Source organism: Streptomyces sp. BBFR2 (assembly GCF_044497305.1).
GTDB lineage: Bacteria > Actinomycetota > Actinomycetes > Streptomycetales > Streptomycetaceae > Streptomyces.
The window spans coordinates 3030287-3087957 of the sequence record NZ_CP172415.1; the positions used below are offsets into that span (position 1 = coordinate 3030287).

Sequence of the window (57671 nt, forward strand, 5' to 3'; positions counted from 1 at the left end):
CGTCACGGGCGGGTACATGACGGGGCTCGACGGCAGCCCCGACCCTGACGGCTTCTTCGCCGCGCCCACCGTGGTGCGTATCGACGGCCTCGCGGCCGCGCGGGAGTTGACGGCTGTCACGGAGGAGACGTTCTTCCCTCTGATGTGCGTGGTGGTGCCGACGCCGGAGGAGGCCGCCGCGGAGACGCCGTTGCTCGACCAGGCGCTCGGCTTCCTCAACCGGAACGCCTACGGGCTGCGGAACTCCCTGTGGGCGCAGGACCCCGAGGTCATCGAGGAGGTCGTCAGCCGGTTGTCCAACGGCGGTCTGCTGAAGATCAACGACTCGCACACCGGTTTCGTCCCCCAGTTGCCCACCCATGGCGGCACCGGCCTGACCAGCGGTCCGTTCGGGGAAGGCGCCCTGCCCAGCCTGCACACCAGCCATCTGCAGGGCATCAGCATCGCCACCGGGGTCAGCCCCCGTTCGGCCGTCTTCGACCTCGGCGTCTGACGAGGCCCGCCGTCCCGGTCCGTGCCCGGCCTTTTCGGGGCCCGGCCACGGACCGGCTCCTGTCATGACCTCAACACACCTGGATCTACGGGGAGGTTGAGGTTCATGAAGGAGATCGCCGGGGCGGTCGAGGCGCTGCGGCAGGAGGCGCCCGTGGCGGCGTCCGAGCGGGACGGCGAGCCGCGCCGGAGCGTCGCGGCCGAAGGGCCCGGCGCCGTCGTGTGACGGTGCCGGGCCCTTCGGCCTGGTGCGGTCAGGTCCGGGTCAGACCCGGTCGGCCGCGATCAGGACGTACTGGAACGAGCCGTCCTCGTAGGAGTTGATGAAGGCGTCCTCGATGCCGGTGACGAGGGAGGACGTGGCGCGCAGCTTCCAGTAGGGGAGGGTGGCGGGGGTGAGGTCGATGACCGCCTGGGGGACGAGGCGGTTGTCGGCCATGGCGCGGAGGTATTCGCGGCGGGAGTGGATGTTGCACTCGAAGTGCGCGTTGATCTGGGAGACCCACTTCGAGGGCTGGCCGTAGCGCGGGTTCCAGCAGCCGGTGATGGTGACGTAGCGGCCGCCGACCTTGAGGATGCGGGAGTGCTCGGCGAAGAGGTCGTGCAGGTCGACGTACATGCTCGACTCGTTGTTCCACGAGGCGGCGGCCTGGCCGGTCTCGAAGGGGGTGGCGAGCATGTTGCAGACGCGGGCGCGGACGTGGTCCTCGAAGCCGAGTTCGCGGGCGCGGTTGTTGGCGAAGTCGGCCTGCTTGGCGGAGAGGGTGACGCCCTCGACGTTGCAGCCGAAGCGCTGGTGGGCCATGACCATGGAGCCGCCGCGGCCGCAGCCGGCGTCGACGAGGGTGTCGTCGCCGGTGATGGCGCCGAGGTTCTCCAGGAGGATGTCGGTCTGGGCCGACTCCAGGCGGTGGAGTTCGGCGATCAGCTTCTTCTCGTAGGCGCTGTCGGCGGGGTCGCCGAGGGCGCTGTGGTCGACGTCGCCGATGCCGTAGTGGTGGTGGTAGAGCCCGTCGACATCGCCGAGGCGGAGGTTCACGGGCCTGGCCTCCTGGTCCCAGTAACGGGCGATGTCCCCCTGGTAGGGCGAGGCCGCGGCGGGGATGAAGACGGAGGTGCCGGTGGAGAGCTCGGTGCTGGTCACAGAAAAAATCCAATTCTTACCAGAAGTCGGGCAGGCTGTATCGGTAGGTGTTGGTCTGATGCCAGTAGTGGTTGCCGTCGACCCATACGGCGACCCCGCGCAGGAAGCGGAGCACGGTCGGTACGGGGCAGGCGGCGGCCAGGGCGGCGGCTTCGGACTCGAAGGCGTGCATGAGGTCGTTGTGGACCTCGACGGCCTTCAGATAGGCGTCCCGTTCGGAGACGCCCTCACGTTCGGCGATCACCACAGGGAGATTGAGGTGACGGCCGGGGCTGTTGAGTTCCTTGGTGTACGAGTAGAGGTCGTTGACGATCGTCGTGGCGTTGCCGGCGAGCGCGATGACCCGTTGCATGGCGGGCAAGGCGTGCAGATCGGCGGGGAGTTCGTAGCCGCCGACGGTGTCGGTGATGGTGGGGCAGGGACGGAAGTTGTTGAACTGACGCATCGCCAGGTATTCCCACACCTCCGGGACGTGGTCCTCCTGGGACCAGGCCGCCTCGGCGAGGTAGCCGAGGTGCAGGCGGGCCATGTCGTGCCGGTACCGGTCGGCCTGGGAGGCGCTGGATTGCCGGACGAAGTACTCCATGGCGGAGCGGTAGGCGCGCCGCGGGGCGTCGGAGCCGAGGGAGGCGAGCCACGCCGGTTCGTACTCGCCGGTGGTGTGCAGCGGGTCGAGGGCGGTGTGGGCGAGGAGGAGGCGGCTGCCGAGGCCGATGGGTGAGCCGCCGTGGTCCTCGCAGTAGCAGTCGTCGACGGCGTTCTCGGCGACCATCAGCCGGGTGGCGATCATGAGGTGGTCGACGGTGGGCGCGTCCGGGTGGCAGGCGACCATGTAGCGGCCGACGGAGAAGCCGTCGAACTGGTCCTCCCACTCGGGCGGGAACGCCTGGACCTCGTCGACCGCCCACCGCTTGATCCGCCGGCTGACCTCTTCGACGCGCGCCTGGTCGGGCTCCGGCACCGGATGGTGGTAGAGCCCCGGGACCGGCGTACCCGCGGCGGGCGCGCCCGTGGCTTCGGGCGCTTGGGGTACGGCGGGCGATGCTTCCGGTACGGCCGGTGGTTCCGTGCGGCACGGGTGGAGGCTCGCGGTGCCCAGGCCGGTGGGGCCGCTCAGGATCCGGGCCATGGCGGAGCGCCGTGCCGTGACGGTGTCCTCCTGTGCGGGCCGGGCGCCGTCCGGGGCCGCGGGCGCGTCCGCGGGGCGGGTCCGGGCGAAGGAGGGCGGGCCGGGCAGCGCGGGCCGGGCGCCCGTGCCGGGGCCGGTGGTGCCGCGGCTCCCGGTGCGGGCCCCGACGGCGGGGAGTCCCGGTGGCAGAGGGGAAGGCCCGGGGTCGGACATCCGTAACTCCTTGCTGAGGTGTGGTGGGCTGCCCCGGGCGCCGGCCCCGGGAGGGCGCTCGCGCCGGGGTGTGCGCCCGAGGGCGCCGCGGTGCGTGCCCGGGGCGGGCGGGGTGCGTGCCCGGGGCGGGCGGGCCGGGGCGTCGGTGCCGTCACGGCTGCCGGGGGCCGCCGGGGGGGGCGCCGGCCGTCCCGCAGTGGCCGTCGTACGGCACTCCCCCGGGCTCTGACCCGCACCTTCCCGCGGGTCCGCCCGTACGGCAGGGCGCGGCGGGCCCGCGCCGGGGCGGGTGCGCGGGCCCGCCCCGGACGGCCGCCTCGGGGCGGCTCACCCGGGGGCGGCCTCCCGGGGAGGGGCTGCCCCGGTGCGCGCCGCCCCGGGGCGCGTCCGTCCTAGCGCCGGTGGGCGATCTGTACGTTCTCCAGTACGCCGAGGGCGTCGGGCACCAGCACGGCGGCGGAGTAGTAGGTGGAGACCAGGTACGAGATGATCGCCTGCTCGCTGATGCCCATGAACCGCACGGACAGGCCCGGCTCGTACTCCTCCGGCAGGCCGGTCTGGCGCAGGCCGATGACGCCCTGGTTCTCCTCGCCGGTGCGCATGGCGAGGATGGAGCTGGTGTTCTCCTTGGTGATCGGGATCTTGCTGCACGGCAGGATCGGGACGCCGCGCCAGGCCGGGACCTGCTGGCCGCCGAGGTCGACGTGGTCCGGGTAGAGGCCGCGGGCGTTGAACTCCCGGCCGATCGCGGCGATCGCCTTGGGGTGGGCGAAGAAGAACTTCGTGCCGCGGCGGCGGGAGAGCAGGTCGTCGAGGTCGTCCGGGGTGGGCAGACCGGAGTGGCTCTGGATGCGCTGCTTGAAGGCGGCGTTGTGCAGCAGACCGAACTCGCGGTTGTTGATCAGCTCGTGCTCCTGGCGCTCGCGCAGCGCCTCGATGGTGAGCCGGAGCTGTTCCTCGGTCTGGTTCATCGGGCCGTTGTAGAGGTCGGCGACCCTGGTGTGGACCCGCAGGACCGTCTGCGCGACGGAGAGTTCGTACTCGCGGGGCTTCAGCTCGTAGTCGACGAAGGTGCCGGGGAGTTCGGGCTCGCCGGTGTGGCCCGCCGACATCGCGATCTCGGCCTCGCCGTGGCGGTTCTGCCGCTGGTGGGGCAGGGCGCGGACCTTCTCGATGTGGGCCTGCAGGGCCGGTGAGTTGGCCGCCACCGCGTCGAAGTCGGCGCGGGAGAGGGTCAGGAGCGTACCGGCGGTCTCCGCGGTGGCGGTGGCGTCCCAGGTGGCCTCGCCGTCCATGAGGGCCTGCTCACCGAAGTGCCCGCCGTCGGCGACGATGTTGACGGGGACGTCGGAACCGTACTTGCCCTCGGTGGTCTGGCTGATCCGGCCGTGGGCGACGAGGTGGATGCGCTCGGCGGGGGTGCCGCGCTCGGCCAGCACCTCTCCGGCGCGGAAGTCGCGCTGGACGCAGCGGTCGGCGAGGGCCTTCAGCACCTCGTCGTCGTCGAAGCCGCGCAGCAGGGCGAGTTCGCTCAGTTCACGGGGGATCACCCGGACACCGGCGCCGTCCTGGACGAACTCGATGTATCCGTCGCCGACGGTGTAGGTCAGCCGGCGGTTCACCCGGTAGGCGCCGCCCTTCGCCTCGACCCAGGGGAGCATCCGCAGCAGCCAGCGGGAGGTGATCTCCTGCATCTGCGGGGCGGACTTGGTCGTGGTGGCGAGATTGCGGGCAGCCGCGGTGCTCAGGCTGGTCTGCGGGGAGGGGGCCGGCTGGGCTTCCGGGCCGGTCTCGACGGTCATCTGGAGAGCGCTCCTTCGCAAGGGGTGTTCGGGGTACGCGGGCCAACCGGGAGAAGAGGAAAGAGGGTGGGGCGCGGGGGAATTGGGGAAAGCGGACGGATTTCAGAATTCCGTCCGACTCCCGGGGACCAGTAAAGAGTCAGGGCGCCCCGTCCACGCAAATAAAAGCGCCACTGTTACCTCGATGCGGTGACATCACCCAGCGCGATGTTTAACCCGAGGTCCGAACGTTTTCGGACCCCCTGCGCAGAGTGCGCCAGCCATACGGAAAAACGCCCGGCCCGCTCTCTTTTCTGCTAACCAGGGAAGCGATTTGACGTCACGTCAGCAATTCGCACGGCCGGGCCCGCCTCCCCGCGGGCGCCGCCCCGGGCCCGCCGACCGGACATCTCCGATTCACCCTCCGTATTTGACATTCGCCGTCGCATCGCAAAAAGTAGATGCGACGCGTCCGTGGTGGACGCACCGGCCGGAGCGGAAGGAGCGGCGCCATGGACCCCTTGGCGATCTACAAGGCGCTGGCCAACCCGGCGCGGCTGCGGTTCCTGGAGTGGCTGAAGGATCCGGCCGCGCACTTCGACGAGGACACCTACCGCCGGCAGGGCCTCGGCTTCCACATCGGGGTGTGCGTCGGTGACATCCAGGCCCGGTCGGGCCTGTCGCAGTCCGTGGTCTCCGGCTATCTGCAGACCCTGCGGGACGCGGGACTGCTGGAGTCCGAGCGGATCGGCAAGTGGACGTACTACCGCCGCAACGAGCGCACCATCGAGGCGTTCGCGACCCACGTGCGCGACACCCTGTGACCTGCCGGGTCGCGATCCACCGGGCCCGAAGCGACCCGTAAGACCCCCGGCCCCGCACGCGGCGGCTTCACCCCGCGCGACCCCCGCACTTCCCACCTCCGCGCCTCCGCGCGGGCAAACATATCTAGAAAACGCGATATATAGATGCGACCCTTGAGGGTCCTGAACGAGAGGGAATCGGAGATGAGGAGAGAGGCGATGGCGCTTCCGGCGCTCGCGCTGGGGGTGTTCAGCATCATCACCACGGAGATGGGGATCGTCGGCGTCCTGCCGGAGATGGCGGCCGCGCTGGGCGTCAGCGCTTCGGCCGCGGGGCTGCTCGTCGGCGCGTTCGCGCTGGTCGTGGCGGTGTCCGGGCCGTTCATGACGCTGGCGTCGTCGGCGGTGGACCGACGGGTGGTGCTGGCGGTCACCATGGGCGTCTTCGCCGTCTCGAACGCCGTCTACGCGCTCAGTACGCACTTCGGGCTCACGCTCGCCTTCCGGATCGTCCCGGCGCTGCTCCATCCGGTCTTCTTCTCCGTCGCGCTGGCGACCGCGGCACGGCTCGGGGGAGCGGCCGAACCGGCGCGGGCGACGGCGCGGGTCTTCGCGGGCGTCACCGTGGGCTTCGCCTTCGGGGTGCCGCTGACGTCCTACCTGGCGAGCCACTTCTCGCTCCCGGCCGCGTTCTGGTTCGGCGCCGCCGTCAACCTGCTCGGGCTGGTGGCCCTCGTACGCTGCCTGCCCGCGATGCCGGTGGGCGAACGGCTGTCGTACGGGGACCAGTTGGGCGTGTTGCGGCGGGGGCGGACGTGGCTGACGCTCGGCTCCGTCGTCCTCGTCTTCGCGTCGCTGTTCTCCGTCTACGGGTACTTCGCCGCGTACCTGGGGCGCGTCACCGGTATGGACGGTTCCTGGATCAGCGCGATGCTGCTGGTGTTCGGCGTGGTGATGATCTTCGGGAACTTCGCCTTCGCGGCGCTGCTACGGCGCGGGGTGCGCCGCACCGCGCTCGTCTTCCCCGTCCTGTGTCTGGCGGTCTTCGCGGCACTGTTCGCGCTGGGTGCGCACCTGCCCGCGGTGGTGGCGCTGGTTCCGGTCTGGGCGGTGGTGCACTCCGGTGGGCTGATCGTGTGCCAGAGCTGGCTGGGGCGCGATACGCGGCAGGCGCCGGAGTTCGGCAACAGCCTCTTCGTGTCGTTCTCCAATCTGGGCATCACGGTGGGGACGACGGTCGGCGGTTGGTCGCTGGCGGCGCTCGGCACCCGCGCGCTCCCGTGGACCGGCGGCGCGTTCGCCCTGGCGGCGCTGGTCACCGTGGCACTGCGGCTGCTGTGGGGCGAGCGGGCCGACGCGGCGCCGGCGGAGCCCGCAGGGGACGGCGCGGAGCCGGTCGCGGCGGGCCGGGCCGTCCCGTAGGCGCTCCGGAGACGGGCGTCCGGGCGGGTGGCGGGGTCCGTGCCCGTACCGGGTAATCCCCCTGACACCGTGGCCCGCACCCTGTACCTTCCTTAGCGAAGCTAATTAGAAGTGTGAAGGGATCATTGTGTCCGAGCACCAGTGGAACGCCGTCGACGACTACTTCACCTCCCTGCTCACCCCGCCCGACGACGCCCTCGACGCGGCGCTGCGGGACAGCGCAGCCGCCGGACTGCCCGAGATCGCCGTCTCCCCCACCGAGGGCAAGCTGCTGCACCTCCTCGCGCAGACCCAGGGTGCGCACCGGATCCTCGAACTGGGCACCCTCGGCGGCTACAGCACCATCTGGCTGGCCCGCGCCCTCCCCGACGGCGGTCGGCTGATCAGCCTGGAGGCGGACGCCAAGCATGCCGGGGTGGCGCGCGCCAACCTCGACCGGGCGGGTCTGTCCGAGGTGGCCGAGGTCCGTGTGGGCCCGGCCCTCGATTCACTGGCCGCGCTGGCGGAAGAGGGCGCCGAGCCGTTCGACCTGGTCTTCATCGACGCGGACAAGCCCAACAACCCGCACTACCTGGAGTGGTCGCTGCGGCTCACCCGCCCCGGCTCCCTGATCATCTGCGACAACGTCGTACGTGCCGGAAAGGTCGCCGACGCCGGCTCCGCCGAGCCCGCCATCCAGGGAACCCGCCGCTGCCTGGAGATGATGGCCGAGCACCCGAAGCTGTCGGCGACCGCGATCCAGACGGTCGGCCCCAAGGGCTACGACGGCTTCGCGCTGGCCCGGGTGACCGGATAGCCGCTCCCCGCGAGGGGCGCTCCCGGAACCCCCGGGGCGCCCCTCACCCCGTGACCCGTCAGACGGGCCGGGTGGCCTTGAGGGAGTACATGAGCGGGATGCGGGGACGGTCGGCGGGGAGACGGTAGAAGCCGTCGTCGCCGCGTTGCAGCGCGCCGAACCGCTGGAACATCGTCATGTCGTGCTCATGGAGGAACTCGATCCGCAGCCCGGTCGCGGCGACCGCGCTGACCACGTCACCGATCGGGTGCTGCCATTCCACGGCGCGGTTGTGGACCGTCGGGGCACCGAAGTCCGTGTACGTACCGGGGGTTTCCTCCACCCATGCGTCGCGGCTGAAGTAGTCGTGGGTGATGTGGGAGCCCGTGGAGTCGTCCAGCGCGTCGCACAGCGGGTGGAACTCGGCGAGGTAGAGGAAGCCGCCGGGCGCCACGAGGGAGGCGGCCGTCTCGGCCCAACGCTCCACGTCGGGCAGCCAGTTGAGCGCGCCGATGCCGGTGTAGACGATGTCGTAGGAGGAGTCGGGGACCGCCTCCGCCGCGTCGTAGACGTCGGCGGTGACGAACGAGGCACGGTCGGTGTCGTGGCCGAGACCTGCGGCGGTGTCACGGGCCGCTTCGACGGCGGGCTCGGAGAAGTCCAGGCCGACGACGTGGGAGGCGCCGCGGTGCAGCCACGAGAGGGTGTCCTGCCCGAAGTGGCACTGGAGGTGCAGCAGGGAGCGGCCGGTGACGTCGCCGACCTCCGCCGCCTCGAAGGCGCGGATCGTGTCCCGGCCGGTCCGGAACCCCTCGTGGTCGTAGTAGTCGCTCTCCAGGTGGAGGGGGACCCGCTCGTCCCACCTCGCGCGGTTGGCCTCGCGCCAGTCGTCGGGGCCGGTGTGTCTTCGCATGCCGACGAAGTTATCCACAGGCGTGGACGCCCGCCACCATGATTTCCGCGGCCGGGCGCAGAATGGGGCCATGACTGACGAGACCACTGACACCGGCGCCACCCCGGCCGACCCGCTGAGTTCCCCGCTGCCGCACTCCCCGGCGGCCACCGCCGACGGCGTGCCGGAGTGGGAGCAGCGGTTCCGCGCCCCGCGGGTCTCCCTGCCGGACTGGGCGCAGGACGCCCCGGACCGCTCCCTGTTCGTCTCCAACGCGACCGGCACCTTCGAGCTGTACGCGTGGGACCGCGCCTCGGGCAGTCAGCGTCAGGCCACCGACCGGCCGAACGGCACCACGGACGGCACGCTGACGCCGGACGGCGAGTGGATCTGGTGGTTCTCGGACACCGACGGCGATGAGTTCGGGGTGTGGATGCGCCAGCCGTTCGGCGGCGGCGCCGACGAACCGGCCGCACCCGGCCTCGCCCCCTCCTACCCCGCCGGGCTCGCCCTCGGGCGGGACGGTTCCGCCGTCATCGGCCGCTCCACGGACGAGGAGGGCTCGACGATCCACGTCGTCCGGCCCGGCGCCGCGCCGGTGGAGATCTACCGCCACCAGGAGTCGGCGGGCGTCGGCGACTACTCCCACGACGGTGCGCTGATCGCGATCGAGCACACCGAGCACGGTGACGCGATGCACTCGGCGATCCGCGTCGTCCGCCCGGACGGCTCGGCCGTCGCCGAGCTGGACGACACCAAGGGCGGCACCGAGGAGCTGGGGCTGTCCGTGATGGGCTTCGCGCCGGTCGACGGCGACCCCCGGCTGCTCGTCGGCCACCAGCGGCGCGGCCGGTGGGAGCCGATGATCTGGGACCCGCTGACCGGCGTCGAGACCGCCCTCGACATCGACCTCCCCGGCGATGTGGGCGCCGACTGGTACCCGGACGGCTCGGCCCTGCTGATCGAGCACGAGTACCAGGCCCGCAGCGAGCTGTGGCGCTACGACCTCGGCGCGGACGGCCGGACCGGTGGCGGACTGACGCGGGTGGACACCCCGGCGGGCACGGTGTCGGGCGCGACCGCCCGGCCCGACGGCGCCGTGGAATTCCTGTGGTCGTCGGCCGCCCGGCCCCCGGAGGTCCGCTCGACCAGCGGCGCGGTCGTCCTCGACCCGCCCGGCCGGAAGGCCCCCGCCTCGGTCGCGGTGACCGACGCCTGGGTGGAGGGGCCCGGCGGCACGATCCACGCCCTGGTCCAGCAGCCCGCAGGCGACGGCCCGTTCCCCACCGTCTTCGACATCCACGGCGGCCCCACCTGGCACGACAGCGACGCGTTCGCCTCCGCCCCCGCCGCCTGGGTCGACCACGGCTTCGCGGTCGTCCGCGTCAACTACCGCGGCTCGACGGGCTACGGCCGTGCCTGGACGGACGCGCTCAAGCACCGCGTCGGGCTGATCGAGCTGGAGGACATCGCCGCGGTCCGCGAATGGGCCGTCTCCTCGGGCCTGGCCGACCCGGACCGGCTGATCCTCTCCGGCGGCTCCTGGGGCGGCTACCTCACCCTGCTCGGCCTCGGCACCCAGCCCGACGCCTGGGCCCTCGGCCTCGCCGCCGTCCCCGTCGCGGACTACGTCACCGCCTACCACGACGAGATGGAAGCCCTCAAGGCGATGGACCGCACCCTCCTCGGCGGCACCCCGGAAGAGGTCCCCGAACGCTTCGAGGCGTCCTCCCCGCTCACCTACGTCGACGCGGTACGCGCCCCCGTCTACATCTCCGCGGGCGTCAACGACCCCCGCTGCCCCATCCAACAGGTGGAGAACTACGTCGAACGCCTGGAACGGCGTGCCCACCCGCACGAGGTCTACCGCTACGACGCGGGCCACGGCTCCCTCGTCGTCGAGGAACGCATCAAGCAGGTCCGCCTGGAACTGGACTTCGCCCTGCGGTACCTGAAGGAGAAGGCAGGGGAGGGGGAAGAAGGAGGAGGCAGCAACTGAGCTGATGGGGGCAGTCCGGCCCGGGGCGAGAAGAGCAAGCTTGGGCCGGGCCTGAGTGGGTTTCCCCGGCGGTCCGTGCCCGTGGTCCGGTGATGCCGGCACGGACTGCCAGGGGCCGGTGGGGGCGTGAGGCGGGCCGGGGTGGGCTGGTGTCGGCTCTGCGGGGGGGCCGTCCGTCAGTTCTGCGGGGGGGCTGTCTCGGGCGTGAGGCGGTCACGCGGTCACGCGGTCACGCGGTCACGCGGTCACGCGGTCACGCGGTCACGCGGTCACGCGGTCACGCGGTCACGCGGTCACGCGGTCACGCGGTCACGCGCGAGTGTGGGGTGGGTGGAGGGGTGGGAGGGGAGGGGAGGGGAGGGGGGAAGCCCCCTAAGCCACCTCCCCCGCCCCCTCCCCGATCCCCAGCTCCAGGTCCCTGGCCGCCTCCGCCTCGCGGCGGAAGAGCCGGAACCACATGAAGACGACGAAGCCGGCGAAGACGAACCATTCGCCGGTGTAGCCGAGGTTCTGGAACGCCTTGAGGTCCAGTCCGCTGCCTTCCGCGGCGGCCGGCGGTACGGCCTTGAGGGGTGCGGTGCTGTCGCCGAGAGTGATCCAGGCGTCGTGGACCGGGTACGGCACGATGTTGACCAGCGAGGCGGCGCTGATCATGCCGAGCTGGCCCTTGGGGAGGCCGCCGCCGGCCTGGACGCCGCTGGTGTCGATGTTCTCGGACGCCTGGAGGGCGCCGGTGACGGTCACCTCGCCGGTGGGCGGTGCGGGCACCTTGGCGGTGTCGGCGGGGTTGTCCGCGTCGCCGGGGAGCCAGCCGCGGACGACCGGGAGGGCCTTGCCGTCGTCGGTGCGCAGCGGCGTCAGGACGTAGAAGCCGGGGCGGCTGCCCGCTTTGCGGTCGAGGGTGCGGTCCGGGACGAGCAGTTGGTGCCCGGCGTCGTACGTGCCGCGGGCGCGGGCCTGGCGGCCGGAGGTGACCTGGTCGACGGGGAGGAGGTCGGCGAGGGGCCGGGCGACGGCCGTTTCGGCCGCGGCGGTCCGGTCCGCCTGCTGCCGGTGTGAGTCGACGCGGTCCTCGAAGCGGCCGAGCTGCCAGCTCCCCATGAAGATGCAGAAGGGGATCGCCAGTACGGCGAAGACGTTGATCCCCCACCACCGCGGGGTCAGCAGGAACCGGTACACGCCGTCAACGGTACGTGGCCCGCCCGGCGTCCCTTCACGGGGTTCCGCCTTCCCCGCGGAAGGCCCCGTACGGGAGGCCCCCGCGAGACCTGGCGGGCCGCCCCTACGGGGAGTTCCTACAGGACCGCCCGTAGGGGCCGGCCCCTACGGGCCCGGGAGCAGCCTTGCCCCGTATCGGCCCGGCCGCTACTTCTCGTTCAGGATCCCGGTCCGGTAGACCGTCCCGGCGCAGGCGTCGGTGAGGGTGGTGTCGGCGGCGGCCGGTTCGCCCGCTTCCGGGGTGTGGCTGAGGACGATGGCGCCGGGTGCGGCGCCGTCGCCGCCCGAGCCGCCGCCGTTGCCGCCGGGGGTGGTGCCGCCCTGGCCGCCGCCCGTGCCCTCGTTGCCGTCCGCCGCGGCGGGTGAACCGGCCGCGGGGCTGGACGGGGAGGGCGTCGGCGAGGGCGGTGTCCCGGCGCAGCCGCCGGACGCCGGTATCCACGCGAACTTGACCTCGTACGCCTGGCCGGGCTTGAGAACGAGCTGGTCGGGGGCGGTGGCGGGGTCGGGCAGTCCGGTCGCCTCGTCGCCGCTGGTGTGGTCGACGACGTGGATGCGGGCGGCGTCGGCTGAGCCCTGCGGGGTGACGTCCACGGTGCCGCCGCCGTCGACGGAGCAGGCGGTGGCGGAGGTGTTGACGACGCGGAAGGCGCCGTAGACGCGGCCCTTGGCGTCGGCGGGGGTGACACTGCCGGTGCCCTTGCCGAGCTGGTCGCGTCCGCAGGCCGGGGAGGTGACGTCCATCGTTTCGTACGGGTCGGGGCTGCCCGCGCCGGGGCCGTCCCCGGGGCGGTGGGATGTCGCGGGCCGGCCGTGGCCGCCGTCGGGACGTCCGGTGCCGCCGGTGCCCCCACCGGTGCCGGAGGGCTGCTGTCCGGGGTGTACGGGGTCGCCGTCCGGGGCGCCGTCGGCGGGGCCGGTCCCCCGGTTGCCCGCGGCGTTCACGGGCCGGTCGCCGGGGGCGTCGTCGAGGTGGGCGACCTGCACCATCGCCGGGATGGAGGTGCCGCCGAGCAGCAGGGCCGCGGCCGCGCCGACGACGGCGTGCCGGCGGCGCCGGCGGCGGGCGGGTACGGCGTGCCGGAGGTGGTCGAGGGCGTCCGGCGCCGGTTCCAGGTCGCCGACGGAGGAGTGCAGCAGGCGTCGCAGTGCGTCCTCGCCGCCGAAGCCGTCGCCGGGGTCCGCGTCCGGCCCGCCGGAGCCCGCGCTTCCGGGGCCGGTGCCGCCGGGTCCGGTGCCGGCACCGGCGGTCCCCGGTGCCCCGGCCGCGTCGTCACCGGTGCGGGCCGCATGGGCCCAGCCGGGGCCGCCGGACGACGGCCCGGGACCGCTCCTGTCGCCGCCGTCACTTCCGTAAGTCAGGAAATCTCCGGCACCGCCCGGGCCGCCGGGGTCGCCCGCCCCGGAGTGTGCGCGGGCCGGGTCGACGGTGTCGCCGTTCATGCCGGTGCCTCCATCGCGACGCGGAGCGCCGCGATACCCCGTGAGCCGTACGCCTTGACCGAACCGAGCGATATGCCCAGCGTCTCGGCGACCTGCGCCTCGGTCATGTCGGCGAAGTAGCGCAGCACCAGCACCTCACGCTGGCGGCGCTGGAGCCCGCGCATCGCCCGGATCAGCTCATCGCGTTCGAGCAGGTCGTAGGCGCCTTCCTCGGCGCTGGCCATGTCCGGCATCGGCTTGGAGAGCAGCTTCAGGCCGAGGATGCGGCGGCGCAGCGCGGAGCGGGAGAGGTTGACGACGGTCTGCCGCAGGTAGGCGAGGGTCTTCTCCGGTTCGCGGACGCGGTTGCGGGCCGAGTGCACGCGGATGAACGCCTCCTGGACGACGTCCTCGCAGGACGCGGTGTCGTCGAGGAGCAGCGCGGCGAGACCGAGCAGGGAGCGGTAGTGGGCGCGGTAGGTCTCGGTGAGATGGTCGACGGTGGTGCCGGCGGCCGCCGTGTCGTCGGTGTCGCCGCGCCGGTCGCTCTCCCCGCGCTGGGTGGGGAGCTGGCCGGGCCGGGTGGTGGGCCAGGGCGCGATCACCGGCATGCCCCCGGCGCCACGGGCGTGCGGCGGACGCACTGCCGCGCCCGCTGCGCCCGCCGGGGCGATCGTGAATGCGAGAACCTCTGCCACGTCTGTTGGACACGCCGCCCCCCGTGAGGGTTGTACGCGTCCTCGGGGTTGTGGGTCTCATCGCTGCCGTACGGGCCGCCGGAGCCGTGGGCGCGGTGCGCGCCGTCCGGGCGGGGTGCGCTCTCGGGGTCGTACGCGTGCGGTGCCGTCGCCGGTGCCGCGGTGTCTGCCCTCATTGCGCCCCAACTCTTCCTCGGTGCCCCGTCCGCCCTGACGTGTCCACTCCGGTATCGCCTGCCGTGGGGCTGCGCCGGTCCGTCGCGACCGTCCGGCACCGTCCGTCCCGGGTGTCACGTCCGCCCTCGCCGCCCCGCGGGGTAGCACCCAAGACGCTCCGTTCCCGATCGCCGGTTCCCCCGCGGTCGGGGGCGTCCCGGCCGGGTGGCCCGCGGCGCCTCCGACCAGCCACGGACCACCCGAGCCGCCGGATCGGTCACAGAAACTTCACACGTTTCACAAAGTATGTCGCAGCGGATCGACGCCGCGACACCCGAATTCCGGAACCCGCCCCCGGCGGCCGAAAGCCGCCCGCCACCCCGCCACGGAGCCGGCCGTCCCGTACACGCGAGCGGGCGGCCCGCCCCCGCAGCACGCGGGAAGCGGACCGCCCGGTCCGTCGTACGGAAGGTCAGCGTCCGGTGCCGCCGTAGACCACGGCCTCGTCGCTGTCCGTGTCGAGCCCGAAGGCGGTGTGCACGGCGCGCACCGCCTCGTTGACGTCGTCGGCACGGGTGACGACCGAGATGCGGATCTCGGAGGTCGAGATCAGCTCGATGTTCACCCCGGCGTTCGACAGCGCCTCGAAGAACGTCGCGGTGACGCCCGGGTTGGTCTTCATACCCGCGCCGACCAGGGAGATCTTGGCGATCTGGTCGTCGTAGCGGAGCGAGTCGAAGCCGACCGCCGCGCGGGTCTTCTCCAGGGCGGCGACGGCCTTGCGGCCCTCCGCCTTGGGGAGCGTGAAGGAGATGTCCGTCAGTCCGGTCGAGGCGGCCGAGACGTTCTGGACGACCATGTCGATGTTGACCTCGGAGTCCGCGATGGCGCGGAAGATGCGCGCGGCCTCACCCGGCTTGTCCGGCACACCGACGACCGTGACCTTCGCCTCGGAGGTGTCATGTGCGACGCCCGAGATGATTGCCTGCTCCATCGGCTGGTCCCCTTGCGGTTCGTTGCTGACCCACGTGCCCTTGAGCCCCGAGAACGAGGAGCGGACGTGGATCGGGATGTTGTAACGGCGTGCGTACTCGACGCAGCGGTGCAGCAGCACCTTGGATCCGGAGCTGGCCAGCTCCAGCATGTCCTCGAAGGAGATCCAGTCGATCTTCCGGGCCTTCTTGACGACCCGGGGGTCGGCGGTGAAGACGCCGTCGACGTCGGTGTAGATCTCGCAGACATCGGCGTTCAGCGCGGCGGCCAGCGCGACCGCGGTGGTGTCCGAGCCACCACGACCCAGCGTCGTGATGTCCTTCTTGTCCTGCGAGACGCCCTGGAATCCGGCGACGATGGCGATGTTGCCCTCGTCGACGGAGGTCTGGATACGGCCGGGCGTGACATCGATGATCCGCGCCTTGTTGTGCACGGAGTCGGTGATCACACCGGCCTGGCTGCCGGTGAAGGACTGCGCTTCATGACCGAGGTTTTTGATCGCCATCGCCAGCAGCGCCATGGAGATCCGCTCTCCGGCGGTCAGCAGCATGTCGAACTCGCGCCCCGATGGAATCGGGGACACTTCCTGAGCGAGATCGATCAGCTCGTCCGTCGTGTCGCCCATCGCCGAAACCACCACGACAACCTGGTTGCCGTTCTTCTTGGCCTCGACGACTCGCTTGGCAACGCGCTTGATGCCCTCGGCATCCGCAACGGATGAGCCGCCGTACTTCTGCACGACAAGGCCCACGTGCGCTCCTCGCAACTGTCTCTTCGGGAGTTTCCTCCCGGACCCCCGGAAATGGGGGTACTGCGGTCGACTCAGTTTAACGAGCAGGCGGAAACCGCCTCGCTGATGCCGCATGGTGAGACACAACGCTCAATCATCGGTCATTCCCGTACACCGACGATCACGTGTCCCACGGCGGCTCCGCGCGGCGCCCCGTCGCGCCCGCTCGGCCAGCACATGCCCGCTCCGGCACGGAGCACACGGGAACGTAAGCCAGGTCACACACCGCCACGGCCGCACCGCGTACGGTTCCCGCCACCCCGGAAACGCCCCGCGAACCCCTCGGGCACCGCCCCGCCCACCGGCCACGCACCACGCCGCCCGAGGAGCCGCCACCGCTTCGCCCGGCCCGTACGCGACGGCCGGGCGTCGCCGCGTCAGGACCGGCGGATCCCCAGCGGCCCGGCGATCTCCGCCGCCATGACCTTGCCCGCCTCCTCGGCGAGCCGCTCCTCATCGCCGCCCGCGTCGCTGTCGGTGTCCAGCCCGTCGAGCGCGTCCAGCGGCTGATCCAGCCGGACGTGGGCGACCAGCGACTGCAGTGCGCGCAGCGCCGCCGACGCGGTCGGACCCCAGTTGGTGAGGTAGGAGAACTGCCACCACCACAGCGCCTCGCTGACCCGGCCCGCCCGGTAGTGCGCGAGCCCGTGCCGCAGATCGGTGACGAGGTCCGCGAGGTCGTCGGAGATCCGGCAGGCCACCGGCTCACTGCGCGGCACGTACGGGTCGAAGACCTCGGAGTACACATCGACCGGGTCGAGGAGGCGGGCGAACTGCTCGCGCAGCTCGTCGGCGTCCGGCTCCGGGCCGCTGTCCGGTTCGTAGCGCTCGTCCGGGACGATGTCCTCGTGGGCGCCGAGGCGTCCGCCGGTCAGCAGCAACTGGGAGATCTCCAGCAGCAGGAACGGCACCGCGCTGTCCGGTTCGTCGCCCTTGGCGACCTCCGTCACCGCGACGATGAAGCTCTCGATCGAGTCGGAGATCGATACGGCGAAGTCGTCGGGATTCTGCGTCGCGTTGTGCAGCGTGGCATCAGACATCGAGAAGTCTCCTCCCTTCGAAGGCCCGCCCGAGCGTGACCTCGTCGGCATACTCCAGGTCGCCCCCGACCGGCAGTCCGCTCGCCAGTCGCGTCACCTTCAGCCCCATGGGCTTGATCATGCGCGCCAGATACGTGGCGGTGGCCTCTCCCTCCAGATTCGGGTCGGTGGCCAGAATCAGCTCGGTGACGGTGCCGTCGGCGAGCCTGGCCAGCAACTCCCGGATCCGCAGGTCGTCCGGCCCGACGCCCTCGATCGGGCTGATCGCCCCGCCGAGTACGTGGTACCGGCCGCGGAACTCCCGCGTCCGCTCGATCGCCACGACGTCCTTGGGCTCCTCCACGACGCAGATGACCGCCGGATCCCGGCGCGGGTCCAGGCAGACCCGGCACTGCTCCTCCTGCGCGACGTTGCCGCACACGCTGCAGAACCGGACCTTCGCCTTGACCTCCATCAGCGCGTTCGCGAGCCGGCGGACATCGGTCGGCTCGGCCTGCAGAACGTGGAAGGCGATCCGCTGCGCGCTCTTGGGACCGACGCCGGGCAGCCTGCCCAGCTCGTCGATCAGATCCTGAACCACGCCTTCGTACACGGAACGTCTTCTCTCTCTTCTGCCCTGCTCAGTACGCTAGTTGGCCACCGCCGGAAAGGGGAGACCGCGGTCGGCCCCGGGCCCTCAGAAGGGCAGGCCGGGAATTCCGCCGCCGCCCAGGCCCTGCGCCAGCGGACCGAGCTTGCTCTGCTGGAGCTGCTGGGCGCTGGCATTCGCGTCCCGTACGGCCGCGAGCACCAGGTCGGCGATGGTCTCGGCGGTCTCCTGCGCGGAGTCCACATCGACCGCCTTCGGGTCGATGACCAGGCTCTGCAGCTCACCGGAGCCGGTCACCGTCGCCTTGACGAGGCCGCCGCCCGCCGACCCCTCGACGGGCGTCTCCGCCAGCTCCTGCTGGGCGGCCGCAAGGTCCTGCTGCATCTTCTGGGCCTGCTGCAGCAACTGCTGCATATTGGGCTGACCACCGGGGATCACGACGTGACTCCTGCCATACGACAACGATTGGTGCGGTAGCCCGAGCCTACGTGCTTCCCCCGACCCGCGCCTTACGCCGTACGGACGAGCCCCCACACACACGCCCGCCCCGTCCCGCGCCCCCTTTCTCCTCTCCGGGGATGAACGCCGCCGGGCCGTCCGGCCACCTGCGGTGGTACGCGAGGAGGCCGGTCCGGCCGGTCCGTTTCCGTACCTGCCGGGACGCCGGTTCAGGACCGGCTGCGTGCCGGCGCCCCCGGGGTCACGGGCGGAAGGGCAGAGTCCGGGGTCCCGCGCGGGCCCGGCGTCGACGGGCACCCCGGGCGCGTATCGGCCCGGCGAGGCAGCGGACGGTCCGGAGAGGCGGCGGGCAGTCCGGCGATGCGGCGCCCCCGCCCGGGCACGCGATCGCTCGGCAAAGCACCCGGGCATCGGGTGGGCGGCCCGGCGCAGCGGCCCGCCGAGCCCCTCCCGCGGTCGTCACTCGTTGTTGAACTCCTCCACCACCGTCGCGCCCAGCTCCCGGACGATGAGGTCGTGGCCGCTCAGGGCGGAGTCGACGAGATCCGGGTCGTCCTCCTCCGGCATGTCGTACTCGACGGCCATCGGCGGCTCGGGGGACGCCTCGGGTTCCGGGGCACGGCCGCCCGGACCGCCGGACGCGGGCGGCGCCACGGCCTCCCGTGCCATCCGCGCGCCCTGACCGCCGCCGGAGGAGCCACCACCGGCCGCCGGGCCGCCCTGCGACGGTGCCGACGACGGCGGGCCGGACTGCGCGGGGCCGCCGTAGCCACCGCCCTGACCTGCGCCGTAACCGCTTCCCTGGCCGCTGCCGAAGCCACCGCCACCGCCGCGTGCGGCGCCGGCCGGCGGATTGGCGCCGCCCGACGGATCGACGATGGCCTCCACCCGCCACTGCACATGGAACGTCTCGGCGAGCACGTCCTTGAGCACGTCCTCGCTGCCGCCGTTGGCGAAGCTGTCGCGCGCCCCGGCGTTGGGGAAGCCGATCTGGAGAGTCGTGCCGTCGAAGCCGGAGACCTGGGCGTTCTGACTGAGCAGGATCCACGTGAAACGTCGGCGGCCCTTGACCGCGTCCAGGATCTGCGGCCACATCTGCCGCACCTGCGCCGCGCCCTGCCCGCCCCCGGCCGGGGCCTGCGGTGCGGGCGCTTGCGCTGCGGGCTGCTGCGGGGCCGCCGCGGGCGCCGGAGCGGACGGACGCGCTCCCTGCCCCGGGGCCGCGGCCGACGGCCAGCCCCCGGGCCGCCGCCCGGCATCGCCCTGGCCCGCGCCGCCGCTCCCGGGCCAGGCACCGGGGCGCGCGGGGCCGCCCTCGCCGCCCCCGGTGGGCGCGGCGGGGCTTCCCGTCGCTTCCTGCGCGCCGGCTGTCGGTCCACTGCCCGGAGCCGCGGCCCCGGGCCAGGCACCGGCCGGACGCGGCTGTTCCGCGACCTGCTCGGCCGCGTGCGATCCGCTCCGCGGGGCCGCGCCCTCCGCTGGTACGGCAGCCGGAGGCGCCTCCGCGGGCGGAGGAGCCACAGGCGGGGCGGCTGCGGGGCGGCCTGCCGCGGGCCCGCCGGGGCCGCCACCGGTCGCGCCACGCACCGCCGCGCGCGCCGCCGCCGGGCCCGCGGGTCCTGCGGGGGGCCCCACCGGATGGGCCTCCGGCCCGGGCACATACCCGACCGCGGGGCCGCCACCTGCGTCGATCACCGGCGCGCCGCCGCCCGCGAACGCGGCCCCGCCGCCACCGGCGAGTCCGGCCGCGCCGACACCGCGCTCCAGCCGGTCCAGCCTGCTCTGCACGGACCGCTCGTCGTCGTACGCCGCAGGCAGCAGCACCCGGGCGCAGATCAGCTCCAACTGGAGGCGCGGCGAGGTGGCGCCGCGCATCTCGGTCAGTCCGGTGTTGACCAGGTCGGCGGCGCGGCTCAGCTCGGCGGCGCCGAACACCGACGCCTGGGCCGTCATCCGCTCCACGACATCCGCGGGCGCGTCGATCAGCCCCTTCTCCCCCGCATCGGGCACGGCGGCGAGAATGACCAGGTCACGCAGGCGTTCCAGCAGGTCGGCGACGAACCGGCGCGGGTCGTTGCCGCCCTCGATCACCCGGTCGACGACCTCGAAGGCCGCGGCGCCGTCCCCGGCCGCGAACGCCTCCACGATCGCGTCCAGCAACGAGCCGTCCGTGTACCCGAGCAGCGCCGTCGCCATGGCGTACGTCACACCGTCGTCACCGGCTCCGGCGAGCAACTGGTCCATGACGGACATCGAGTCACGCACCGAGCCGGCACCGGCGCGCACCACCAGCGGCAGCACACCGTCCTCGACCGGCGCGGACTCCTGCCGGCACACCTCGGAGAGGTAGTCGCGCAGCGTCCCGGGCGGCACCAGGCGGAAGGGGTAGTGATGGGTACGCGAGCGGATCGTCCCGATGACCTTCTCGGGCTCCGTCGTCGCGAAGATGAACTTCAGATGCTCCGGCGGCTCCTCGACCACCTTCAGCAGGGCGTTGAACCCCGCCGAGGTGACCATGTGCGCCTCGTCGATGATGTAGATCTTGTACCGGCTGGACGCGGGCCCGAAGAACGCCTTCTCCCGCAGGTCACGGGCGTCGTCCACACCACCGTGCGAGGCGGCGTCGATCTCGATCACATCGATCGATCCCCGGCCGTTGCGCGCCAGGTCCACACAGGACTGGCAGGTGCCGCACGGCGTCGGGGTGGGGCCTTCCTCACAGTTCAGGCAGCGCGCCAGGATGCGCGCACTGGTCGTCTTGCCGCAGCCGCGCGGGCCGCTGAACAGGTACGCGTGGTTGACGCGGTTGTTCCGCAGGGCCTGCTGGAGCGGATCGGTCACGTGCTCTTGCCCGATGACCTGGGCGAAGGTCTCGGGTCGGTAGCGGCGGTACAGCGCGAGGGACGACACGCATACGACGATATCGGCCCCCACTGACAACCGGGCCGCCCGCGAACGCAAACGCCCCTCACGCACCCGCCAGAGCCGACCTACCCTTGCTGCCTTCCGGCCCTGGGGGAGTTCAGTCAGATAGCGCCACGTGAGGGGCTGCGCACCACAGTAGCGGATCCCCGCCCCCGAACACGACCCGCCCCCACCTGCGACTCCCTCCCACCCGGCCCGGACCCCCGCCCTCCGGATCATGGTCGCGAGCACCCCTCAACGTCTTGTATTGTTTGCGGCGGAGGATTCGCCTAGTGGCCTAGGGCGCACGCTTGGAAAGCGTGTTGGGGGCAACCCCTCACGAGTTCGAATCTCGTATCCTCCGCCAGTGCCTCACCGGGCACGATATTGAAGGGCCCCACCGTTCGCGGTGGGGCCCTTCAACGTTTCTTCGGGTTTGTTGTTCCTGGCCTTTGTCCGCACGAGGGGACTGGCCCCGAGCCTGTCCCCGGAGTGGGGCGGGCGCGGGGCCGGGGCCGGATGTCCCCCGGGGGGCAGGGGTTACTCGTGGGCGCTGATTTCGCCGCCGGCGGTGAGGACGATGTAGATGCCGTTGGCGTCGAGGCCGGCGGAGGCGTTCTTGTCCGCCTCCAGGGTGGCGTCTACGGAGCCCTCGTGGCCGATGATCTCCGCGCGGTAGTGGAGCTCGCCGAGCTTGGTGATCTTGGCCTGCCAGCCGCCGGCGAGGGTGACGACGCCCGGGCCCCGCTGCTCGCCGCCCATCCAGGAGTGGACCTCGCCGCCCATGGTGAGGACGACGTACATGCCGTTGAGGGCGGCGCCGGCGTCCGTGTCGTTCGTCTCCAGCGTGGCCAGGGTTTCGCCGTCGTTGACGATCCTGGCGCGGTAGTTCTGGTTGCCGAGGTCGGTGATCTCGGCGGTGCTGCCGTCCACCAGGGTCACGGTCTTGTCCGCGCCGGTGGACGCGCCGGTCGACTTGGTTTCGGCCTTGGCGGCGGAGCCGGACTTGGCGGCGTTCTCCGCGCCGGTGGCGCCCGCTCCGCCGGATTGGGCGGTGGCCGCGTGGCTCGCGGACTTCGTACCGGAGGCTTCGTCCGCGCCGCCGGAGCAGGCGGTCAGGGTGAGACCGGCGACGGCGGTCAGGGCCGCGAGGGCGACGCGCAGGGTACGGCGGCGGGTGGTGCGGGCGGTGGTGGTGGCGCTCATGTCGGGTCCCCCCGGGCAGTTGGTGTCGTGCTCTCCTCGGTACGACAACCACTCTGCGCGGGGCCGCTAGCGCGGGGCTGCCTTGGCGCTAACACCTGACTAATGGGGTGGGTGGGGGCGGTCGGTGGGGCTGGCGGCTGCTCCGTTGCCCTGATCCTCGGCCCCTCCGGCGGCGGGGCCGGAGGCTGTTGGACGAGGGCCGGACGGGCGTGGGAGTGGGGGCTCGGGCGCCGTCGGGAGAGGGGCGAAAGCTGTGGGACGGAGGCGATCCGCCGGGCTCCGGGGGCGAGGGTGCGGACGGCCGACAGGAGGGCGTCGTCGACCGGTTCCTCGGCGAGGCGGTTGCCGCCCGCGACCAGCACCGTGTCGGCGGAGCCGGCCGCGTCCGGCGTGACGGTGCCGGTCAGGGCCGGTCCGGCGGTGGTGACGGGGCCGCCGCCGGGCGGGACCGGCGTCAGCTCGTACGGGTGGCCGAAGCGGTCCGCCTGGTGCAGTACCTCCGACGGGCCACTGAGGTCGAGGAGCGTCACGCCGTCGAAGACGACGAGCGCCACCCGGAGCGGCGGGCCCTCTGCCCGGCGGGATGTCCGGATCTGTGGTTCGTATGGCCGTGAGGACATGGCGTCAGGGTGGGCACCGGGGCGAATCTGGGGGGACCGGCGCGGAGGGCGCCGGGGAGGAGGATCCGTCGGGGAGGAAGGTCCGTAGGGAGGAAGGTCCATAGGGGAGGAGCGGGCGTCGGAGTGGGCTGGCACGGGAGCGGAGCGGGCGCCGGGACGGAGCGGGCGCCGGGACGGAGCGGGCGCCGGAGCGGAGCGGCTCCGTCCGCTCGTTCCCAGGCACCCACCCGTATCTGCCCGCCCGTATCTGCCCGTCCGCCCCAGTCCCCCGCCCCCGTCCATGCCCCCGTCCCTGCCCCTGCACCGCCCATCCGCCGCCCCGTCCATCCGCGCGCCACGCTGCATCCCCGTATCAACCGAGAGGACGTGTCTCATGCGTACGTCGATTGCCGGAGTGGAGATTCCGGACAGTGCTCTTGCCCGGGAGGCCACGGAGTTGGTGCGGGAGGCCGCGTCGCCGTTGGTTTTCGATCATTCGCGGCGGGTGTTTCTCTGGGGGACGCTGCAGGGGCGGAAGGAGGGTGTTATCGCTGATCCGGAGCTGTTGTACGTCGGGGCGATGTTTCACGATCTGGGGCTGACGGAGCGGTTCCGGCGGACGGATCAGCGGTTCGAGATCGACGGTGCCGATGAGGCACGCCGGTTCCTGCGCTCCCACGGCGTCTCCGGTGAGGCGGCCGACCGGGTCTGGACGGCCATCGCGCTGCACACCACGCCCGAGATCCCGCTCCATATGGCACCGGAGATCGCGCTGGTCACGCGGGGTGTGGAGCTGGATGTGCTGGGCATCGGCTACCACGCGGTGACGGCGGAGGAGCGGGCCGCGGTGGTCGCGGCGCACCCCCGTCCGGACTTCAAGAACGGCATCCTCGCCGCGTTCACGGAGGGGATCAAGGACCGGCCGGAAACGACGTTCGGCAACGTCAAGGCGGATGTGCTGGCCCATTACGTGCCCGGGTTCGTGCGGGGCGACTTCGTCGAGGTGATCAAGGGCTCCGACTGGCCGGAGTGAGGCGTCAGGTCCCGCCGTTGATCGCGGTGCGGGTCACCGCGCCCGCCTCCATGTCCCATTTCTTGAGGATCTTGCCGTAGGTGCCGTCCCTGATGAGGCGGTCCAGGGAGGCGCGGACGGCGTCGCGCAGCGCGGTCTTGCCCTTGGCGACGGCGATGCCGCAGGTGCGCGGGGCGATCTGGTCGCCGGTGAGGGCGAGTCCGGGGTGGTCGGCGAGGGCGCGGGCGGCGGGCGGGTAGTCGTCGAGGCAGGCGTCGGAGAGGCCCTTGGTGACGTCGGCGTACATCTCGTCGGGGGTGGGGAACTCGCGGATCTGCGGCTTCCGCATGCCGAGTCCGGCCAGGTGTTCCCGGGCCTCGGTGTTCGCTTGGACGGCGATCTTCTTGCCGGTCAGGTCGTCGAGGCCCTTGATCCGCGTGCGGGCGGCGCGGGGGACGACGAGGACGAGGCCGATGCGGAAGTAGTCGATCAGGTCGACGCCGTGGTCCTGCCGGTCGGTGGTGTCGGTGAGGGCGGAGAGGATCAGGTCGTGGCGGCCCGAGGCGAGGCCGGGCAGGAGGGTGTCGAAGGCGCCGTTCCGGAACGAGACCTCGATGTTCAGGTCCCGGCCGATCGCCTTCCCCAGATCGATGTCGCACCCGACGGGTTCGTCGCCGTCGAGGAACTCCATCGGCGCGTAGCTGAGGTCGGAGCCGATGTAGAGGCGGCCCTGTTCGCGGATCTCGGCCGGGAGCGCGGCGCGCGGGGAGCCGCCGGGCGACGCCTTCCCGCCGGACGGCTCCCGGCCGGCCGGGTTGGCGCCGACGGACGGGTCCCGGCCGCTGTCACCGCCGTCCGGCAACAGCAGCCACGCCAGCGCCCCGGCCCCGGCGGCGGAGAGCGCCCCGGCCACCGCCCGGCGCCGGATCGGCCTGCCGCCGGTCCGCGCCGATGCCGCCGTCTCCTGGGACGGCATGACGGGCGCCGGCCCGTACGCCCCCTGCGGGGTGGCCGCGAGGCCGGGCGGGGAGCCGGACGGAGTGCTGGGGGCGGACGGAGTGCCGGGGGCGGACGGAGTGCCGGGGACGGGCGGGTACGGGCTGTGCGGTTCCTCGGGTGGCCCGGATGCCCCGGGCGGCTGCGCGTGGTGCGGAGGTGTGGCGGCCTGGGGGTGCGGGGAGGCGGCGGGCGGGGCGGGGGCGCCTGGGGCGAGAGGGGCCGGTGTCCGGTCCGTTCCGCCTGTCCCGCCTGTCCCGCCTGTCCCGCCTGACGTCCGGTCCGCGCCGCCCGGAGTCCGGTCCGCGCCGCCTTCCCCGCCCCGCATCCCGTTCGGCGGCCCGTCCGGCGGCCACGGCCCCGCTCCCGGCTGCCGCGGGTCGCGCAACCGGGCGGAGAGGTTGTGGAGTTGGGCCGTCAGTGGCGCCGGGAGCCAGTCGGTGTACGAGGCCGGGGCGCCCACGCGGGCCATCAGGTCCGCGAGGGCGGGTCGCCGCTCCGGTTCCGTCGCCAAGCATGGCCCCGCCAACTCCCTTATATCTACGGGGAGTTCGTCGAGGCGGGGGCGTTCGTGGACGGTGCGGTACATGAGGATCTGCGGTTCGGCGTTGCCGTACGGGCCGCTGCCGGTCGCCGCGTACACGATCACGCCGCCGAGGGCGAAGACGTCGGCGGCGCCGGTGATCTCGCCGCCGGTGAGGGTGAGTTGTTCGGGGGCCATGAAACCGGGGGTGCCGAGGGCGGCGCCGGTGACGGTCAGGGCGGTGTCGGTGGCGGAGTGCGCGATACCGAAGTCGATGACGCGCGGGCCCTCGGCGGTGAGCAGGATGTTCGACGGTTTGAGGTCGCGGTGGACCAGGCCGTGCGCATGGACCGCGGCCAGCGCCTGGAGCAGTCCGGCCGTCAGCGCCCGCACCGTGGGCACCGGCAGCGGTCCGGCGTCGTGCACCGCGTCGCTGAGTGAGATGCCCGGTACGTACTCCGTCGCCATCCAGGGGATCTCGTCGTGCGGCGCCGCGTCGACCACCGGCGCCACGAACGGCCCCCCGACCCGCCGGGCCGCGGCCACCTCCCGCGCGAACCGCTTACGGAACCCCAGGTCATCGGCGAGTTCGGCGCGCGCGGTCTTCACCGCCGCGGTCCGCCCGTCCGCCCCGCGCCCGAGGTAGACCCGCCCCATCCCGCCGCCCCCGAGCAGCCCGACGATCCGGAACGTCCCGATCTGCCGAGGATCGCCCTTGCCCAGCGGTCGCACCGCTTCCCCCTGCCTGTGGCGTCAGTTGCGTAGGCAGTATCGCGGACGGGGGCGCGGGTGGAGGGGTGGTGGGGTGGGGTGCCGGGGTGGTGGACGGGGACGGGCCCCACCGCGATCGGTGGGGCCCGTCATCCGCCATGGTGGCTCCCGGGGCCGGGCAGGGCAGGTCAGCCGAAGCCAGGGGTGTGCGGGTTGTGGGGCCCGCCCTCGTGCGGAGGCTCGGGCTGGTCCGCGGCGGCCGGGGTGGCCTGGCCGCCGGAGTCCGCGGGCGGCATGGCCCAGACCCGGGGAGGCGCGGCGGGCGGCCCGGCCGGGGGCGCCGCCGGTCCGTCCTGGGGCGGTACGGGCCGGCCGCCCCACCACGGGGTGCCGTCGGCCGGCGGCGCGGCGTTCGCGGGCGGGGTGCCGTCGGCTCCAGGGTGGCCTGTCATCGGCGCGTCGTTCGGCGGCGGGGCGTACCCACCGTCCGGTGCCTGCTCCGGCGGCGTTCCGTAGCCGTGCCGGGGGTCGTGGCCCGGGGCGCCGGGCCGGTCGGGGTTGCCGGACGGGGAGGGGACGCCGGGGACGTCGTACGGGGACGCTTGCGGGGCCGGGGCGCGGCTGTCGTCGGAGGCGGCCTCGGGGGCGGAGTGCGGGGTGGCGGGTTGTCCGTCGGCGCTGCGCGCGTCGCCGCCGGTGTATCCCGCGCCGGTGTTGTCGTCGGTCAGCGGCGCGTCCGCGGATCGTCCCTCGTGGGGCCGCTGCTCCTCGTACCCGTCGCCGGGGCGGCGGTCGAACGGGCTCGTGGGGGCGGTGGGCGCTTGCTCGGGGTGGTCCGGGTCCCGGTGCTCCTCGGTGACCGGGCCGGGGTCCCGGTCCTCCTCGGTGACGCGACCGCGCGGTGTGTCGGCGGCGGGGCCACCGGGCCGGCTGTCCGGGGCCGGTCCCTCACCCATCAGGGTGCCGCGGTCGCCGGGGGGCTGTGTGGTGGGGTCGGTGAACGGCGGCTGGGTCCCGGGGGGCGGGCAACGGTCCGGGGCCAGTCGCTGCCTGATCCGTTCGGCCTGCTCGGGCAGCCCGGCGGCCTCGGTGGTGCGGGCGATGCGTTCGACGTACGCCTCACGCTCCGGTGAGCCTTCCTTCAGGCCGAGTTCGTCGAGCAGCCCGGCGATACGGTCGACCGGATCGCTGTCCGGAGCCGTGGCGGTGTGCGGGCCCGGTTCGCCCGGTGTGTACGGGGTGTGGCGCAGCCCTTCGTAGGCGCCGTCGGAGGAGCCCGCCGCCCGGTCGCCGGAGAACGGGGCCCGCGCCTCGTCCGGCATGGGGGCCCTGCCGGTGTACTCCGCGTCGTCGTCGGTCCCCGTGGTGTCCGTACCGCCCACAGTGGCGAGGTAGGACTCACGGTCCGGATATCCGGCGACGACGTGCCGGAACGGTTCGGGGATGTCGGTGTCGTTGGCGGCGGCCGACAACTGGGCGAGCGGGCCGATCATGTTGACCGCGTCCTTGACCCGTTCGTCGTGGCGGGCCAGCCACCAGACGACGGCGGTGCCGGGGGTCTTGAGCACCTCGTCGCCCAGGTAGGCGCGGCGGCTGCGTTCGAAGTGGCGGTTGCGTTCCCAGTCCTCCTCGTCCTTCCGGAGCTGGGACAACTTCTCCAGCCGGAGACGGTCGTCCTCGTCGAGCGTCAGGCTGATGCCGTCCGCGAGAACGGTGATCAGGTCCGAGGGGTCGTTCTGCCGGAAGCCCAACTCGCCCTGCAACCGGCGGTGGACCGCCTCCCACTGCTCGGGGTCCTCCCGGCCGACGACGGCCTGGGCGCGGGAGAGCACGGTGGACTCGGCGAGGTCCGCGAGGCCCGGTTGCGCGGGACCCGCGTCATTGCCGAGCGGGCGCCACCACACCGTGGCGGAGAAGACGAATGTGTAGTCCGCCCGGGCACTGGCCAGCCGGACGTGGTCCACCCGCTTCTCGTTGAAGGGCGGTTCGGGCGGCGCCATGAGGGCGGTCGTGAAGGGCGACGGCACAGGGGCGGTCCCGTAGGGCGGCGTACCGGGCTCCGTCACGGGTGACGGATCGGGCCGGTACGGGTCGTCTTCCCGCCGCGCCTCGGTGGACTGGTGCACCACCAGCAGGGACAGGCCCGCCACCAGCGCCAGCGCCGGGAAGACGGTCACCCAGCCGGGCCAGCCGAGTTGCAGTCCGAGCAGGACGGGCACGGCACCGCTGAGCAGGACGAGGAGGAGGGGAACGGTCTTGCTTCGAAACGTCATCGGGGTTCTCCCTTGGGGGCGCCGGGGCGGTCGGTCGTGAAGTCCAGGCCCTGCGCGGCGTCGATCTTCTGCCGGAGTCCGGCGGCTCTCTCCTTGCGGGCCACACGGTCGAGCGGCGTCGGCGCGGCCGCCGCCCAGTCGCAGGTGAGGACGTAGAGGTGGTTCAGGACGCCCGGATCACCGTCGGCCGCGCGTATCAGGGCGTCCGGCGCACGGCGCCAGTCCGGCCGTTCGTGGGCGGCGGTGAAGAGCGCGAGCGCCGACGGCTGCCAGTCCGCCGGGGCATCGGCGCGGTCCAGCACCGCGCGCCAGGCATCCTGGAGGGCCTGCCGGTACGGGCAGAAGCCGAGCCGGGCAGGGTCGAGCAGGTCGAGAAGGAGCTGGAACTTCCGCACCGCCACGCCCCGCCGCACGGTCAGCAGCCGGTGGATGAGCCGGGCGTGGAGGCGGCGGCTGCTTCCTGCCAGGTCCAGAAGGTCCTCCCATGCCACCTCGGCCTCCTCGCCGGGGCGGAGCGCCAAATGGTGCAGGCGTACCAGGGCCTGGTCGGGGTGGGTGGCGGCGAGGACCTGCCGGCAGACGCCGGCCAGGACACGGGCGAGGCTGCGGCTGAGGTGGGCCCCCGTCACCCAGTCGTAGATCTGGGTACGGACACGGGCGGCGTGCCGTACGTGTACCAGGCCCTGTTCGAGCAGGGCCGCCGTCTCCGCCTCCATCGAGCGGGAGACGGTGGGGCCGGTCCATCGCTCGGCCACCGAGCAGAGGTCATCGGGGCGGCCGACGGCCAGGCACTGTTTCGCGAGCCGCACCGCCAGACGCTGCCGGTCGCTGCCGGTGAGGTCCGGATACTGGGCCACCTCTGCGCCCCAGTCCCGTAACTCGCTGCGTAGATCTGGGTAGTTGGACCAGAAGTGCAGACGCACCGCCGCGTCGTATGCGAGCTTCCCGAACCGGACCCGGCCGTCCTCCTCCCGCCGGACGTCCAAGGCGTCCAGCCGCTCTCCGAGTCCGGGCCGGGCGAGAAGCGGCTGCTTCTCCTCTTCGTGCCCGAGTCTGGCGAGGAGTTCGACCGCTCCCTGGTGCACAGCGTCCGCGGGGGCGTCGCTGAGCATGGCGGCGGACAGCAACAAGGCACGCTCCGGCACGTCCCCGTGCTTCTGCACGAGGGCGGTCACCTCTTTGGAACGGTCGGTGACCGCGGCGAGCGCTTCTGCGCACCAGTCGGGGAATCCGCCCTGGTGGCCGGCCCGTTCGCGGGCACGACGCACCATGTCCGAGAACTCGAAGATCTCCCACATCGGCGATTCGTGGAGCAGATGCTTCAACTCCGGCCTGTCCAGACTCCCCCGGCCGACGTCGATGCCATCCTGCCGGAGCGTCAGGGCGAGCACCCGTAGCCCGTCGGGCCGCCCCAGATCGACTGTGGCCGGGGCCAGGTCTGGGCGCAGCAGGTGTCTGAGGCCGGTGGGCAGCACCACGGCCATCCACGCACTGCGCTCCGCCACCCTCGCGCGATAGGTGACCAGGCGTTGCTGGGCCGCCTGGTAGCCGTCGTCGGAGATCGTGGAGAGGTCGAGCAGGTACCGGACGCCTTCGGCGATATCAGGAACGTCCTCGTCGTTCTTCTCCCCTCCGGCGGACAGTTCCTCGAACGGGCCAGCCGGGGCGTCCAGCCGGTGGAGCAGCATGGTGGCGGCGGTCCGCAGCCCGACGCCCTCCGGGCCGTCCAGCAGGACGGTGTTTCCGGGAAGGGCCAGCCGGTCGACGGCCTTCCCGAAGCCGGCCGGCGGGACGAACCGCCGGCTGAGCCAGGCGCGGTGTTCCCGGGCGACCGTCAGCGGGTCCTTACCCGTACGGACCGGCCGGGCCGGGCCGTGGTAGTGAACGTGAGTGGCCGAGTTGTACTGGGGTCCGGGCCCGGCGTTGACCGGCCCCTGCGAGCCGCTGATCCAGGTGGCGCCGTCCTCGTCGGTCACCTGTCGCTGTCCTCGGCTGCGCGGCGGTTGTCGTGGTGGGTGCCGATGTGGTCCCCGGTGAGGTGGGTGGCGTTCTGGTCGCCTGCGATGTGGGCGTCGCCGACCTGTCCGGTGACGTCGCCCGCTACGTAGTTCGCACCGTTACCGGAGAACTGCGGGGCGTGGTGCGCGGTGTGCTGCGAGCCGCTCCCCGTGTTGACGGGTCCGTTCGGCCGGTCGAAGTACGTGCCGTGGAAGCCGCCGGCGAGGTTGCCGATGCCGCCGTTCTGGTGGATGGTGCCCGCTTGTGCCTGGACGCCTTCCACCTGGTTGCCGCCGACCGCCCCGGCCGTCCCCCGCGTCTTCTCCTCGGCCGCCTGCCGGTCGGCGTCCGTGAGATGCGGGGCCAGCTCGGCGATGTCGTCGCCGATGCGCTGGAGGCCGGCGGTGTGGTCGCGGTGGTAGAGCCGCCGGTACTGGCAGTCCGCGAGCCAGGCGAGGGCCTTCGGCAGTTGCGCACGCTGCAGCCGGAGCGTGTCCCCCACCAGCACCGGGATGACCTGCGCGGATGCGGACGCCTCCAGGATCTCCCGGCGCGTCCAGTCCTCGGGGACGTCCAGCGCCCGCCTGCCGTCCCTGGCCTGCACCGTCAACCAGTCCGGTCCGATGACCGCGAGCAGGACGTGGCAGCGGCGGGCGGCGGCGACCAGCTCCTTGCGGAAGTTCTGGCCCGCTTCGATGGACTTGCCGGCGCGGAAGACCTGATCGGTGCCGAAGCCCTGGGAGAGGTAGACGTCGAGCGTGGTGGCGGTGGCCTCTTCGTCCTTGGTGCGGTAGTTGATGAAGACGTCGCGCATGGCGGTGTTCTCTTTTCCTCTTCGGGTCTCTGCGGGATCGGTCCGCCGCGGGGCGGCGGGCCCGGTCGATGACGGAGCGGGGAAAGCTCCGGGTTCGGTGCGCGCCGGGTGTCCGGGCGCGGCGGGACGGGCCGCCGTCGGCGGCCGGGACTCGGTGCGGAGGCCAGGGTCCGGTGCGGAGGCCAGGGTCCGGTGCCGGGGCCGGGGCGGGATCGCCGTACGGTCGTGGGGCAGGCCGCTCCCCTACGGGCAGGCGTCATCGCCCCCGCACGGCGGGGGAATCAGGCGGGGTGGTGCCGCCCGGCGCCGAGAGGCGGGGCGGGGCGGCCGTCAGGGCCGGGTGAGGGTGAGCGCTCTGGAGAGCGCGGGTTGCAGCTCGCGTACGGCGCGGAGGGTACGGAACCGTGCCAGCTCCCTGGCGAGGTTGCGGACATCCGCGGTCACGGTGGCGGAGCGCACCGCCACCGTCAGGTCGAGCAGTTCGGCCGCGATCGCGCAGGCCCGCTCGACCTCACCGGCCGCGGCGTGCGCCCTGGCGTGCCGAAGGCCGTACCGGGTGCGGGAGCGCAGGGCGTGGGGCGGGATGCGCAGGCACTCCCGGTCGAAGACCTCGGCGGCCTCGCGCGGGCGCCCCAGGTCGAAGAGGCACCAGCCGGTGACCATGGCGGCGGGGTCCGTCAGATGCGAGGTGCCGATCACCGGATCGCCGCCGGTCCGGGCGGGCTCCGCGGCGAACAGCGCGCGGGCCCGGTCGAGGCTGGTCAGACAGGCACGCTCATCACCGGCGAGCGCATGGCCCTGGGCCTCCCGCTGAGCGGCGAGTCCCTGGATACGGGAGGGCAGCCGGTCGGACTGCGCCCGGCCCGCGAGAGCGACGGTCTGCGCCGCGTCGTGGTCGTAGAAGGCCACCAGCGCCTGCCGGACCAGGGCGTACGACGACAGGTTCCGGTCGCCGCCGGCCTCCGCGAGGTCGACGGCCTTGGCCGTCCAGTCGAGTGCGGCGCGGTTGTCGCCGCTCTCCTGCGCCATCCAGCCGGTGTAGTTGGCGAAGTGTGCGGCGAGGACGAGGAGTTCGGCGCCGTCGGACGAGCCCTGGGCGACGGCGAGCCGGGCCACGGTGCGGGTCTGCACCCCGAGCAGGTCGAGGAGGGTCCCCGGGTCCGTGCTCTGTCCCAGGCGGCGCATCTGCTCCAACTGTGCCCGGAACGGGTCGGCGAGCGAGACGCCCACGGGCCGCTCGGTGCCGGCGCCGGAACCGGCCGGGAAGCTGTAGCCGATCAGCGAGGCCGCCCCGGCGGTGAGCAGACCGCGCCGGCCGAGGGGCCGGTCGGACAGCGGTAACGCGTCGGTGAGGTCGGGCGATTCCTCCTCGGCCAGCTCCTGCAGCCGTCCGGCGGCCCGGAACAGGACGTCGCAGCGGCGGGCCAGCGCGACGGAGGGCCGCTTCTCCCCCCGCTCGATGCGGCTGAGGTGACTCCGGCTGTAGTTGGTCTCCTGTGCCAGGTCGTGCAGCGTGCGTCCGCTCTGCTCCCGCAGGCGGCGCAGTTCGCCCCCGAAGGTGGGGTTCATGGGCATGCCAAGTCCTCTCGTCGCGGCGCACGCGTCGACAGTTCCGGGTGGGGTCGGAGCGCGATTTCCGCTCCACCACGAGCTTGGCACGCGAAGGGAGCTCCGCACGGCAATCCGGACGTGTTGTCCGTTGCCTCTTTCCGGTAACCGGACGCGGAACGGCGGCCCGGGGCGGGCCCGCGCGGCGGCGGCGCCCCGGGACCGCGAACCGCGGGGACCGTTGCGTGCGGTCTTGCCGTGCTTGCGGTCCGCACGCGCCGGGGAAAGCCGAACACCCGCTCGGTAAAGGCGAGTTGGCGCGATCCCGGCACTTGCGGGCCCGCCCCACGCAGGACCGGCACCGCCCGCCCGGCCCCCGCCTCCGGACAGGCGTGCCCACCACACCTCACCTCACCCCTTCGCCTTCACCGCCTCCGCCAGGGCCACGTTCAGTTCCAGGACGTTGACCCGGGGCTCGCCCAGGAAGCCGAGGGTGCGGGGGGTGGTGTGGGTGGTTACGAGGTGGGTGACCTGGGAGACGGGGAGGTGGTTGCGGGCGGCCACGCGGTGGATCTGGAGGGTGGCGTAGGCGGGGGAGATGTCGGGGTCGAGGCCGGAGGCGGAGGAGGTGACGGCGTCGGCGGGGACGTCGGAGGGTTTGGGGGTGTAGCCGGGGACGGTGTTGTCGGCGAGGACGGTGGCCTTGGTCTCCTTGATGGACTTGATGAGGTCGGGGTTGTCGCCGGCGAGGTTGGTGGCGCCGGAGACCTGGAGCTTGTACTGCGTGTTCAGGGTGTTCTCGGCGAGACCGCCGGAGGGGCGGGGCTGGAACCAGCGGAGGTCGGGGGCGGGGGTGTCCTGGCCCTTCGTCAGCGGCAGGTCGTAGCGCTGGCCGAGGAGGGAGGAGCCGACGGGCCGGCCGTCGCTGCGGAGTTCGGAGCCGTTGGCCTGGTGGGGGAAGAGACCCTGGGCGAGGCCGGTGACGGCGAGGGGGTAGAGGACGCCGCACAGGACGGTCAGGGCGAGGAGGGCGCGGAGCGCGGCGCCGGTGAGGCGGGCGGTGTTGGCCAGGGAGGTGTTCATGGTGGGCGTCACCCGATGCCAGGGATGAGGGTCAGGAGCAGGTCGATGAGCTTGATGCCGATGAACGGCGTGATGAGGCCGCCGAGTCCGTAGAGGGCGAGGTTGCGGCGGAGCATGCGGTCGGCGCTCATCGGGCGGTAGCGCACGCCCTTCAGGGCGAGCGGGACGAGCGCGACGATGACCAGGGCGTTGAAGATGACGGCCGACAGGATCGCGGACTGCGGGGACGTCAGGCCCATGATGTTGAGCTTGTTCAGGCCCGGGTACACCACCGCGAACATCGCGGGGATGATCGCGAAGTACTTGGCGACGTCGTTGGCGATGGAGAACGTCGTCAGGGCGCCGCGGGTGATCAGCAACTGCTTGCCGATCTCGACGATCTCGATGAGTTTGGTCGGGTCGGAGTCGAGGTCGACCATGTTGCCGGCCTCTTTGGCGGCGGAGGTGCCGGTGTTCATGGCGACGCCGACGTCCGCCTGGGCGAGGGCCGGGGCGTCGTTGGTGCCGTCGCCGGTCATCGCGACGAGTTTGCCGCCGGCCTGTTCCCGCTTGATGAGGGCCATCTTGTCCTCGGGGGTGGCCTCGGCGAGGAAGTCGTCGACGCCCGCCTCCGCCGCGATGGCCTTGGCGGTCAGCGGGTTGTCGCCGGTGATCATGATGGTTTTGATGCCCATGCGGCGCAGCTCGTCGAAGCGTTCGCGCATGCCGTCCTTGACGACGTCCTTGAGGTGGATGACGCCGAGGACCCGGGCGCCCGCCTCGTCCTCGACCGCGACGGGCAGCGGGGTGCCGCCCGCCTCGGAGATGGCGGTGGCGATGCGCTCCACATCGGCGGCGACGGTGCCGCCGCGCTCGGTCACCCATGCGGCGACGGAGGCGGTGGCGCCCTTGCGGACCTTGCGGGCCGGGTGCGCGGTGCCGTCCGCGGGCAGGTCGACGCCGGACATCCGGGTCTGGGCGGTGAACTCGATCCACTCGGCGCCGGTCAACTGCGCCTGCTCCCGGGCGGCGAGGCCGTACTTCTCCTGGGCGAGGTCGAGGACGGAGCGGCCCTCGGGCGTCTCGTCGGCGAGGGAGGAGAGCTGGGCGGCGTCGGCGAGTTCGGTGGCGGTGACGCCGGGGACGGGGACGAACTCGGCGGCGCGGCGGTTGCCGTAGGTGATGGTGCCGGTCTTGTCGAGGAGGAGGGTGGAGACGTCGCCCGCCGCCTCGACGGCGCGGCCGGACATCGCCAGGACGTTGCGCTGGACGAGGCGGTCCATGCCGGCGATGCCGATGGCGGAGAGCAGTGCGCCGATGGTGGTGGGGATCAGGCAGACCAGCAGCGCGGTCAGCACGATCATCGACTGCTCGGCGCCCGCGTAGACGGCGAACGGCTGGAGGGTGACGACGGCCAGCAGGAAGACGATGGTCAGGGACGCCAGCAGGATGTTGAGGGCGATCTCGTTGGGGGTCTTCTGCCGGGCGGCGCCCTCGACGAGGTTGATCATCCGGTCGATGAAGGTCTCACCGGGCTTGGTGGTGATCTTGATGACGATGCGGTCGGAGAGGACCTTCGTGCCGCCGGTGACGGCCGAGCGGTCGCCGCCCGATTCGCGGATGACCGGCGCCGATTCGCCGGTGATGGCGGACTCGTCGACGCTGGCGACGCCCTCGACGACGTCGCCGTCGCCGGGTATGACGTCACCGGCCTCGCAGACCACCAGATCGCCGACGCGCAGGTCGGTGCCGGGGACGCTCTCCTCGTCGGTGCCGGTCAGGCGGCGGGCGACGGTGTCGGTCTTGGCCTTGCGCAGGGTGTCGGCCTGCGCCTTGCCGCGGCCCTCGGCGACCGCCTCGGCGAGGTTGGCGAAGAGAGTGGTCAGCCAGAGCCAGGCGGTGATCGCCCAGCCGAACCACTCGCCGGGGTGGAGCAGGGCCAACGCGGTGGTCAGCACCGAGCCGATCAGCACCACGAACATCACCGGGGACTTGATCATCACCCGGGGGTCGAGCTTGCGGAACGCGTCGGGCAGCGAGCGGAGGAGCTGCTTGGGGTCGAAGAGCCCGCCGCCGACGCGGCCGCCTCCGGGGTGTTCGGGGGCGGGCGCCTCCTGCTGCGGCGCCCGGTCCTGGGTGACGGTGGACATCGCGTCGTCCTCGTGGTTCTCGGTGGGGGTGGGCGCCTGCGCGCCGGCGGGTCGCTGCGTACCGGTGGTCATGACGCGAGCCCCTCGGCGAGCGGGCCCAGGGCCAGGGCGGGGAAGTAGGTCAGCCCGGCGACGATCATGATCGTGCCGACCAGCAGGCCGGAGAAGAGCGGCTTCTCGGTACGGAGGGTGCCCGCGGTCTTCGGTACGGGCTGCTGCTCGGCGAGCGAACCGGCGAGCGCCAGGACGAAGACCATCGGGACGAAGCGGCCGAGCAGCATGGCCAGGCCGATGGTGGTGTTGAACCACGGGGTGTCGGCGGAGAGTCCGGCGAAGGCGCTGCCGTTGTTGTTGGCGCCGGAGGTGTACGCGTAGAGGATCTCGGAGAAGCCGTGCGCGCCGGAGTTGAGCATCGAGTGCGGCGGGGTGGGCAGCACCAGCGACGCGGCGGTGAAGCAGAGCACCAGCGCCGGGGTGACGAGGATGTAGCAGGCGGCGAGCTTGATCTCGCGGGTGCCGATCTTCTTGCCGAGGAACTCCGGCGTCCGGCCGACCATCAGCCCGGCGAGGAACACCGCGATGACCGCCATGATCAGCATGCCGTAGAGGCCGGAGCCGACGCCGCCGGGCGCGATCTCGCCGAGCTGCATGCCCAGCATCGTGATGCCGCCGCCGAGCCCGGTGAACGAGGAGTGGAAGCTGTCGACGGCGCCGGTGGAGGTGAGGGTGGTGGCGACCGCGAAGATCGACGAGCCGCCGATGCCGAAGCGGGTCTCCTTGCCCTCCAGGGCGCCGCCGGCCGCCTGGAACGCCGGTCCGTGACCGCCGGATTCGGCCACCCACATCAGGGCGGTGAAGCCGATCCAGATGACGGCCATGGTGCCGAGGATCGCGTAGCCCTGCTTGAGGGAGCCGGTCATCCGGCCGAAGGTGCGGGTCAGCGCGAACGGGATCACCAGGATCAGGAAGACCTCGAAGAGGTTGGTGAAGCCGTCGGGGTTCTCGAAGGGGTGGGCGGAGTTGGCGTTGAAGTAGCCGCCGCCGTTGGTGCCCAGCTCCTTGATGACCTCCTGGGAGGCGACGGCACCGCCGTTGACCTGCTGGTGTCCGCCGAGGAACTGCCCGATCTCATGGATGCCGGAGAAGTTCTGGATCGCACCGCACGCGACGAGGATCAGCGCGCCGACGACGGATATGGGCAGCAGCACCCGGACGGTGCCGCGGACCAGATCGGCCCAGAAGTTGCCGAGTTCGCCGGTACGGGACCGGGCGAAGCCGCGCACGAGCGCCACGGCGACGGCGATGCCGACGGCGGCGGAGACGAAGTTCTGCACCGCGAGTCCGGCGGTCTGCACGACGTGGCCCATGGCCTGTTCACCGGCGTACGACTGCCAGTTGGTGTTGGCGACGAACGACGCGGCGGTGTTGAACGCCTGGTCCGGGTCGATCGAGGCGAAGCCGAGGGAGCCGGGCAGGCTGCCCTGGAGCCGCTGGAGCAGGTAGAGGAAGAGCAGGCTGACGGCGGAGAAGGCGAGGACGCCGCGCAGGTAGGCGGGCCAGCGCATCTCGGTGTGCGGGTCGGCGCCGATGGCCTTGTAGATCCACTTCTCGACGCGCAGATGCTTGTCGGAGGAGTAGACGCGGGCCATGTGGTCGCCGAGCGGGCGGTAGGCGAGGGCGAGCGCCGCCATGAGGGCGAGCAACTGGAGCAGCGCGGCGAGCGCGGGGCTCAGCGCGCCGGAGGCGGCAGCGAGGGAGTTCACCGTCAGAACCTCTCCGGCTTGATGAGGGCGAGGACGAGATAGCCGAGGAGGGCGACGGCCACGAGCAGCCCGATCACGTTCTCAATGCTCTGGGCGCTCACAGCTTCGCCACCCCCTTGGCGATGACGGCCACCAGCGCGAAGACCGCGAGCGTGGTGACGACGAAGGCCACGTCGGCCATCGTGAACTCCTGGAAGAAGGGCAAAACGGAACGGCCGGGCGCTTCCACCCGGCCGCGTGGACCCCTCGACGAAACCTCTTTTCGGCCATCTCGCCGATCCCGTTGACGGGTCCCTTACGGCCCCGGGCCCGCTCTTGACGCGTCCCGTACGCCACTTCGGCCGGTTCCGTAGAGGCGTGCGGGGCGCGGGCGCGAAGCGCCGTTTTCCGCCGGTCTTCAGAAATGGGTCGTTTTACGCGCAGGAGCGGCGATCTTCGCTGGCGGGAAGCGGATCGCCCGCAAGGTTGATCTCCGGAAGGACAACCGGTTCACGGCTTCGGGTCCGGCACGATCAGGACGCTTTCCCCATCGGCGAATGGCCGTCCACGGCACTGCCTGGCCGACCGCCCTCGCAGACTTCGCCCCAGCAATCGGACGGGACCCGACATGACCGACCATGTTCTGACCGGTACGACCGGATTCGTCGGCAGCCACCTGCTGTCCGACCTCCTCTCCGACGACACGACCGGCAGCGTCTACGCGCTGGCCCGCGGCACCGCGGAGCGTTCCGCCGCCGAACGCGTCCACGCGGCGTTGGCGGTCGCCGGGCACCGCTCCGCCGACGGGCAGCGGCCCCTGACCGTGGTGGAGTCCGAGCTCACCGAACCGCTGTGCGGGGTCGCCGCCACCGCCGTCCCCCGCGGCGACGGACCGCTCGTCTTCTGGCACATAGCGGCTTCGCTGCAGTGGCAGCAGGAGAAACGGGCGAGCGTGTTCGAAACCAACGTCGAAGGCACCCGGCACGCGCTGGAACTGGCGAAGAGCCTGGGCGCGGACCTCTTCGTGTACGTATCCACCGCGTACACCTGCGGCACCTTGCACGGTGACCTTCCGGAGGCGCTGCACCGGCCCCCTGCCTTCAACAACGCGTACGAGGAGAGCAAGTGCGCGGCGGAGCACCTCGTGGCCGGGTCCGAGGGGCTGAGGACTCTGATCCTTCGTCCTTCGGTGGTCATGGGGACGTCCCACGACCACCGGCCGAGCGGAAGTTACACGGGCCTCTACGGCTACCTGACCACGTTGCGCAGGTTCCAGAGCGAGCTCGACGGCTGCGGCGGGCCCGTCCGCTTCGCGGCGGACCGGGACACCACCATCTCGTTCATCCCGGTGGATCACCTCGTGGAGGACTTCCGCGCGATCGTGGGGGCCGAGATGGCGGCGCCGCGCCGGAGCGTCTACCACGTGAGCGGACGGACCGAATCCACTGTCGGCGAACTCACGGACTACATGCTGAAAATCCTCGGGATGGACGGCCAGATCCTTCTCGTCGACGAGACCCTGGAGGACCTCTCCCCCCTCGAACTCTCCCTCGCGAAGCGGCTCGAGTTCTTCTCCGGCTACCTGCGCGCGGAGAAGCGGTTCATCCGCAGCCAGGAGCCGGAGCGCTCCACTCCGTTCCACGAACTGACGAGGTTCATCGACGCCGAGGTGACGCTCGCCTCAGGGTGAACCCGGCGGTGCGCCGCCGGGCATGCGGCGGTCCCGTACGGGGCCCGTATGGGGTCCGTCAAGGTGCGCCCCCGTCCCGTCAGCGCCGTGTCAACGGGCCGTCCGGCGGGCGGGGGCGGGCCTAGCGTCGGCGGTATGGAACGACGTGGCACACGCGCCGCCGTGCGCACGGCGACCGGCACCGTACGGCGTCCGGAGCGCACCGCGACCGATGAGGACTGGCCCGCCGCGTGCCGGGAGGCCGTGCTGGGCGGGGCGGGGCTGCTGGCGGCGCTGACCGCTCTGGACGGCGCCGCCGGGAGCCTGGATCCGCTGCGCGGCGGGCTGTGGGCGGCGCTGGCGGTGACGCTGTTCGCGCTGCTGCTGCCGCCGCGGGTGACCGCGGGCCAGGGCTGGCTGAGCGCCCGCGGGCCGCTGCGGCGGCGGACCGTCCGCACCGACCGGCTGGTGTCGGTGCGCTGGTCCGAGGGGATCGCGCAGCGGCTGGTGCTGCGCGACGACACCGGGCGGCGGCTGGTCCTCGACCCCCGGGTGCTGCTCGCCAACCCGGCGCTGTGGCACCTCTTCGCCACCGGCGCCCGCACCGCGCAGGCGTCCGGCGCCCTGCTGTGCGGCGCGACGGCGCTGCGGCAGCTGACCGAACGCGCCGAGGAGCGGACCGCGCGGACGCTGCTCGCGGGAAGCGGCCGCGCTTAGGGCGGCGCCCCCGGGCCGGCGTCGCGGGGCGGGTGGAGGGCGCCCTGCCCGAGGGCGGGTGCTCCGCGGCGGACCGCGCCCGCGCCCCGGACGGCGGGGCGGGCGTGCGCCGAGGACGTGAGCTGCCAGGGCACGGACGTCACCATCACGCCGGGCGTGAACAGCAGCCGGCTCTTGAGCCACAGCGCGGTCTGGTTGTGCAGCAGGTTCTCCCACCAGTGGCCCACCACGTACTCGGGGATGAAGACACCGACGACGTCGCGGGGGCTGGTGCGGCGGATGTGGCGGACGTACTCGACGACCGGCCCGGTGATCTCCCGGTACGGCGAGTCGACGACGGTCAGCGGGACGTCCACGTCGAGGCGGCGCCACTGCTCCTCCAGGCGGGCGGTGGCGGCGCGGTCCACGTCGACGGTGAGGGCCTGGAGCCGGTCGGGGTGGAAGGCGCGGGCGTAGGCGACGGCGCGCAGCGTCGGCTTGTGGACGGTGGAGACGAGGACGAGCGCCAGCACCCGTGACGGCGGGGTGAGGTCGGCGCGCGGATCGGTGACGGTCAGCTCCGCGGCGACGGCGTCGTAGTGGCGGCGGATGGCGCGCATCGTCAGCCACAGCACCACCGCGGCGAGGACGGCGAGCCAGGCGCCTTCGAGGAACTTCGTCGCCAGCACGATGACCAGCACCAGACCGGTGACGAGCGCCCCGGCGGCGTTGACCGCGCGTGCCAGGTGCCGGCGGCCGCGCAGCGCCGGATCCGGGTCGGTGCGCAGGGCGCGGTTCCAGTGCCGGACCATGCCGGTCTGGGAGAGCGTGAAGGAGGTGAACACCCCGAGGATGTAGAGGTGGATGAGGCTGGTGACGTCCGCCTCGAAGCCGAAGAGCAGCGCCGCGGCGACGACCGCCAGCACGAGGATGCCGTTGGAGTACACCAGCCGGTCGCCGCGGCTGTGCAGTTGGCGCGGCAGATAGCGGTCCTGCGCCAGGATCGAGGCGAGCAGCGGGAAGCCGTTGAACGCGGTGTTGGCGGCGAGGATCAGGACCAGCGCGGTGGCCGCCTGCACGACGAAGAAGCCGGCGGAGCCCGGCCCGCCGAAGACCGACGCGGCGAGCTGGGCGATGACGGTGCGCTGGTGGTACCCGGCGCAGTCCGCGAGTCCGGTCAGCCGGCAGGGGTCCTGTGTGATGTGGACCTTCGCGACGAGCGCGAGGGTGGTGACCCCGGCGAACATCACCACCGCGATGGCGCCCATCGCCGCCAGTGTGGCCGCCGCGTTCCTCGGCTTGGGCCGCCGGAACGCCGGGACGCCGTTGGAGATCGCCTCGACGCCGGTCAGCGCGGTGCAGCCGGACGAGAACGCGCGCAGCACCAGCATGACGAGGGCGAGCCCGGTCAGCCGGTCCGAGCCCGGGGTGGGTGTGATGCCGTAGCGGGCGCTCTCGGCGACCGGCGCGTCCCCCATCAGGTACCGGATCAGCCCCGTCCCCACCATGATCAGCACGGCGGCGACGAAGAGGTAGGTCGGAGCGGCGAAGGCGCGGCCGGACTCGCGGACGCCCCGCAGGTTGGCGGCGGTCAGCAGCGCCACGAAGCACAGGGCGAGCAGCACCCGGTGCCCGGCGAGCGCGGGCAGCGCCGAGAGGACGTTGTCGACCCCCGAGGCGACCGAGACCGCCACCGTCATCACGTAGTCGACCAGCAGCGACGCCGCCACCACCAGCCCCGCCGACGGCCCCAGGTTGGTGGAGACCACCTCGTACGAGCCGCCGCCGCTCGGATAGGCGTACACCACCTGCCGGTACGAGAGGACGACCACCGTCAGCAGACCGACGACGGCGGCGGCCAGCCACGGCGTGACGTGCAGATAGGCGAGCCCGCCGAGGGTGAGGACGAGCAGGATCTCCTGCGTGGCGTACGCGACCGACGACAGCGGGTCGGAGGCGAAGACCGGCAGCGCGAGCCGCTTGGGCAGCAGCGTCTCGCCCAGCTCCTCACTGCGCCGGGCCCGCCCGAGGAGCAGTCGCTTGAACAGTCCGGTCACGGTGGCCACGGGCCGAGAGTAGGCAGCGGCACGCCCTCGGCGGTGGCGGCGCGGGCGAGGCGGTGGCCGGGGGCGGCGGATGGAGCAGCGGGGCGAGGGGCCGGGGCCCGGTCGGGGGCCGGGCCGGGGTGCGGTCGGGGCCGGGGTGTGGTCGGGGCCGGGGTGCGGTCGGGGGGCGGGTGCGGTCGGGGTCGGGGTGCGGGTGCGGTCGGGGCCGGGCCGGTGCGGCGGGCCGGTGCGGGTGACCGGGGCTGGTGGCTTCCACCGGGCCGGACGGCTCCCGAGGGCGTGGGCTTCCGCGGGAATGGGGCTTCCGCGGGAGGGGGGACAAGGCCCGGCCCGGAGAGCTGTCCGGCGCCGTCAGGGGCCCGGCCCGGCGCGCGGTCCGGGGGCGGGCCCCGCCCCTCACCCCCGTTGCCGGATTCCCGCCGCGCGGGCCGGGTCGAGGCGGAGGCCGTAGCGGGACCAGAGGGCGCGTTGGACGGCGAGGGTGAGGGTGCCGGCGAGCAGCATGCCGGCGAGGTTGAGGCCGAGTTGGACGAAGGACGCGCCGACCTCGCCCCAGTGGCCGAGGGCGAGGGCGACGGCGATGTTCCCGGCCGCCGGGACGGTGGTGACCGAGATGAAGACGCCGACCAGGGCGGACGACTTCCCGGCCGTCATCGACAGGATCCCGGCGGCCCCGGCGAGCACCGCCACGATGAACGACCAGTGGTCGGGGTGGATGATGAAGCCGGTCAGCGGCCGGGCCCCGAGCATGTCCGGGCTGATCCAGCCCAGCAGCCGGCTGACCGCCGCACAGGCGAACGTGACCGCGATGGCCGCGCCGAAGCCGACGGCGAGCGTCCGCACCGCCACCCCGGCCTGCCGTACATCGCGGCGCAGCGCCGCGAAGCAGAGCGCCGCGACCGGCCCGAACTCCGGCCCCAGCACCATCGCTCCGACGATGAGCACCGGCTGATCGAGCAGCGCGCCGATCGCCGCGATCTGCGTGGCCAGAATGAGGAACGCGAGGAACGCCCAGGTCAGACGGGATTCGGCAGCCGTGCGGGCGGTCAGTTCGGACCAGACGACGGCGTCGTCCGGGTCGCCCGGCGCGGCGGCCTCGGCACGGTCCGCCGCGGCCGAGACGGTCAGATCGAGCCGCTCGACGGTGAGTGCGCCCCGCTCCTGAAGACCGAGCCCCCGCAACTCCGCGAGAACGGCGTCGGCGCCCTCCCGGGCCACGTCGAATTCGAGGTAGTCGCCGGGCGGCACACAGGCGGCGCCCGGCAACCGGACCAGATGGGTGGCGGCCGGACAGGCGGTGACGATCCGCACCACCTCGTCGGCGCGGTCGGCCGGAGTGATCACTCGTACGTGCAGCACGGCGGCCATTGTGCCGGGCGGCGCCGGACGGGGGGCCGGAACGGCGGAACGACGGAACGACGGAACGCCCGGCCCCGGGCCGGGCTGCCGGTGCCAGCAGCCGGTGACAGGGCGTCCACGGACGGGCCCCGCAGGCGCGGGCCGCCACCGGCCTGGCGGCACGCGCCAGGGGCGGGCGGACGACGGCCGGAGCGCGCGCCCGGACCGTACACGCCGGGGACGGGGCGGACCGTACGCGCCGGGAAGCGCCCGGACCGTACGCACCCATGGAGGCCGACGGACGGCGGGCCACGACGCGCACGACGGACGACAGCCACGCCACAGCCACCGGCCACGGACCACGGGCCACGGGCCACGGACCGCGGCGACCACCGAGCCACCACAACCACCGGACCACCGGACCACACACCCCGGCCCTCCCCTCCCCCTCCCGTGCCCGACCGGCCGCCAGCACTCGTTCGATCGGTGGGAGGGGGGCACACTGAGGTGATCGGTCCGTTCGACGTACGGAGTCTTCCCATGGCCGTGCCACGACCGGAGCCGCCGGCGCCGATGAACGGTGTCGTCGCGGTCGTGATCGACGAGAACGGCCTGGTCACGCACTGGACGCGGGGTGCCGCGCAGTTGCTGGGCCATGAGCCGGACGCGGTGGTCGGCACGCCCGCCCGCGCGCTGGTCATGCCGCGCACCGCCGCGCCCGTCCCCCGTACGGGGGAACCGTCCGGTGCCCCCGGCGGCCGGGTCCTCCCGCTGCGCCACCGCGACGGGCACCCCGTGCCCGTATGGGTGCGGCTGCTGCCGCTGGCCGGTACGGGGGTGCTCGCCCTGGGGCTGCCCGCGGCGGCGCTCGCGGCGTGGAACGACGAGACGGCGGTGGGCCGGGCGCTGCTCGCCCAGGACCTGTGGCAACTGACCCTGCACGATCCCGACCTGCGGATCCGGCGGGCCAGCCCGGCGGTCGGCCGGGCCGGGCGGCTCACCGCCGACGGCCACGACCCGCTGTGCGCGATGCCGGGCCTGGAGGACGGCCGCACCGGCGGGGAGCTGCTGCGGGCCGTGATGGAGAGCGGCGAGCCGGTGGTCGACGCGTCGGGCGTACTGCGCTCCGAGACGCCCGGGCGGAAGGACCTGGTGTACTCGCTGACCGCCGCGCCACTGCACGACCTGCGGGGCCGCCCCGACGGTGCGCTGGCCTCCCTCGTCGACGTCACCGAGCGGTACCGCTCCGTGCGCCGTCTCGATCTCGTCTACCGGGCGACGCGTTCCATCAGCGGCAGCCTGGAGGTGGAGCGCACCGCGCAGGACCTCGTCGATCTGCTGGTGCCGTCGATGGGCGATCTGGCGTCGGTGGAGATCGCCGAGGCGACGCTGCGCGGGGGCGAGCCGCCGCGCAGCGTCGAGGGGGTGCACGGCGACTTCCGGCGGCTGGCCGTCAAACACGCGCACGGCCCGTGGCCGGCGGAGCTGATCCAGGCGGGTGAGCTGCTGCCGGACATCCCCGACCGGCCGGGCTTCCGCGATCTGGAACAGGGCCGGGTGCTGGTCGTCAACGACCCGGACACCTATGCGGCGTTCCTCGGCGACGATCCGGCGGCGGCCCGGATGGTGCCGGCGGGGCTGAGCGCGTCGATCGGGGCGGCGCTGGTCGCGCGCGGACTGGTCCTCGGCTACGTACAGGTCTACCGCGCCCGGCAGCGCGCGCCGTTCGACGGGCAGGACGCCAAGCTGCTCCAGGAGATCGTCACCCGCGTCGCGCTCGGCATGGACAACGCCCGCCGCTACACCCGCGAGCACCGGATGGCGGTGATGCTCCAGAACAGTCTGCTGCCGCCGGTCTCCCGCTCCACGGCGGCGGCGGAGACCGCGGGCATCTACCTGTCGGCGGAGGGCGACGCCGGGGTGGGCGGCGACTGGTTCGACGCGGTCCCGCTGTCGTCGCTGCGGACCGCGCTGGTCGTCGGCGACGTCATCGGCCACGGCCTGTCCGCGACCGCGACCATGGCCCGGCTGCGCACCGCCGTGCAGACCCTCTCCGACCTCGACCTGGGCCCGGACGAACTGCTGACCCGGCTGGATGACCTGGTGCACCGGATGGCGGAGGAGGCCGAGCACCCGGACACGATGGGCGCGTCGTGCCTGTACGCGGTGTACGACCCGGTGGACCGCCGGTGCCGGGTGGCGAGCGCCGGACATCTGCGGCCGGCGGTGGTGCATCCGGACGGCACGGCCCGGTTCATCGAGGTGGTGCCGGGCCCCGGGCTGGGCGTCGGCGGGATGCCGTTCGAGGTGACGGAGGTGGAGATCCCGCCCGGCAGCGTCCTGGCGCTGTACACCAACGGGCTGATCGAGGCGGAGCGCGGCGGCGCCGGGGCGCCCGCCGAGGACGCGGAGGCCGCGGTCCTGCGGCGGCTGGCCCAGGCGGCGGGCCCCGGACGCTCCCTGGACGCCATCGGGCAGGAACTCGTCGCACCGGTCCGCTCGGCCCCGCACCGCCCCGACGACATCACCCTGCTGCTCGCCCGCACCCGCGCGATCCCCACGACGTCCCTGGCCGCCTGGCAGTTCCCCGCCCGCCCCACCGCCGTGGCGCTCGCCCGGGAGCTGGTCACCGAGCAACTGACGGAGTGGGGCCTGGACGCCCTCGTCTTCAGCACCGAACTGGTCATCAGCGAACTGGTCACCAACGCCCTGCGCTACGCCCGCGGCCCGATCGGCGTCCGCCTCGTCCGCGACCAGGTCCTGGTCTGCGAGGTCACCGACTCCTCCAACAGCCAGCCCCGCCTCCGCCAGGCCCGCGACACCGACGAGGGCGGCCGCGGCCTCTTCCTCGTCGCCCAGCTCACCACCCGCTGGGGCAGCCGCTACGGCCCCACCGGCAAAACGGTGTGGACGGAGCAGGCCATCGAGGAGGTGGAGGGGTGACGCTCCTGCCGAGGAACGCGGAGATCCGGATCGTGCCGAACGCGCGCGAGGAACACAGCGGGCTCGCGGGCCCGTTCACCTTGAGCGAGAGTCGCGAGGGACGCGGGACCGCTTGAGGCGGTTCGGCACCTGCCCCGCGCTTCACGGGCATTCCATTCCGCTCAACATGCGCTTGATGACGGCGCAGACCATCTCCTCGACGGATCCGGGATCCAGGGAATCGCCCTTGTCCCCCTTTTCGCCTTTGTGGCCGCGCGGGCCGGGGTCACCCTTGGGGCCGGGGTCGCCCCGCTCGCCTCGGGGACCGGGCTCTCCCGCGTCGCCCCGCTCACCCGCTTCACCGTCCCTGCCGGGATCTCCGGGGTCACCCCGCTCGCCTTGGGTACCCGGCTCGCCCCGGGGGCCGGCCTCACCGTCTTCGCCTTTGTCGCCCCTGTCGCCTTTGGGGCCCGGCTCGCCCCGGTCGCCCTTGTCGCCTTTCCGGCCCCGTTTCCCCGGGTCGCCCTTGTCTCCCCGCTCTCCTTTCTCACCGTCCCGGCCGGGATCTCCTCTCTCTCCTTTGTCTCCCTTGCTCCCCCTTTCCCCTTGGTCGCCCTTCTCTCCGCGAGGTCCGGGATCACCCCGGTCGCCTTTCTCGCCCCGCAAGCCCTCGTCCCCCTTATCTCCTTTTTCGCCACGCGGTCCGGTGTCACCTTTCTCGCCGCGGCGTCCCGGCACCCCGCGCGGGGGATCTTTGACGGTGATGGAGGTCGTGGCGGTGACACATTCGCAATCCGTTTTCTTCCTGAGTGTCAGTTCCGCCTCGCGTGAGGAGGCATGCGGGGGCACCGCGAAATCCCCTACCCAATAGCAATCTCCGGCAATAGGCGTGAGCCTGTGCCAGGTGCTCGCATCACCGATGACGACATCACTGCGGTATTCGACCTCTCCGCCGCCCGCCGGCCTCGACCAGTAGACGATGATCTTGGTGTGTACGCCCGGGTGAAGCGGCTCCTCGAAGAAAACGAGAAGAGAAGAGTTCCGATCGACAGGTGTGGCCATATTTCCTCCTTCGGGCGGGCGCCGGGGGTGCGCGGGGCACCCGGGCAGCATTCCCGCATGTGGCGTGGGGGAGCAGAGGCCGGAGAAGAGCAGCACACCGGAGGCGCCTGAAAGAATTACGTGCGACCGGACCGGTGCATCCCCGAGAAAGAAATCTGTTACCGGATGGAATGTCGACGTCAAACGCTGCGCATCGTACTCATCCGGCTCTATACCCCTGCCGCCGTCGACCATTCGCCGGCGCGCCAAAAGCACAGGCTTTTAACCCGGTGGAGTGAATTACGAGTTGATGCGGTGACCTCGATATCCTCACGCGCCGCGAATTCCGGACAGAATGCACCACGCTCGCAATAATAACGAGAGGCTTCCGTCGCCACGAGGGTCTCCACATGCGCTTCGGCCTCAACTCGGATTTCCCACCCCGCACACCGCGCCGGGAGACCTTACGATCGTAATGCTTGAGAGCATGAGCGCTGCCCAAGGAAATTCTGCGGGACTTTTATTCGATATTGTTGGCGAGGATTTCGATCGGGCGGTTGGGGGTGCCGATACGGATGCGGTCGCCGTTCTCGACGGGGGCGATGGTGACGCCGGACGCCGCCTCGGGCAGGGCATGGCCGGTGGCGAGGCCGGACGCTCCGCCGGGGAAGCGCCCGGAGAGGCACGGGCTGACGTGTCGCCCCTCAGCCCGCCACCCCCACCCCCGCCCCGAAGCACTCCTGCGCCCGTGACTCCAGCAGGGCGATGAAGTCCGCGACGGCGGGGGTCGGGGTGCGGGCCGTCACGCGGGTCAGGCCCACGGTGCGGTGGGCCGCGGGTTCGTCCATCGGGAGGTCGACGAGACCGGGGACGGCCACCGGGGACGGCGGCAGGACGGCGACGCCCAGGCCCGCGGCGACGAACCCGCGGATGGTGGCGATCTCGGCGCCCTCGAACGCCACCCGGGGCGTGAAACCGGCGTCCGCGCAGAGGCCGTTGACGAGGCGGCGCAGGCCGTAGCCCGAGGTGGCCATGACGAAGTCCTCGTCGGCGGCGTCGGTGAGCCGGACCCGGGCGCGCCCGGCGAGGCGATGTCCGGCGGGGACGACCAGCCGGAGCGGTTCGCGGGCGACCGGCACGGTGGTGATGCCCGCCTCGTCGGGCAGCGGTGACGTCAGGCAGAGATCGACCTCCCCGGCGCGCAGCCGGGCCAGCAGCCCCTCGGCGTTGTCCTGCACCAGTTGGAAGCGGGCCTGCGGATGCCGCTCCCGGAACCAACTGACCAGCAGCGGTACGGGCGCGGTGCCGAGCGCGGGCAGGAAGCCGAGGGCGACGGTGCCGGGCACCTCGGTCGCCAGCCGCAGTTCCTCGCAGCCGGTGGCGATCTCCGCGAGACCGCGCCGCACCCGCGCGAGGAACGCCCGGCCGTGCCGGGTCAGCCGCAGCCCGCGCCCCTCCCGGTCGAAGAGCGGCGTGCCGACGGCCGCCTCCAGCCGGGCGATCCCCCGGCTGACCGTCGACTGCGGCGCGTCCAACTCGTCGGCGGCGGCCGAGAGATGCTCCAGCCGGGCGACGGCCACGAACCGCACGAGGTCCGGGCAGATGGCCGCCAGCGGGCCGGTGGCCCGCGGCTCCGCCAGTTCCTTCCCTTCGGGCAAGCCTCGTTCGCTCATTCGTTCCATATTCGGAACATATCTCGCCGATCCATGCATTGGACGCATCATTCGGCCCGTGCCTACCGTCGCCGGGTGACCGACGCAGCCGCGATACCCGCCGCCCATGTCCGAGGCACGCCCGGTTTCCGGCGGGCCACCGGGGCGCTCTTCGCGGCCGGGCTGACCACGTTCATGACGCTCTACTGCGTCCAGGCGCTGCTGCCCGCGCTCTCCTTCGATCTGCGTCTGACGCCCGCCGCGTCGTCGCTGACCGTCTCGGTCTCGACCGCGGCGATGGCGCTGGCCGTGGTGCCGCTGACGGCCCTGTCCGACGCCTGGAGCCGGACGGGGATGATGACGCTCGCGCTGAGCTGCGCCGCGCTCCTGGGGATCGCGGCGGCCTTCGCGCCGACGTACCCGGCGCTGCTGGTGATCCGGGTCCTCCAGGGGCTCTCCCTCGCGGGGCTCCAGGCCACCGCGATGTCGTACCTCGCCGAGGAGGTGGACCGCGGGTCGCTGGGCCAGGCGATGGGGCTCTACGTCGCGGGCAACGGCATCGGCGGGATGGCGGGACGGCTCGTCGCCGACGGGGTGCTGGAGGTGACCGGTAGCTGGCGGTGGGCGATCGGCGCGGTCGGGGCGGCCGCCGCCGTGTGCGCGGTGCTGTTCCGGCTGACCATCCCGGCGTCGGTCCGCTTCGTACGCCGTGAGCCGAAGCCGCGGGCGCTGGCCGCCGGGATCGGGCGGGCGCTGCCGGACAGCGGGCTGCTGCGGCTGTACCTGATCGGCTTCGTCGCGATGGCCGCGTTCGTCACCGTCTACAACTACCTGGGCTTCCGCCTGATCGCGGCGCCGTTCCACCTCTCCCAGACCGCCGCCGGACTGCTCTTCACGGCGTACGCGGCGGGGTCGTTCTCGTCGGCGGCGGCAGGCCGGCTCGTCGACCGGTTCGGGCGCCCGCGGGTGCTGGTCCCGGCGCTGCTGATCACCGTCGTGGGGCTGGTGGTGATGCTCGTACCGCGACTCGGCGCGGTCGTGCCGGGTCTGGTGGTCTTCACCATCGGGTTCTTCGCCGCGCACTCGGTCGCCAGCGGCTGGGTCGGCGGCCGGGCCACCGCCCTGGGCGCGCAGGGCGCCGCCGTCTACCTCTTCTTCTACTACATGGGCAGCGCCGTCGGCGGCACGGTCGGCGGCGTCGCCTACTCCGCCGCCGCCTGGCCCGGCGTCACCTGCTACTGCCTCGCCCTGATCGCGTCGGCCCTGGTCAGCGCGGTCACCCTACGGCGCCTGCGGCCCGCCGCCGCGCCCGGGGCCGAGCCCGGCCCCCGGGCGGAGGGCCCCGCGGAGAAGGCGGCGCCCGAGGCGGAGCGGGGCGCCTGACCCGGCCCGTCCGGCGCGTCGCCACGGCCGGTCCGTCCGGCGCGTCGCCACGGCCGGTCCGTCCGGCTCACGGGGGCGCCGTGGCGTGGGCCGTTCCGTTCGCTGCGTGGCGGTCGGGTGCGCCGTCCCGTTCGCTGCGGCGCGGTCGCGTGCGCCGTCCCGTTCGCTGCGGCGCGGTCGCGTGCGCCGTCCCGGGGCCCGGCCCGCCCGTCCCGGGGGCCGGCCCGCCCCGCTCGCCCCGTCACCACGGCCTGTCCCTGGCGCCCGCTCACCACGGCCGGGCCGCCGCCGCGAACTGCGGGAGGGCGACGAGCAGCAGCACCGTGCCCGTCTCGATCCAGCGGTACTTGGCCCGGACGATCTCGCTGGTGCGCCGCAGGGCGGCCAGCGCGGGGGCGGCGGGGTCCCGGGCCGCCCGCGCGAAGGCCGCCGCCAGCCGCTCCCCGCTCAACCCCGCCACCTGCTCGAAGTAGCCCGGCCCGGCGTCCCCGTCCGCCCGCCCCTTACGCCGCCGGGGCGCGAGCGCACCCACGAAACACCCGACGGCCAGCAGCGCGGTCCCGACCGCACTCCACCACCCCGCCGCACCGCCCCCGCCCGCATGCCCGCCCGGCACCTCCCGCGTCACCGTCACGAACGCCCCGAGCACCGCCCCGAGAAACCCCAGCAACACCGCCGCCTTGGTGTCCGCACGGGTCAGCTCGGTGAGGTTGGCGGCGAGGAGGCGTTCGGCGGCGGGGGTGATGTCGGGGGTGGGCGAGGTGGCAGGGCGAGGGCGAGGTGGCCGGCGAGGAGCCGTCGCACGCCGTGCCGCAGGACGGGCCGCCGCCCGGCGCACGGCTACCGCCCGGCGCGGCGGGCGTGCTCCTCCCGTGCCCCGGAGACGCCCGCCCGACCTGGCACGGGGCCCCTGTCCCCGCCTCACCGCGGCATCCCGTCCGCGCCGACGACCGGTTGGCCCGGCCCGTCGTCCCCGGGGCGCGGCGCCTCGTGGCCGAGCGCGGTGATGCGGTGGCGCAGCACCTCCGCCAGCGCCTGGAGTTCCTGCTCCGACAACTGGCCCAACACCGCGGCGACGCCGTCCCCGCCGGCCCTGGGGTGTACCAGTTCCGGGTGGTCCACCGTCCAGTTCAGCACCCGCTCGATCTCGTCCGGGCGGCGTACCAGCCACAGGGCCGCGAGGGTGGCCGGACCGTTGCGTACCGCCCGGAGACAGAATTCGTAATCGGCGGTGGTGTGGGCCGACCAGGAGAGTGGCACGCCCGTCTCGGCGCCGCGGCCCAGCCGCAGTTCGCCCGGGACGGCGCGGGGACTGACATCGGTGACCCGGTAGCTGAGTCCGGTGCCGTCCAGCGTCGAGGTGCCGCTCAGGTGGTGCAGCACATGGGGCGTGTCCAGCCGGCGCCCTTCGGCCTCGTACGCCGCGTGGAGGTGCTGGAGCCTCCGTTCGAGGTCTTTGCGGACGGTGTCCCAGCCGTACCGGGTGCGGGTGCGGACCACCTGCTCCGGGTCGTGCACCCACCAGGTGGCGTGGACATCGACCAGTTCGGTGCCGTACTCCGTCGGCAGTCCGACGTCGCGGGTACCGCTCTCCTCGGTGAGCCGGACGTGGAAGGCGTTCTCGTAGCCGCCGCGCATCCGCACCGGCGGGGCGCTCTCCCGGAGGACACCGACGGCGGGCAGTGCTGTCAGGCCGCGCGGCCGCCATCGCCGCCGGGCGGCGGACAGCACGTGGTAGCCGCCCTCCCGGTCGCACAGCACCAGGGCCCGGTCGCGGCGGCCGGACCAGCGGTGCCGCAGGATCTCCCGCCACGGCGCGTGCGGCGCCTGGGTGTAGACGGGGCTGTCGTGACCGTCCGTGGCGGCGGTCCGTTCGGACGTCATACGGCGCTCCCCTGCGTGGTCGTGACGGGTCCGGGCAGCGGTCCGCCGTGGCGCCAGGAATCCAGTGCCTGGGTGACAAGCGGGTGGACGGGCAACGGCTCGGGGAACTTCTCGATGCTGAAGAAGAGGCGGAACACACCGGGGGTGCTCAGATCCTGTGCCAGCGCGGTGAACAGTGCCCGGGACGGTTCGGGGGTGTCGTCCAGGGGGGCCGCGCGGCACCATCCGAGGAAGACCTCGTGGGCGGTGTCGAAGAGGCTTCTGTCGTCGAGCGTGCGGCGGATCAGTGTGACGATCTCCGTGGCCGTGCCGCCGCCTTCCAGTAGCTGCTCCCCGAACCATTCCCGGCCCGAGCGGAGCAGGACGAGGAAGATCCGCAGGGCGAAGTCACCGCTGTCCTGTTCGGACCAGCGGAGCAGTTCCGCGAAGACCTGTTCCTGGCCGCCGGAGGCGAAGAGGTTGAGCACCGCACGGCGAATGTCGCCGTCGATGCCGCTCTCCGCCGGGAGGTCCTTCCTGCGGGACAGCCGCCGCAGGGTCCGCAGGGCGAACTCCGGGCGGGCGGCGCCGTATCCGGTGCCACAGGTGCGGGCCACGGTGGAGCAGAGTTGCCAGCTCTTCCGCCCGCTCCAGTCCCGCAGCCGGTGCTTGATCTCACCGTCCAGAACCGGGTCCTGCGCCGCCATGTCCAACGCGTACGCGGCGAGGGTGCGACTGGTCGCCGACGGGGAGTCGGCCAGCTCCTTGATGTGGCGCAGGGCGCGGCGGCCACCGCCCCAGCCTGCGGCGAGGCCCAGCGCCCGGCCGACGGGCCGGTGCAGCTCCTGTTCGTTCCCGACGCCGTCAAGCCACTCGGTGAGCAGTCCGGACAGCCGGCTGTACTGCCGCCAGACGTGGCTGAGGACGGCCTCACCCTGCCGGTGCCGGGTGAAGCGGACCGGCTCGACGGCGTAGGAGAAGCCGCTGCCGTTGCGGATCTCCTTGGGCGAGGTCTGTGCGGAGGTCTTCTTCATCAGGTCGTCGAGCGAGCGGCGGAAGACGAAATCCGGGTTGGGGCGCCGCTGCTGCGGTGCCCCTCCGGTGGCGGGCGGGGCAGTGGTGTCGGAGACGACGGCGTCCAGCCGTCCGTTCGCGAGCGTCAGCAGTCGCTCGGCCTGTTCCCACACGATGCGGTGGTCCAGGCCCTCGAACACGCACAGCGCGAGGAGGAAGGCGAGCGCGTCGGGGTCGTCGCGCACCTCCTCGACCAGCTCCGGCGCCTTGTCGTGTGCCAGGTAACTCAGCCTGCTGCGCAGGTCGGCGCCGACCGCGCCGTCCCCCGGCTCGGCCACCTCGTCCACCAGCTCCGCGACCTCCGCCGGGACCAGCCGGGCGTCGGACGCGTCCAGCAGTTCGTCCAGCAGCCCGGGCTCCAGCGCGGCGCGCAGCCGGGCACGCTCGGCGGGGTCGGGGACCGCTACCTCGAAGCGGGCGTCGAACACCTCACGCGGCGGGGGCGGCACGCACTCCACCGCGATGTCGGGGAGGTCGCGCAACAGCACCCGGATCAGTTCGGGCTCGTCGGGCAGGATGATCACCATCCGCGCGCCCGCCGCCGTCAGCCGTTCCTTCAGGTTCGCGATGGTGCCCGGACCGAGCGGCTCGTGGCCGACGATCCCGTCCACGAGGTAGCCGCGGGCGCGCTCTCCTTCCCGGGGCCGCCAGACAGCGAGGTTCACCTCGCGGTCCACGGCCCGCAGGTCGGCCGAACCGCTGTGTTCCACCAGGAGGTTGAGGGCCGAGGTGCGGCGCCCGGAGCCGGTTTTCCCGGTGAGGAAGAGCAGCCCCGAGTTCAGCTCCTCCAGCGCGTCCGGGAACCACCCGGGCTCCGCGAAGCCCGAGGTGGCCTTCGCGATCTCCGCCACCGAGACCGGCCCTTCGTGGGACTCCACCGGCCGCTCACCGCCGGCCTGCCCGTCGCTGCGGTTATGGGCGTGCTGGCCGCCGTCCACCCTTCCGGCGTTGAGGTTGGCGTACGGCGCGTAGATGAGCGGCCGACCGGCCCCGCCGTGCGACAGACGTTCGGCCAGCGTGTCCATGGCCGTCAACGGGTCGTCCCAGTCGTCGGGGTCACCGACGTCACCCGACGCGGAGCCCCCGGCTGCGGGCTCCGCCTCGTCCTCCCCCGGCCCCGGCGCGGGACCGGCGACCGGTTCGCGCTCGGGAACCTGCGGGGACGAGTCACCGGGCACAGGACCGGGGTCCGGTACGGAGCCGGTGTCCGGTACCGCCCCGGGCACCCGCGTGGGTGTGGCCTCCGCCCCGGGGACCGGCGTGAGCCCCGGCACCTCCGCAGGCGTACCTCCCGGCGCCGGCACGTACGGGGTCGTGCGTCCCGGGTCCGCCGCCCCCGGGCCGGCCGGCCGTTCCGCGTTCCCTCCGGTCTCTCCTGCCGCCCAGGACGGACGGCCACCCCCCACCCCCATCACTCCCCCCCACGCTTGTCACCGTGGACGACATCGCCCATCGCCCCGTGGACCGTCCCCGCCTTCCGGCCGCCGGGGGCGTAGTCGCCCGCCACGTCGCCCACGGTCGTCCGGTCGCCGTGGACGTGGTTGTCCTCGGTGTAGTCGCCCGCCACGTCGATGTTGCGGACGTTCTGGCCGCCGTGGACCGTGCCGGTGTTGAGGTTGCCGCCCGGGGCGGCGTACGTCACCGGGGCGCCGGTCCCGGCGTCCGCGTCCGTGCGGCCCGGGCGGCGTCCGGCCCGCCGGGCGTCACGGCCGCCACGGGCGTCGCGCCCCTCACGATCGTCACGGAACCCCTGGTCATCGCGGGTGTCCCGCGCCGCCCCTCCCCCGGAGTCCCCGGAGTCCTCCCCGCCGATGATCCGCCGGTCGTAGAGGTTTCCGGAGGGCGCCGGGACGTACAGCCAGCCGCGTTGGGCGAACTGCTTGCCCTCGACGGTGGCCGGGACCTCCAGGAAGTGGTCGCGGTGGCGGCCGGTGTAGCCGCCGGCGACGGCGTCCTCGTAGCAGCGGTCGGAGAGGATCGCCGCGACGTGGGTGACGTGTTCGCTGGCGGCGGCGAGCATCGCCTTGACGGGGGCGGAATCGAGCAGCCGGTGGGTGTCGTTGCGCGGGGTGCCGTTGCCGTCGAACCCGGTGCCGTCGTCGGGCAGCGGCCCGATGTGCAGACTCACCCGCAGCCGCATCCGGACCACGCCCCGGGAGTGGACGTTGAACTCGGCCAGGACCTCCTGGAGCGTGTTCAGCCAGGGGTGGATGAGGAACGGCATCCGCGCGGGGTCGAACCCGAAGACGTACCCGTCCCCCGGGTGCGCGGGGAACCGCTGGTCACGCCAGACCTCGGCGAGTCCGGCCCGTTCGAACGAGACCTCCAGGATCTGCGGCACGGTCTGGCTGATCACCGAGTGCTGCACCGCCGGATAGCCGGTGAAGTCCTTTGCGTCGACGGCCACCACACCCCGGTACGGCGGCAACTGACGGCTGTGCGCGTGCGGGGTGACGCCGTACGCGGCGAACCCGGCCAGGGAGCCGCTGCCCGGGCCCTGCGGTGCGGCGGCGTCCGGGTACGGCGAACCGGCGCCCTCCGGACGCCGCGGGCCGGTCGGGGCGGGGCCCCCGGGGTACTGCGGGAGGGAGGCGTCCGGGTGCTGCGGGGCGGTGCCCTCCGGCTGCCGCGGGGACGGGTTCTGGGGCGCGGGCATGGTTCTCCTCGGCTCTGCTCGCCTACGGGTCGCGCGGTCCGCGCCGCTCCCGGCGGCGTCCGCGTACCCCGAGCCTCCCGGGAGACGGCGCACCGCTCCGCGCCCCGAGTGCGGAGCGGGTGTGCGGTACGCCACAGGCGGGCCGGTCCGGGCGGGAGGTGACGCCTCGGGGTCTTCCCGTACGGGACGGGACCCCGTACGGCCCGGCTCCCACTCGTACGGCCCGGGGGCCACCCGTACGGGGCGGGACCCACCCGTACGAGGCAGGCCCTCAACCAGCCTTTCCGGTAAGGCCGTTCAGGCGTCACCGCCCGGCGCCGCCGCCCCTCCCCGCCCGCAGCACCAGCCCCGCCAGCGCCTCCGGGGCGCCCGCTTGGCCCCGGACGCCGGGGAAGGCGTTGATGTCGACGATGAGCGGGGTTCCGTCACCCGCGTCCAGGAGGTCCACGCCGTAGACGTCGAGGGCGAAGACCTCACCCACCCGGTGCGCCAACGCGGCCCATCCGTCGGGGAGTTCGCTCAGGGCGAGGGTGGTGGTGACGGAGCGTCCGCCGGGGGAGAGTTCGGAGCGGCGGACGGCGGCGAAGAGGTGGCCGTCGATGACCCACAGTTTGTGATCCCAGCCGGCGTTCGGGGTGAACTCCTGGACGACCACGGGTTCGTCGGGCCACTTCGCCGCGAGTGCGCGCAGGTCGGCGGCGGTGTCGGCGCGGGCGACGAGGTCGCCGCGGCGGCTGCGGCGGCTCTTGACGACCAGCGGGGCGGGCGGCTCCCCGGCCGCCGCCAGCGGGCCGAGCCGGTCCAGCGTCCGGGTCGCCGCGAACGGCAGCCCCGCCGCCCGCGCCAGCGCCGCCATCTCCGTACGGTCCTGACACAGCGCCGTCGCCGCCACCGAGTTGATCACCGTGGCCCCCGCCGCCGCCAGCCGCGCCCCGAGCGCCAACGCCCGCGGCGTGTGCGCCTTGAGCAGATACACATCGGCCTCCGGCACCCCGGCAGGCAGCGTCCCCCCTACGGGACCACCCACGAAGCCGGGCCCACCCTGGAGCACGGCTCCCCTTACGGGACCACCTACGGGAGCGAGCACGGGACCAGCTCCCCCTACGGGACCACCACCCACAGGGGCGAGCACGGGACCGGCCTCTCCGCCGGGCCCGGGCACCGCTCCCCCGGCGGCGCCCCCCGTGGGGCCGGGCACGGACACGCCCTCCCCCGCAGGCCCGGCCCCGCTCCCGGGCGCAGGCACCGGCCCGGGCCCGGCCACCGCCCCCTGCGTGGGCACCGGAGCCGCCCCCGCCCCGGCCGCCCCATCCGGGTCGTGGGCCACCACCCCGCACCGCTCCGCCAGCAGCTCCGACGCCGCCGCCAGCAGCGGATGGCCGGGCTTGTCCGTCAGCAGGCAGACCCTCATCGGGCACCCCCTACGGGTGCGGCCGTCCGCGCCGCGAAGGCGACCGGCACCGGGCCGACCGGCCCGCCGTCGCCCACCGGCCCACCGCCGCCCACCGGCCCGGCGCCCTTCCGGCTCCCCGTCACACCCGCGCAGCGGTACCGCCCCGCCACCGGAAAGCAACGCCCCAAGAGCCTCATGCGTCCACCTCGTCCTGCCGGAACCCGCCGCCACGCCGGGCACCGGCCCCTGTTCTCGTCCTCGATCCGCGCCGCACCTCAGCTACCCGAGCTACCCGCGCCTCTTCCACGACGAGCGGCACCGCACGACAGTTCCGCGGCCGGACGACGAGCGGCCCGCCCCCCGGG

42 protein-coding genes, 1 tRNA gene, 1 other RNA gene and 1 pseudogene (1 of these 45 cut by a window edge) are annotated in these 57671 nt (G+C 73.1%); 11 read left to right on the forward strand and 34 right to left on the reverse strand.

The genetic code is table 11. The features are described from left to right. Window positions 1-493, forward strand: partial view of an aldehyde dehydrogenase family protein gene (locus tag ACGH2B_RS11730; RefSeq protein ID WP_399087758.1) — the end only. It extends 1103 nt beyond the left edge of the window; the window shows 493 of its 1596 coding nt (coding positions 1104-1596); the start codon falls outside the window, past its left edge; its stop codon occupies window positions 491-493. Window positions 494-757: 264 nt separating this feature from the next. Here ACGH2B_RS11730 and ACGH2B_RS11735 read toward each other — a convergent pair whose 3' ends face one another. The 3 genes from ACGH2B_RS11735 to ACGH2B_RS11745 all read right to left on the reverse strand — a co-directional run bounded on the left by ACGH2B_RS11735 (window position 758) and on the right by ACGH2B_RS11745 (window position 4780). Then, window positions 758-1636, reverse strand: a complete 879-nt coding sequence (locus ACGH2B_RS11735) for a geranyl diphosphate 2-C-methyltransferase (RefSeq protein ID WP_399087760.1) — start codon at window positions 1634-1636, stop codon at window positions 758-760. Window positions 1637-1652: 16 nt separating this feature from the next. Then, entirely contained in the window at window positions 1653-2978 is a 1326-nt protein-coding gene (locus ACGH2B_RS11740) for a family 2 encapsulin nanocompartment cargo protein terpene cyclase (protein ID WP_399087762.1), read from the reverse strand. Window positions 2979-3370: 392 nt separating this feature from the next. Next, complete coding sequence (locus ACGH2B_RS11745) at window positions 3371-4780, reverse strand: family 2B encapsulin nanocompartment shell protein (protein WP_399087764.1); 1410 nt, start codon at window positions 4778-4780, stop codon at window positions 3371-3373. Window positions 4781-5271: 491 nt separating this feature from the next. Here ACGH2B_RS11745 and ACGH2B_RS11750 point away from each other — a divergent pair, with 491 nt between their 5' ends. From ACGH2B_RS11750 to ACGH2B_RS11760, 3 genes are all read left to right on the forward strand, one after another. Then, a complete protein-coding gene (locus ACGH2B_RS11750) occupies window positions 5272-5583 on the forward strand; it encodes an ArsR/SmtB family transcription factor (RefSeq protein ID WP_399087766.1) in 312 nt (103 codons plus the stop codon). A 198-nt stretch (window positions 5584-5781) separates the two neighbouring features. Further along, window positions 5782-6984: an MFS transporter gene (locus ACGH2B_RS11755; RefSeq protein WP_399087768.1), complete on the forward strand. Its 1203-nt coding sequence runs from the start codon at window positions 5782-5784 to the stop codon at window positions 6982-6984. Between the two features lie 127 nt (window positions 6985-7111). After that, entirely contained in the window at window positions 7112-7780 is a 669-nt protein-coding gene (locus tag ACGH2B_RS11760) for an O-methyltransferase (protein WP_399087770.1), read from the forward strand. A 58-nt stretch (window positions 7781-7838) separates the two neighbouring features. Here the strand turns inward: ACGH2B_RS11760 and ACGH2B_RS11765 are convergent, their stop codons facing one another. Then, complete coding sequence (locus ACGH2B_RS11765; protein WP_399087772.1) at window positions 7839-8672, reverse strand: class I SAM-dependent methyltransferase; 834 nt, start codon at window positions 8670-8672, stop codon at window positions 7839-7841. A gap of 70 nt (window positions 8673-8742) precedes the next feature. Between ACGH2B_RS11765 and ACGH2B_RS11770 the strand changes: the two genes are divergently transcribed. After that, on the forward strand, window positions 8743-10650 hold the full coding sequence (locus ACGH2B_RS11770; RefSeq protein WP_399087774.1) for a prolyl oligopeptidase family serine peptidase: 1908 nt from the start codon (window positions 8743-8745) through the stop codon (window positions 10648-10650). A 372-nt stretch (window positions 10651-11022) separates the two neighbouring features. Here the strand turns inward: ACGH2B_RS11770 and ACGH2B_RS11775 are convergent, their stop codons facing one another. From ACGH2B_RS11775 to ffs, 9 genes are all read right to left on the reverse strand, one after another. After that, window positions 11023-11829 (reverse strand): SURF1 family protein, encoded by an 807-nt coding sequence (locus ACGH2B_RS11775; protein WP_399087776.1) that lies wholly within the window; start codon window positions 11827-11829, stop codon window positions 11023-11025. A 186-nt stretch (window positions 11830-12015) separates the two neighbouring features. Further along, a complete protein-coding gene (locus tag ACGH2B_RS11780; RefSeq protein WP_399087778.1) occupies window positions 12016-13311 on the reverse strand; it encodes a hypothetical protein in 1296 nt (431 codons plus the stop codon). Beyond that, window positions 13308-13988 carry a SigE family RNA polymerase sigma factor gene (locus ACGH2B_RS11785; RefSeq protein ID WP_399087780.1) on the reverse strand — a complete coding sequence of 227 codons (681 nt, stop codon included), beginning with the start codon at window positions 13986-13988 and terminating at the stop codon, window positions 13308-13310. The genes ACGH2B_RS11780 and ACGH2B_RS11785 overlap by 4 nt, the downstream gene beginning before the upstream one ends. 628 nt (window positions 13989-14616) lie before the next feature. Next, a complete protein-coding gene (locus ACGH2B_RS11790; protein WP_391645975.1) occupies window positions 14617-15888 on the reverse strand; it encodes an aspartate kinase in 1272 nt (423 codons plus the stop codon). A gap of 416 nt (window positions 15889-16304) precedes the next feature. After that, a complete protein-coding gene (locus ACGH2B_RS11795; RefSeq protein ID WP_399087782.1) occupies window positions 16305-16967 on the reverse strand; it encodes a DUF5063 domain-containing protein in 663 nt (220 codons plus the stop codon). Beyond that, window positions 16960-17559, reverse strand: a complete 600-nt coding sequence (gene recR / locus ACGH2B_RS11800) for a recombination mediator RecR (protein ID WP_030285547.1) — start codon at window positions 17557-17559, stop codon at window positions 16960-16962. Before recR ends, ACGH2B_RS11795 begins: the two co-directional genes overlap by 8 nt. Before the next feature lie 84 nt (window positions 17560-17643). Then, window positions 17644-17994, reverse strand: coding sequence for a YbaB/EbfC family nucleoid-associated protein (locus tag ACGH2B_RS11805; protein WP_399087784.1), 351 nt, complete (start codon window positions 17992-17994; stop codon window positions 17644-17646). Between the two features lie 480 nt (window positions 17995-18474). Continuing rightward, on the reverse strand, window positions 18475-20925 hold the full coding sequence (locus ACGH2B_RS11810; protein WP_399087786.1) for a DNA polymerase III subunit gamma and tau: 2451 nt from the start codon (window positions 20923-20925) through the stop codon (window positions 18475-18477). A gap of 44 nt (window positions 20926-20969) precedes the next feature. Beyond that, window positions 20970-21068: signal recognition particle sRNA small type (ffs, locus tag ACGH2B_RS11815), an RNA gene on the reverse strand. Between the two features lie 130 nt (window positions 21069-21198). Between ffs and ACGH2B_RS11820 the strand changes: the two genes are divergently transcribed. Beyond that, a tRNA-Ser gene (locus ACGH2B_RS11820) sits at window positions 21199-21286 on the forward strand. A 173-nt stretch (window positions 21287-21459) separates the two neighbouring features. Here the strand turns inward: ACGH2B_RS11820 and ACGH2B_RS11825 are convergent. Both ACGH2B_RS11825 and ACGH2B_RS11830 read right to left on the reverse strand, forming a co-directional pair. After that, window positions 21460-22125 (reverse strand): hypothetical protein, encoded by a 666-nt coding sequence (locus tag ACGH2B_RS11825; RefSeq protein ID WP_399087788.1) that lies wholly within the window; start codon window positions 22123-22125, stop codon window positions 21460-21462. Beyond that, window positions 22122-22745 (reverse strand): hypothetical protein, encoded by a 624-nt coding sequence (locus tag ACGH2B_RS11830; protein WP_399087790.1) that lies wholly within the window; start codon window positions 22743-22745, stop codon window positions 22122-22124. The genes ACGH2B_RS11825 and ACGH2B_RS11830 overlap by 4 nt, the downstream gene beginning before the upstream one ends. Before the next feature lie 373 nt (window positions 22746-23118). Here ACGH2B_RS11830 and ACGH2B_RS11835 point away from each other — a divergent pair, with 373 nt between their 5' ends. Beyond that, complete coding sequence (locus ACGH2B_RS11835; protein ID WP_399087792.1) at window positions 23119-23757, forward strand: HD domain-containing protein; 639 nt, start codon at window positions 23119-23121, stop codon at window positions 23755-23757. 4 nt (window positions 23758-23761) lie between these two features. Here the strand turns inward: ACGH2B_RS11835 and ACGH2B_RS11840 are convergent, their stop codons facing one another. From ACGH2B_RS11840 to kdpF, 9 genes are all read right to left on the reverse strand, one after another. Beyond that, window positions 23762-25987 carry a transporter substrate-binding domain-containing protein gene (locus ACGH2B_RS11840; RefSeq protein ID WP_399087794.1) on the reverse strand — a complete coding sequence of 742 codons (2226 nt, stop codon included), beginning with the start codon at window positions 25985-25987 and terminating at the stop codon, window positions 23762-23764. Between the two features lie 167 nt (window positions 25988-26154). After that, the gene (locus tag ACGH2B_RS11845; protein WP_399087796.1) at window positions 26155-28239 is read right to left on the reverse strand and encodes a hypothetical protein; all 2085 of its coding nucleotides are present in this window, start codon (window positions 28237-28239) and stop codon (window positions 26155-26157) included. Then, the gene (locus ACGH2B_RS11850; RefSeq protein WP_399087798.1) at window positions 28236-30215 is read right to left on the reverse strand and encodes a hypothetical protein; all 1980 of its coding nucleotides are present in this window, start codon (window positions 30213-30215) and stop codon (window positions 28236-28238) included. The genes ACGH2B_RS11845 and ACGH2B_RS11850 overlap by 4 nt, the downstream gene beginning before the upstream one ends. Continuing rightward, window positions 30212-31051, reverse strand: a complete 840-nt coding sequence (locus tag ACGH2B_RS11855) for a toll/interleukin-1 receptor domain-containing protein (RefSeq protein ID WP_399087800.1) — start codon at window positions 31049-31051, stop codon at window positions 30212-30214. Before ACGH2B_RS11855 ends, ACGH2B_RS11850 begins: the two co-directional genes overlap by 4 nt. Before the next feature lie 330 nt (window positions 31052-31381). Next, a complete protein-coding gene (locus tag ACGH2B_RS11860) occupies window positions 31382-32626 on the reverse strand; it encodes a helix-turn-helix transcriptional regulator (protein ID WP_399087802.1) in 1245 nt (414 codons plus the stop codon). Window positions 32627-33010: 384 nt separating this feature from the next. Next, window positions 33011-33682, reverse strand: a complete 672-nt coding sequence (locus ACGH2B_RS11865) for a potassium-transporting ATPase subunit C (RefSeq protein ID WP_399087804.1) — start codon at window positions 33680-33682, stop codon at window positions 33011-33013. 8 nt (window positions 33683-33690) lie between these two features. Then, window positions 33691-35811: a potassium-transporting ATPase subunit KdpB gene (kdpB, locus tag ACGH2B_RS11870; RefSeq protein ID WP_399096947.1), complete on the reverse strand. Its 2121-nt coding sequence runs from the start codon at window positions 35809-35811 to the stop codon at window positions 33691-33693. 68 nt (window positions 35812-35879) lie between these two features. Next, window positions 35880-37544 (reverse strand): potassium-transporting ATPase subunit KdpA, encoded by a 1665-nt coding sequence (gene kdpA / locus ACGH2B_RS11875; protein WP_399096950.1) that lies wholly within the window; start codon window positions 37542-37544, stop codon window positions 35880-35882. 32 nt (window positions 37545-37576) lie between these two features. Beyond that, a complete protein-coding gene (gene kdpF, locus ACGH2B_RS11880; RefSeq protein ID WP_030285908.1) occupies window positions 37577-37675 on the reverse strand; it encodes a K(+)-transporting ATPase subunit F in 99 nt (32 codons plus the stop codon). 506 nt (window positions 37676-38181) lie between these two features. Between kdpF and ACGH2B_RS11885 the strand changes: the two genes are divergently transcribed. Both ACGH2B_RS11885 and ACGH2B_RS11890 read left to right on the forward strand, forming a co-directional pair. Next, window positions 38182-39243, forward strand: coding sequence for an SDR family oxidoreductase (locus ACGH2B_RS11885; protein WP_399087806.1), 1062 nt, complete (start codon window positions 38182-38184; stop codon window positions 39241-39243). A 135-nt stretch (window positions 39244-39378) separates the two neighbouring features. Further along, window positions 39379-39939: a hypothetical protein gene (locus tag ACGH2B_RS11890; RefSeq protein WP_399087807.1), complete on the forward strand. Its 561-nt coding sequence runs from the start codon at window positions 39379-39381 to the stop codon at window positions 39937-39939. On the opposite strand, the gene ACGH2B_RS11895 is transcribed toward ACGH2B_RS11890, so the two are convergent. Next, window positions 39936-41984: an APC family permease gene (locus tag ACGH2B_RS11895; protein WP_399087809.1), complete on the reverse strand. Its 2049-nt coding sequence runs from the start codon at window positions 41982-41984 to the stop codon at window positions 39936-39938. The two genes, ACGH2B_RS11890 and ACGH2B_RS11895, sit on opposite strands and share 4 nt — an antisense overlap. 396 nt (window positions 41985-42380) lie before the next feature. Further along, window positions 42381-43343, reverse strand: a complete 963-nt coding sequence (locus ACGH2B_RS11900; RefSeq protein WP_399087811.1) for a DUF389 domain-containing protein — start codon at window positions 43341-43343, stop codon at window positions 42381-42383. A gap of 519 nt (window positions 43344-43862) precedes the next feature. Here ACGH2B_RS11900 and ACGH2B_RS11905 point away from each other — a divergent pair. Next, a complete protein-coding gene (locus ACGH2B_RS11905) occupies window positions 43863-46265 on the forward strand; it encodes a SpoIIE family protein phosphatase (protein ID WP_399087813.1) in 2403 nt (800 codons plus the stop codon). Window positions 46266-46406: 141 nt separating this feature from the next. Here the strand turns inward: ACGH2B_RS11905 and ACGH2B_RS11910 are convergent, their stop codons facing one another. The 3 genes and pseudogenes from ACGH2B_RS11910 to ACGH2B_RS11920 form a co-directional block, all read right to left on the reverse strand. Next, a complete protein-coding gene (locus ACGH2B_RS11910) occupies window positions 46407-47306 on the reverse strand; it encodes a hypothetical protein (RefSeq protein WP_399087814.1) in 900 nt (299 codons plus the stop codon). A 499-nt stretch (window positions 47307-47805) separates the two neighbouring features. After that, window positions 47806-47952 (reverse strand): annotated as a pseudogene (locus ACGH2B_RS11915) (dihydroxy-acid dehydratase); the annotation flags it as partial. Window positions 47953-47989: 37 nt separating this feature from the next. Next, on the reverse strand, window positions 47990-48958 hold the full coding sequence (locus ACGH2B_RS11920) for a LysR family transcriptional regulator (protein WP_399087816.1): 969 nt from the start codon (window positions 48956-48958) through the stop codon (window positions 47990-47992). A gap of 75 nt (window positions 48959-49033) precedes the next feature. On the opposite strand from ACGH2B_RS11920, the gene ACGH2B_RS11925 reads away from it, so the two are divergent. Continuing rightward, window positions 49034-50320, forward strand: coding sequence for an MFS transporter (locus ACGH2B_RS11925; protein WP_399087818.1), 1287 nt, complete (start codon window positions 49034-49036; stop codon window positions 50318-50320). A gap of 268 nt (window positions 50321-50588) precedes the next feature. Here the strand turns inward: ACGH2B_RS11925 and ACGH2B_RS11930 are convergent, their stop codons facing one another. The 5 genes from ACGH2B_RS11930 to ACGH2B_RS11950 form a co-directional block, all read right to left on the reverse strand. After that, window positions 50589-51158 (reverse strand): Pycsar system effector family protein, encoded by a 570-nt coding sequence (locus ACGH2B_RS11930; RefSeq protein ID WP_399087820.1) that lies wholly within the window; start codon window positions 51156-51158, stop codon window positions 50589-50591. An 83-nt stretch (window positions 51159-51241) separates the two neighbouring features. After that, a complete protein-coding gene (locus tag ACGH2B_RS11935) occupies window positions 51242-52204 on the reverse strand; it encodes a hypothetical protein (RefSeq protein WP_399087822.1) in 963 nt (320 codons plus the stop codon). Beyond that, window positions 52201-54435 carry a hypothetical protein gene (locus ACGH2B_RS11940; protein WP_399087824.1) on the reverse strand — a complete coding sequence of 745 codons (2235 nt, stop codon included), beginning with the start codon at window positions 54433-54435 and terminating at the stop codon, window positions 52201-52203. The genes ACGH2B_RS11935 and ACGH2B_RS11940 overlap by 4 nt, the downstream gene beginning before the upstream one ends. A 233-nt stretch (window positions 54436-54668) precedes the next feature. Next, window positions 54669-55913: a hypothetical protein gene (locus ACGH2B_RS11945; RefSeq protein ID WP_399087826.1), complete on the reverse strand. Its 1245-nt coding sequence runs from the start codon at window positions 55911-55913 to the stop codon at window positions 54669-54671. Window positions 55914-56217: 304 nt separating this feature from the next. Next, entirely contained in the window at window positions 56218-56940 is a 723-nt protein-coding gene (locus ACGH2B_RS11950) for a RimK family alpha-L-glutamate ligase (RefSeq protein ID WP_399087828.1), read from the reverse strand. Between the last annotated feature and the right edge of the window lie 731 nt (window positions 56941-57671).

What these genes read in the sequence shown, in the direction of transcription:
- ACGH2B_RS11740 (WP_399087762.1), bottom strand. Translation starts at nt 2,978, where the DNA reads ATGTCCGACCCCGGGCCTTCCCCTCTGCCACCGGGACTCCCCGCCGTC.
- ACGH2B_RS11745 (WP_399087764.1), bottom strand. Translation starts at nt 4,780, where the DNA reads ATGACCGTCGAGACCGGCCCGGAAGCCCAGCCGGCCCCCTCCCCGCAG.
- ACGH2B_RS11750 (WP_399087766.1), top strand. Translation starts at nt 5,272, where the DNA reads ATGGACCCCTTGGCGATCTACAAGGCGCTGGCCAACCCGGCGCGGCTG.
- ACGH2B_RS11755 (WP_399087768.1), top strand. Translation starts at nt 5,782, where the DNA reads ATGGCGCTTCCGGCGCTCGCGCTGGGGGTGTTCAGCATCATCACCACG.
- ACGH2B_RS11765 (WP_399087772.1), bottom strand. Translation starts at nt 8,672, where the DNA reads ATGCGAAGACACACCGGCCCCGACGACTGGCGCGAGGCCAACCGCGCG.
- ACGH2B_RS11770 (WP_399087774.1), top strand. Translation starts at nt 8,743, where the DNA reads ATGACTGACGAGACCACTGACACCGGCGCCACCCCGGCCGACCCGCTG.
- ACGH2B_RS11780 (WP_399087778.1), bottom strand. Translation starts at nt 13,311, where the DNA reads ATGAACGGCGACACCGTCGACCCGGCCCGCGCACACTCCGGGGCGGGC.
- ACGH2B_RS11795 (WP_399087782.1), bottom strand. Translation starts at nt 16,967, where the DNA reads ATGTCTGATGCCACGCTGCACAACGCGACGCAGAATCCCGACGACTTC.
- ACGH2B_RS11825 (WP_399087788.1), bottom strand. Translation starts at nt 22,125, where the DNA reads ATGAGCGCCACCACCACCGCCCGCACCACCCGCCGCCGTACCCTGCGC.
- ACGH2B_RS11830 (WP_399087790.1), bottom strand. Translation starts at nt 22,745, where the DNA reads ATGTCCTCACGGCCATACGAACCACAGATCCGGACATCCCGCCGGGCA.
- ACGH2B_RS11835 (WP_399087792.1), top strand. Translation starts at nt 23,119, where the DNA reads ATGCGTACGTCGATTGCCGGAGTGGAGATTCCGGACAGTGCTCTTGCC.
- ACGH2B_RS11845 (WP_399087796.1), bottom strand. Translation starts at nt 28,239, where the DNA reads ATGACGTTTCGAAGCAAGACCGTTCCCCTCCTCCTCGTCCTGCTCAGC.
- ACGH2B_RS11855 (WP_399087800.1), bottom strand. Translation starts at nt 31,051, where the DNA reads ATGCGCGACGTCTTCATCAACTACCGCACCAAGGACGAAGAGGCCACC.
- ACGH2B_RS11860 (WP_399087802.1), bottom strand. Translation starts at nt 32,626, where the DNA reads ATGCCCATGAACCCCACCTTCGGGGGCGAACTGCGCCGCCTGCGGGAG.
- ACGH2B_RS11865 (WP_399087804.1), bottom strand. Translation starts at nt 33,682, where the DNA reads ATGAACACCTCCCTGGCCAACACCGCCCGCCTCACCGGCGCCGCGCTC.
- kdpB (WP_399096947.1), bottom strand. Translation starts at nt 35,811, where the DNA reads ATGTCCACCGTCACCCAGGACCGGGCGCCGCAGCAGGAGGCGCCCGCC.
- ACGH2B_RS11885 (WP_399087806.1), top strand. Translation starts at nt 38,182, where the DNA reads ATGACCGACCATGTTCTGACCGGTACGACCGGATTCGTCGGCAGCCAC.
- ACGH2B_RS11890 (WP_399087807.1), top strand. Translation starts at nt 39,379, where the DNA reads ATGGAACGACGTGGCACACGCGCCGCCGTGCGCACGGCGACCGGCACC.
- ACGH2B_RS11905 (WP_399087813.1), top strand. Translation starts at nt 43,863, where the DNA reads ATGGCCGTGCCACGACCGGAGCCGCCGGCGCCGATGAACGGTGTCGTC.
- ACGH2B_RS11910 (WP_399087814.1), bottom strand. Translation starts at nt 47,306, where the DNA reads ATGGCCACACCTGTCGATCGGAACTCTTCTCTTCTCGTTTTCTTCGAG.
- ACGH2B_RS11920 (WP_399087816.1), bottom strand. Translation starts at nt 48,958, where the DNA reads ATGAGCGAACGAGGCTTGCCCGAAGGGAAGGAACTGGCGGAGCCGCGG.
- ACGH2B_RS11935 (WP_399087822.1), bottom strand. Translation starts at nt 52,204, where the DNA reads ATGACGTCCGAACGGACCGCCGCCACGGACGGTCACGACAGCCCCGTC.
- ACGH2B_RS11945 (WP_399087826.1), bottom strand. Translation starts at nt 55,913, where the DNA reads ATGCCCGCGCCCCAGAACCCGTCCCCGCGGCAGCCGGAGGGCACCGCC.